The following is a 56857-nucleotide window of genomic DNA, read 5'->3' as shown; positions in this document are numbered from 1 at the left end:
GCTCTACGAGGTCATCGCCGAGCACAACCTGGTGGCGCTGTTCCACACCGGCCAGACCGGCGTGGGCGCCGGCCAGCGCGCCGGCGGCGGCATCCGGCTGAAGTACTCCAACCCGATGCACGTCGACGACGTCGCCGTCGACTTCCCGGACATGAAGATCATCCTGGCGCACCCGTCCTTCCCGTGGCAGGACGAGGCGCTGTCGGTGGCCACGCACAAGCCGCAGGTGTACATCGACCTGTCGGGCTGGTCGCCGAAGTACTTCCCGCCGCAGCTGGTGCAGTACGCCAACTCGCTGCTGAAGAACAAGGTGCTCTTCGGGTCCGACTTCCCGGTCATCACGCCCGAGCGGTGGATGAAGGACTTCGACTCGATCTCGATCAAGGACGAGGTCCGGCCGAAGATCATGAAGGAGAACGCCGCTAAGCTCTTCGGCCTCGGGCCCGTCGGCCTCACCGCTTCCGGGAACGGGGCGTGAACGAGAGCTTCGCGACCGTCCTGGAGACGGTGGGGGACCTCCGGCGCGACCGGCTGGCGGTCAGCCACGGCGACCGGAGCCGCACGTGGGCCGAGCTCGACGAGCGCGCGTCCCGGCTCGCCGGACACCTCGCCGCCCAGGGCATCGGCCCGGAGTCGCGGGTGGCCGTGGCGCTCTACAACGGCATCGAGTACCTGGAGAGCGTCTTCGCGATCCTCAAGCTGCGTGCGGTGCCGCTGAACGTCAACTACCGGTACCGCCGCGACGAGATCGTGCAGCTGCTGGAGGACGCGCAGGCCGAGGCCGTCGTCTTCGACGCCTCGCTGGCCGAGCGGTTCGGCGAGGCCCGGAGCGCGCTGCCGAAGCTGACCGCGCTGGTCCAGGTCGGCGCGCCGGACGACGTCCCCGCGTGGGCGGCCGACTACGAGCAGGCCCTGGCCGCCGCCGAGCCGGCGCCGCGCATCCAGCGCGGCAACGACCACTGGCTGATGTACACCGGCGGCACCACCGGCAAGCCCAAGGGCGTGCTGTCCCGGCACTCCGGGCTGTTCGCCACGTGCAGCGCCAACGGGCTGCTGCTGCTGGGGGAGCGCCTCCCGCAGTCGCTGGAGGAGCTGCGGGCCACGCTGCAGCGGCTCGGCGTCGACCGGGACGCGATGGTGTGCCTGCCGGCGCCGCCGCTGATGCACGCGACCGGCATGTACACGACCTTCGGCGCGCTGCTGGCCGGCGGGCGGGTGGTCTACCTCGCGTCGAAGTCCTACGACCCCGACGAGCTCGCGGCCACGGTGCAGCGGGAGCAGGTCGACACGGTGTCGATCGTCGGTGACGTCTTCGCCCGGCCGCTGGCCGACGCGCTCGACGCCGCCGAGGCCGCCGGCCGCCCGTACGACCTGTCGACCCTGCGGCTGATGATCAGCGTCGGGGTGACCTGGAGCGCCGACGTCAAGCAGCGGCTGCTCCACCACGCCGACATGGTCTGCCGCGACCTCGTCGCCTCCTCGGAGGGCGGTCCCTACGCCGTCCAGGAGACCCGGCGGGGCGACCCGACCGAGACCGCGCGCTTCCAGCTCTTCCCGGGCGCGCAGGTCATCGACGAGACCGGCCGGCCGATCGCGGCCGGCTCCGGTGAGATCGGGATGCTGGCCGCGCCGGTCGACGAGCACATCGGCTACCAGGGCGACGCCGAGGCGACCGCCAAGACCTTCCGCGAGTTCGGCGGGCGGCGGTGGGTCGTCCCCGGCGACATGGCCAGCATCGACGCCGACGGCACCGTGGTCTTCCACGGCCGCGGCAGCCGGGTCATCAACACCGGCGGCGAGAAGGTCTACGCCGAGGAGGTCGAGCAGGTCCTGCTCACCCACCCGGCCGTCCGGGACGCCATGGTCGTCGGCGCCCCCGACCAGCGGTGGGGTTCCCGGATCGTCGCCGTCGTCGCGTTGCGCCCCGGCGCGCAGCTCACCGACGAGGAGGCGCGGTCCTACGTCGGCGAGCGGCTGGCCGACCACAAGCGCCCCCGCGAACTGGTCGTCGTCGACGAGCTCAAGCGCAGCCCGTCCGGCAAGGCCGACCTGTCCTGGGCTCGGCGCCTGGCCGAGTCCGCCCAGTAGTCCACGCACACACCCCTAGGAGGACCCCATGGCCACCCCCATCAGCGTCGACGGCGTCGAGGGCGTCAAGAGCCTCGTCGGCAAGGAGCTCGGCCCGACCGAGTACGTCGAGATCACCCAGGAGATGGTCAACCTGTTCGCCGACGCCACCGGCGACCACCAGTGGATCCACGTCGACGTGGAGCGGGCGAAGAAGGAGAGCCCCTTCGGCGGCCCGATCGCCCACGGCTACTTGACCCTCTCCCTCATCCCGCGGTTCCTGCCGCAGCTGACCGAGTTCACCGGCTTCGGCATGGGCGTCAACTACGGCACGGAGAAGGTCCGCTTCCCCTCGCCGGTGCCGGTGGGTGCCAAGCTGCGCGCCAAGGCCGTCGTCGACGAGGTCACCGAGATCAAGGGCGGCGTGCAGATCCAGCAGACGGTCACCTTCGAGACCGAGGGCGGCACCAAGCCGGCCTGCGTGGCGACCATCGTGGTCCGGCAGTACGTCTGATGAGCGGCTCGCCGGCCGGGCCGGCTTCCCTGCTGGCCCGGCTGGCGGCCCTCGACACTTGCGCGCTGTCCGACGCCCTCGACGGCTTCGGGCGCGCCGGTGTCCTCTCGGGGGTGCGGCCGCTGTGGCCGGTGCCCCGGGTCGTCGTCGGCCGGGTCCGCACGCTGCGGGTCGGCCCCAAGGAGCCCGGGTCCGGGCCCACGGTCCACCTCGGCACCCAGCTGATCGAGACCGCCGAGCGCGGGGACGTCGTCCTCGTCGACGCCGGCGGTCGCACCGACGTCTCCTCCTGGGGCGGCATCCTCAGCACCGCCGCCACCCAGGCCGGGATCGCCGGGATCGTCATCGACGGCGCCTGTCGCGACATCGGCGAGAGCGAGCAGCTCGGGCTGCCGGTGTTCGGCCGGGCCGTCGTCCCCACCAGTGCCCGTGGCCGCATCGTGCAGCTCGGCATGGACGAGGAGATCACCGTCTGCGGCGTCCCGGCGCGGACCGGCGACCTGCTGGTCGCCGACGTCTGTGGCGCCGTGGTGGTCCCCGCCGACCTCGCCGAGCGCGTGGTCGAGCTCGCCGAGCGGATCGCCGCCCGCGAGCGGGACATGGTCGCCGCGGTGCGCTCCGGGCGCTCCGTCGTCGACGTCATGCACGACTCGCAGTTCCCCAGCCCCCAGTGACCTGCCCCCAGGAGCGCCCCACCCCATGAGCGAGCTGCTGCCCGCCTCCGAGTTCGCCGGGCTCCCGACGGCCGCGCTGTCCGACGCGATGGACCGCCTGGCCCTGCCCGCCGCCTGCCAGGGCGTCAAGCCGCTGGCGCCCGGGCAGCGGCTGCTCGGCCGCGCGTTCACCGTCCGCTACGTGGCCACCGGCCGGCCGCCCGGCAACGTCGGCGACTTCGTCGACGACGTCCCGCCCGGGGACGTCGTGGTGATCGACAACGGCGGCCGCGAGGACTGCACCGTGTGGGGCGACATCCTCACCGCGGTCGCCTCCTCCCGCGGCGTGGCCGGCACGGTCATCGACGGCGTCTGCCGCGACGTGCACCGCGCCCGGGACATCGGCTACCCCGTCTACAGCCGCGGCTGGTTCATGCGCACCGGCAAGGACCGCGTCACCGTCTCCGACGTCGGGGCGCCGGTCAGCGTCGCGGGCATCCGCGTGCGCGCCGGCGACCTGCTGGTCGGCGACGACGACGGCGTGGTCGTCATCCCCGTCGAGTACGAGCAGGACGTGCTCGCCATCGCCCGGGAGATCGAGGAGCGCGAGGGCGCCATCCTCGCCGCCGCGCTGGCCGGCGCGAGCCTCCGCGACGCGCGGGCCGCGCAGGGCTACCACGAGCTGCAGCGCGCGAACGGCGCCCGGTGAGCGGCTGGAGCACCGACCTCGTCCCGCGGGCGGCGCACCTCGGCGCTTCCACCGTGCACGAGGCCGCCGGCCGCATCGGCGCGCTGCCCTCCTCCATCAGCGCCCTGTACCGGGAGCAGCCGCCGATCGCCGGCCCGGCCGCGACCGTGCTCTGCCCGGACGGCGACAACCTCTGGCTGCACCGCGCCATCTACACCGCGGCCCCCGGCGAGGTGCTGGTCGTCGAGGTCGGCACCGGCGAGGACTTCGGCTACTGGGGCGAGATCATGGCGACCGCCGCCCAGGAGCGCGGCATCGCCGGCCTGGTCATCGGCGGCTGCGTGCGCGACGCGGTGCAGATGCAGCGGCTCGGGTTCCCGGTGTTCAGCACCGGCACCTGCATCCGCGGCACCGTCAAGGACCCGCTGCGCCCCGGCGCGATCGGCGGCCGGCTGCGGCTGGGCGACGTCCTCGTCTCACCGGGTGACCTCGTCGTGGCCGACGCCGACGGGGTGGTCGTCGTCCCGGCCGACCAGGCCGAGGCGGCCGTCGCCGCCGGCGAGGCGCGGGAGCGCAAGGAGGCCGACGCGATGGAGCAGCTGCGCGCCGGCGCCACGACGCTGGAGCTGTTCGGGCTGCCGGGAGGATCGCAGTGAGCGGACGACGGTCGATCGAGGTCGAGGGGTTGCACCACGGCGGGGCGCCGATCCCCATGGCCAGCCGGGTCGGGCCGCTGCTGGTCTCCAGCAGCATCCTCGGCCAGGACCCGGCGACCGGGGAGCTCCCCGACGACGTCGCCGCCCAGGTCGCGCTGGTGTTCGCCAACCTGCGTCGCGTCCTCGCGGCCGGCGGGGCCACCACCGACCACGTCGCCAAGCTGACCTTCCACGTGCGCGACCGCTCGGCGCGCGCCGCCATCGACGAGCACTGGCTCGCGATGTTCCCCGACCCCGCCGCCCGCCCGGCGCGGCACACCGTCCCCGGCGACCTGCCGCCGGCCTTCCACGTGCAGTGCGAGGTCATCGCCTACGTGACCGAGGAGACCCCGTGATCATCGACGCCCACGCCCACGTCGTCGCGCCCGAGGTGTTCTACGCCTACCGGGCCCAGCTGCTCGGCAGCGGCGGCTACCACCAGGACCCCCCGAAGCTCACCGACGAGGCCCTCGCCGCCTCGGCGGCCGGCAACGTGGCGATCATGGACGGCGTCGGCACCGACGTGCAGTTCATCTCCCCGCGGCCGTTCCAGCAGATGCACTCCGCCAAGCCGGCCGAGATCGTGCACCGCTGGATCCGCGCCAACAACGACGTCATCGCCCGCTCGGTGGCCCTGCACCCCGACCGGCTGGCCGGGGTGGCCGGGCTGCCGCTGTGCGCGGGCGCGCCGGTGGAGTCCTGCTTCGACGAGCTGACCCGCGCCGTGGAGGACCTCGGCTTCATCGGGGTCAGCCTCAACCCCGACCCGTACGAGGGCACCGGCGGGGACACCCCGACCCTCGGCGACGAGTTCTGGTACCCGCTGTGGGAGAAGCTGGTCGAGCTCGACGTCCCGGCGCTGATCCACTCCGCGGGCTGCTACAACGGCCGTGAGGTCTACAGCGACCACTTCATCACCGAGGAGTCGATCGCCGTCCTCTCGCTGATGCGCTCGCGCACGCTGCTCGACTTCCCGGACCTGAAGATCATCGTCGGGCACGGCGGCGGGTCGATCCCGTACCAGATCGGCCGCTGGAAGGCCGCCCGCCAGGCGCCGGGCCTCGGCAAGGACGTCCTCGAGGAGCGGTTCGAGGTCTCGCTGCGGCGGCTGTGGTTCGACACGGTCCTCTACGACAAGGCCTCGCTGGCCTACCTGTTCGCCACCGTCGGCGCCGACCGCTGCCTGTTCGGCACCGAGCGCCCGGGCAGCGGCTCGGTGACCGACCCCGACACCGGCCGGCCGTTCGACGACCTCAAGCCGGTCATCGCGTCCATCGACACGCTGACCGACGAGGACCGCGCGGCCGTCTTCGAGCAGAACGCGCGCACGGTGTTCAGCCGATGGAAGGGACCGCAGGGGGCATGACCGCGCTCGCCGTCGAGGAGCTCGCCGACCTGCGGGCCACCGTCGCCGGCGCGCTGCAGCCGGCCTGGGACGCCCCGCAGGTCGCGGGGCGCCCGGACGCCGGGGACGCGGCGCTGCGGGCCGCCTGGGACGTCGCCGTCCGGCAGGGCTGGACGGAGCTCGGCGCCGAGGGGGCCCTCGACGCGCTCCTCGCCGTCACCGGGGAGCTGGGCCGGCTGGCCTGCCCGCTGCCGCTGGCCGACGGCTACGTCGCCGCCCGACTGCTCGGCGGCGAGCTGGCCACCGACGTCGCCGCGGGGCGCATCCGCCCCGTGGTGGCGGCCGCGGAGGCCGCGACCGGGACCGTCCGGTTCGTCGAGGCCGCGGCGGCGGCCACGCACGTCCTGCTGCTCCCCGCGGGGGACGGCGAGGCCCGGCTCGCGCCGATCGCCGCCGTCCGTCCCACCGCGGGGACCCCGGCGCCGGCCTGGTCCGACGTCGACCTGGCCGCCGACGGTGCGGTGACCGTGCCGGTGGCCGCCGCCGACGCGGAGGAGGCGCGGGCGGTGCTGCGGCTCGCGCTGGCCGCTCGCGCGTACGGCGCGGCCGGGCGGTCGGCGGAGCTGGCGCTGGAGCACGCCGACCTGCGGCAGCAGTTCGGCCGGCCGATCGGCTCGTTCCAGGCGGTCTCGCACCGCTGCGTGAACGGGGCCATCGACGTCGCCGCCTTCGCCGCGCTGGCCGACGAGGCGGTGCGGCTGGGCCTCGCGGGGGACCCGGCCTGGCTGCTGGCCACCGAGCTCGCCGTCGCGCACGCCGCCGCGACCGCGGCCCGGGTGCAGTTCGGCGCCCACCACACCCTCGCCGCCATCGGCTACTTCGAGGAGCACGAGGCGCCGTGGCTGTTCCGCCGCGTGCACGCCGACGTCACCCGGCTGGCCGCGCTGCCGGCCGCCGCCGGGGAACCCGCCGACGTGCTGCTGGAGACCGGCGCCGGGCTGCCACCGCTGGACCTGGGCGAGCACGCCGAGGCCGCCCGCGCCGAGGTGCGCGCGTTCGTCGCCGAGCGGGTGCCGGCCGGGCTGACGGGGGAGGACCGCGCGCTGCTGGCCCTGCTCGCCGACGCGGGCTACCTGGCCCCGGGGCTGCCCCGGGAGTTCGGGGGCCGGGCCGCCACACCGGCCGAGCAGGTCGCGATCGGGGAGGAGCTCACCTACGCCGGTCTGGCGCGTGGCGCCCGCGTGGCGGCGGCGATGCTCGGCCCGTCGATCGCCGCGCACGGGAGCCCGGAGCAGAAGGAGCAGTTCCTCCCGCTGATCAGCCGGGGCCGGATGCCGTTCTACCTCGGCTACTCCGAGCCCGAGATCGGCTCGGACCTCGCCCACCTGCGCACCACCGCCCGCCGGGACGGCGAGGAGTGGGTGGTCAACGGCCAGAAGATGTGGGGGACCGGCGCGCACCAGGCGGAGTGGATCTGGCTGGCCGCGCGCACCGACCCCGAGGCGCGGGCGCACGCCGGGATCACGGTGTTCTGCTTCCCCGTCGGGCTGCCCGGCTGGAGCATCCAGGAGCACCGGTCGCTGGGCGGGGAGATCTCCTGCTCGTCGTTCTTCGACGACGTCCGGGTGCCCGACTCGGCGCGGGTCGGCGAGCCGGGTGCCGGCTGGCGGGTGCTCACCGAGGCGCTGGCGCACGAGCGCATCCACATCGCATCGGGGACCGCCCGGCTGCTGCGGCTGTTCGACGACCTGCTCGGCGTCCTGCGGGCCGAACCGGCCGTCGCGGGGGAGCGCGGGTCGGCGGCGCGGGCCACGCTCACCGGGCTCGCCGTCCGGCTCCAGGCGGCGCGGGCGCTGGTGGCGTCGAGCACCCGTCGCGCGCTGGGGGCCGGCAGCGACCCGGCGGCCGCCGCGATGGCGAAGATCATCGGCAGCGAGCTGGAGGAGGACTTCGGCGAGGCCGTGCTCGGCCTGCTGGGGCCGGCCGCGGCTCTGGCCGACGGTCCGAACTCCGGGGCGCCGCAGACCTTCGAGGAGTCCCTGCGGCTGTCGATCATGATGGTGGTCTCGGGCGGGACCAACGACATCCAGCGCAACCTGGTGGCCCGCGCGCTGGGCCTGCCCCGCTGACGCCGCTCGGCCCTTGTGGCCACTTCGGCCGTCTCGCAGACGGCCGAAGTGGCCACGAAGGCCGGAGCGGGGGTGGGATCAGCGCCCCGTGACGGTGGCGATCAGCGCGTCGGCGTCCTCGGCCGCGTCGCCGGCCCAGGCGACGTACTGGTCGGGCCGCACGAGCACCAGGTCCGCGCCGTAGGCGGCCCGGACGTCGGCGCCGACGTCGACGACGGAGAGCGGGACGCCGGCGTCCTTCGCCGCCGCCACCAGCTCGTCGCCGCCGTGCCCGGCGCGCAGCAGCACGAACCCGCCGCCGGTCAGGTGGTCGAACAGGTCGACGTCCGCGCCCTCCGGCTGGGCGGCGAGGTGGTGGCCGGGCCGGGCCCGGGTCTCGTGACGGCCCAGGGCGCTGGGCGTGCCGCCGCCGTGCCCGGCCACGACCGGCGAGCCCTCGTAGTTCGGCTCGAACGCGTCGACCTCCTCGGGGGAGCCCGACGCCCGCTCCTCCCAGGCGGCCTCGAAGGCCGCGAGGTCCCGCTGGGGATCGTGGGCGGCGAGGAAGTCCCGGTCGACCTCGATCGACTTGTTGATGAAGTCGTCGCGGGTCGAGGCGAAGACCGGCCGTCGTTCGGCGTCGTAGGAGTCCAGCAGGTCGGCGCCCGCCCAGCCCTCCAGGGCCGCGCCGAGCTTCCACGCGAGGTTCGCGGCGTCCTCGAACCCGGTGTTGATGCCGAAGCCGCCGTACGGGGGGTGGCTGTGCGCGGCGTCGCCGGCGATGAACAGCCGGCCCGCGCGGTACCGGTCGGCGAGGGCGAAGCGCAGGTCCCAGAAGCCGACGTGCTGGAACTCGACGTCGAACTCCGCCCCGACCGTGCCGAACAGCAGGGGGCGGAAGTCGGTGTTCGCGTCGGTGGTCTCCCGGTCGACCGGCGCGTGGAAGAACCAGGTCTCCCGGGCGTCGACCCGGCCCAGGAACTGCCAGTAGCCCTCGAGCTCGGGGTTGAGCACGTTGAAGTACGACCGGCCCCGGTAGCGCTCGAGCAGGTCGTCGAGCTGCCGGGAGCGGAAGACCAGCAGCACCATCAGCTGGTCGTGGTCCGAGCGGGTCTGCGGGATCCCGGCCGCCTCGCGGACGACCGACCGGGCGCCGTCGCAGCCCACCGCGTACTCGGCTTCGACCTCGAGGACCCCGCCGGAACCGTCGGTGGCCCGGACGCGGACGCCGCCGTCGTCCTGGGTGACCTCCTCGGCCTTCCAGCCGTGGTGCAGGGAGACGGCCGGGACCTCCGCGACGCGGGCGCGCAGCGCCGCCTCGGTGGCGTACTGGGGGAGGCGCTCGTTGTCGGCCGCGTAGAAGCGGCGGACCGCGGCCCGGCGGTGCCAGTCGTAGGCGTACGGGCCCAGCAGCGAGCCGTAGGCCGTCATGCCGCCGATGCCGTACTCCGTGGGGATGCGCCGGCCCGCGCGGACGCGGTCCTCGACGCCCCAGGCCCGCATGTGCTCCATGGTCCGCTGGGTCAGGTTCTGGCCCTTCGGCACCTGCTGCGGCTCCGGGCGGCGCTCGATCACGGCGCACCGGATGCCGCGCTGCCCCAGGGCGATGGCCAGGCCCGTCCCGACCGGCCCGCCGCCGACGATGGCGACCTGCGTCTGCACGGTCTGCGCGGTCGTCCGACTCTGCTCCTGGTCGGATCCCGCGCCCCGGTCCGCTCCTCGTTCGCCGGCGCTCACTGCGATGCTCCCGTGGGCGGTCATCCGACGACGACCTCGTCGAGGTCGACCGGCGCGTCGATCAGGCCGTAGCTGACCATCCGGTCCTGGATGAGCTCCACCGACTCCCGGTCGGTGGCGCCCTGCCAGGTGTTGATCCGCACCTGCGCGGCGAGCTCGGGGGAGATGTCGCTGATCTCGGGCAGGGCGGCGCGGAAGGCCTCCGGGTCCTCGCGGATGTCGTCGGCGGTCGCCTGCACACCCTCGAGGAAGGCCTCGGCCACCTCGGGCTCCTCCTGCACCGCCTGGGCGCTCATCACGTAGGTGCCGATCTGCAGGCCCGGCCTCAGCTCGGAGTACGGGTGACCGATGATCTTCATGCCCTGCTGCTCGGCCGAGGTGAGGAACGGCTCGATGACCACGGCGGCGGCCACGTCACCACCGAGCACCGCCGGCGCCATGTCGGGGAAGGGCAGCTCGACGAACTCCACGCTGTCGGGGGCCAGCCCGGCGTCCTCCAGCATCGCGCCGACGACGACGTCGTTGATGTTGCGCAGCGTGTTCACCGCGATCCGCTGCCCCGCCAGCTGGGAGATGTCGGTGACCGGGCTGTCGGGGGCGACCATGAGGGCGGAGAAGTCCTGCTCGGTCTCCTCGGAGGTGCTGGTGCCACCGGCGACCATGCGCAGCGGCAGGCCCTGCTCGGCGGCGACGAGGACCGACACCACGTTGGAGCCGGCGACGTCGAGGTCGCCCTGGACCAGCTGCGGGATGACGGTGGCGCCGCCGGTGGAGGCGCTGACCTCGAGCTCCAGGCCGGCGTCCTCGAAGTGCCCCTGCTGGACGCCGTAGGTCAGGAAGTTCAGCGGGGCGCCGGCGGTGTCGGCGACGGTGATCGTGGTGAGCCCGCCCTCCTCGGGGGTCGAGGAGGCGGCGTCGTCCCCGCCGCCGCAGGAGGCGACGAGCAGGGTGACGCCGGTGAGGGCGGCGACGGTGGTGCGGCGGTGCAGCATCGGACGGGGTTCTCCTCTCGGCGGACCGCGGCCCACGACGCTGTGACGCGGCCCACGACCCGAGGAGGAACGCTAACCGACGTCCCGCCATGCGGACCACTTCTCACCGATCATTCCGCCATGTCGAACGGGCGGGAGGCCGCCGCTCAGTCCGGAGCGGCCAGAGTGGCCACGAAGGCCGCACTCAGTGCAGGTAGCCGCCGCCGTCGCAGACGATGGTCTGGCCGGTGACCATGCGGGCGTCGGGGCCGCAGAGGAAGGACACCAGGCCGGCGAGGTCCTCCGGCTGGACCCGCCGCCGGATGGCCTGCTGGGCCATCGTGCGGTCGAAGTCCTCCTCGGAGTTGTACTGCTCGGTCCCCGGGGTGGCGACCTGCCCGGGCATGACCGCGTTGACGGTGACGCCGTGCGGCCCCAGCTCCTTGGCCAGCACCCGCGTCATGCCGAGGACGGCGCCCTTGCTGGCCACGTAGGCCAGCTGTCCCGGGCTGCCGGTGAAGAACGTCCGCGAGGCGACGTTGACCACGCAGCCGCGGTCGCCGGCGACCAGGTACGGGTGGGCGGCCTGGGTGGCCAGCGCGTAGCCGACGGCGTTGACCGTCAGGTACCGCAGCAGCTCCTCCTTGCCCGACTCCAGGTAGGGGCGCCGCGGTGAGATGAGCCCGGCGTTGTTCACCAGGACGTCGATGCCCCCGGCCGCCCCCGCGACGGTCTCCATGGCCGCCTGCAGCTGGTCGGGCTCGGTGACGTCGCAGCGGATCCAGTCGGTCGGTGCGTCGTCGTCGGGCTCGACGACGTCCAGCACGGTGACCGCGTGCCCGTCGGCGTGCAGCCGCTCGGCGAGCGCGCGGCCGATGCCGCGCGCCCCGCCGGTGACGACGGCGGTGGTCAGTCGTCCCACTGCACGCGGAGCGGCAGGGCCTGTGGCCCGCGGTTGACGAAGCTCGGCAGGTAGTCGACGGCGTCGGCGTCGACGGCCGGCTCGATCCGGCGGGTGCTGCCGAGCAGCGTCTCCAGCGCCACCCGGCTCTCCAGCCGGGCGAGGATGTTGCCCAGGCAGGAGTGCACGCCCTTGCCGAAGGCCAGGTGGGCAGACGGCGCGCGGCGGGCGAGGTCGAGCTCGTCGGGCCGCTCGACCAGGGCCGCGTCACGGTTGCCCGAGCCGTACATGACCTGCACCCGCGAGCCGGCCGGGATCGGCACCCCGCCGACCTCGGTGTCGCGCGTGGTGATGCGGAACAGCCCCTGGATCGGCGACTCCAGCCGCAGCGACTCCTCGATGAAGTACGACAGCCGCGACGGGTCGGTGCGCAGCCGGTCGGCGAGCTCGGGGTCGCGGGCCAGCAGCACCATGCTGTTGCCGAGGTGGTCGGTCGTGGTCACGTTGCCGGCGATCAGCAGCTCCATGACGAACCGCGTGGAGTCGTGCCGGGGCAGCCCGGCGGTGCGCTCGGCGGCGGCGATGGTGTGGAGGATCGTGTCCTCCTCCTCGGCGGCCGCGGCGGCCTCCAGTGAGGGGGCGAGCAGGGCCGCGAACTCCTCGGCGATGCGCACGATGTCGGCCGGGTCGGCGGCGTGGTTGCCGACGGTGGCGGCGAGCTCCTCCGACAGGCGGCGGAAGGAGGCGGTCTCCTCGCCCGGGACGCCGAGCACGGTGGTGATGACCGCGATCGGCAGCGGGACGGCGAACTCCTCCATGAACTCGACCTCGGTGCGCCCGCGCATCGCCTCGACCAGGGCGGTGCACAGCTCCCGGATGCGCGGCTCGAACTTCGCCAGCCGGCTCGGGGTGAAGGCGCGCTGCACGAGCTTGCGGCGCTCGGAGTGCACCGGCTCGTCCGACAGCAGCAGGAAGGGCACCCGCTTGGCCATCTCGCTGTCCGGCGGGATCGGGGGCGCGCCGATGGCGTTGAGGGAGCTGAACGTCGTGTGGTCGCGCAGCACGGCGTCGATGTCCTCGGCGCGGGTCACCAGATAGGCGTTGGCCGCCTCGACGAAGGTGACCCCCTGCTTGCGCAGCTCCGCGTAGGCGGGGAACGGGCACCGCAGCGCCTCTGGCTCCAGCTTCGCGGCGGCGTCGATGAGCATGCGCGTTCCCCTTCCTCGGCCGGGCCGCGGTGCCCGGCGCTCGGGTTCGACCCGGGTTCGGCCCGGTACCGGCCCGCGGGGCGCGCCGACGGCGCCGGCCCAGCGGGCGGACGGGTGGAGGCTGGCACCCCGGTTGCCTCTCGTCAAGGAAGCGCATCAGGTCGCCGTCGTACCCCGATCGGGCGACAGGGAACTCTCCGCCACTGCGCTGACCAGCACTTATGTGTTCAGAGCCCGTGTTCTGCCGTCCCGGGAAGAGACGCCAGGTCTTGCGCCTGACGGAAACGTTTGTCAGATCGTTGACGGTGACCAGCGTCACGCATACGTTGCCGCTTGCCCCCGCCGCGCCCGGCGGCCGTGGCAGAGGACGACGCGGAGGAGCGAGATGACTGACCAGGTGGCCGCCCTCGAGGCGCGGATCGCGGAACTGGAGAACCGGCTCACCCGGGCCGAGGACATCGAGGCGATCCGGCGGCTGCAGTACACGTACGGCTACTACCTCGACAAGACCTACTACGAGGAGGTCGTCGAGCTCTTCGCCGACGAGGGCGCCGAGGTGCGCTTCCTGCACGGCGTGTTCCGCGGCAAGGAGGGCGTCGCGCGCCTGTACACCGGCCGCTTCATGACGAAGTTCGCCGAGGGGCACAACGGCCCGCGCTACGGCCGGCTGCTCGACCACCCGCAGATGCAGGGGATCATCACGCTCTCCGAGGACGGCCGGTCGGCCAAGGCCCGGTTCCGCTCGGTCATGCAGGCCGGCACCCACGAGACCGTGCCCGGCTTCCGCCAGTGGTTCGAGGGCGGCATCTACGAGAACGAGTACGTCAAGCAGGACGGCGAGTGGCGGATCAAGCTGCTCAATCTGCGGTCGTTCTGGCAGGGCGACTTCGACAAGGGCTGGGCGCGCTGCCCCGTCGAGTACGAGGGCTACCTGACCGAGACCTACCCGGCCGACCCGCACGGTCCCGACGAGATCGTCGACGACTGGAAGATGTTCCCCCACGCCGAGGCGATGCCGTTCCACTACGAGCACCCGGTGACCGGCAAGCAGGTCGCGTACTGACCTCCGTGCCGGCCGGCCGCCCTCCCGGCGGCCGGCCGGCACGTGCCCGGAACCCCCTCCCGCCCGGCGACGCCGGGCCCCCTCGACCCCTCAAGGAGCGTTGATGGCCACCATCGTCGGGGCGATCGGCACCTCGCACAGCCCGATGCTGCTCACGAACCCGCGCCTGTGGCGGGAGCGGGCCGCCCAGGACCGCACCAACAAGGAGCTCTACGACAACGCCGGCCGGCACGTCACCTTCGACGAGCTGTCCGCCGCGGTGGGGGACCGGTTCGCCGCCGAGCTCACCGACGAGGTGTGGGAGCAGCGCTACACCGCCTGCCTGCAGGGCATGGACCGGCTGGCCGCCGACCTCGCCGAGCTGCGGCCGGACGTGCTCGTGGTCGTCGGTGACGACCAGGAGGAGGTCTTCGACGCGACCAACCAGCCGTCGATGGCGATCTTCTGGGGTGACACCTGGGAGACCGGCACGATGGAGGGCGCTCCGCCCGGGGAGTTCTTCGAGGCGGTCAAGACCGGCTACGCGATGGACGCCGTCCACAAGTTCGACGGGCACCCGCAGCTGGCCCTCGACGCGATCACCGGCCTGGTCGCCCGCGAGTTCGACGTCGCCAGCGTCGCCAGCACCCCGCCCGGCCACGGCTTCGGGCACGCCTACGGCTTCATCATCCAGCGGCTGCTGGGCGAGCGGACCGACGTCCCCGTCGTCCCGGTCATGCTGAACACCTACTACCCGCCGAACCAGCCCTCGGCCAAGCGCTGCCACGCCTTCGGAACGGCGTTGCGGGAAGCGATCGAGGCCTCCCCGGTGGAGGCGCGCGTGGTGCTGGTCGCCTCCGGCGGGCTGTCCCACTTCGTCGTCGACGAGCAGCTGGACCGCCGCGTCCTCGACGGCATCACCAACCGGGACGCCGAGTCGCTGCGCACCATCCCCGACGAGCTGCTCAACGCCGGCTCCTCGGAGATCCGCAACTGGGTGGCCGTCGCCGGCGCCATGCACGACCGCGAGGTCGCGTGGTCGGAGTACGCCCCGTGCTACCGCACGGCGGCGGGCACCGGCTGCGGCATGGGCTTCCTGCGCTGGCAGTGACGCGATGACCGGTGCGACCGCCGCCGCGGCGGCTCCGCGGTACGGCCAGGACGACGTCCCGCTCCTGCGGGTGGAGGACGTCAGCGTCCGCTTCGGCGGCGTGGTGGCCCTCGACGGCCTGTCCTTCGACGTCCCCAAGGGCAGCATCTGCGGCCTGATCGGCCCCAACGGTGCCGGCAAGACGACGATGTTCAACGTCGTCAGCCGGGTCTACGAGGCCAGCTCGGGTCAGGTGCTGCTCGACGGCATCGACCTGCTCCGGCTGCCGGCCCACCGGATCGCCGAGGTGGGCGTGGCCCGCACGTTCCAGAACATCGCGCTGTTCCCGACCATGACGGTGCTGGACAACATCGCCGTCGGGGCGCACTCGCGGGGCCGCGGCGGCTGGATCCGGTCCGCGTTCCGGATCGGCACCCGGCGCACCGACTCCGCGGCGCGGACCAAGGCGATGGCCCTGCTCGAGCGGCTGGACCTCGCCCACCTCGCGCTGCGGCCGGTGGCCGGGCTGCCCTTCGGCACGATGAAGCGGATCGAGCTGGCCCGCGCCATGGCCGCGCGGCCCAAGCTGCTGCTGCTCGACGAGCCGGCCAACGGCCTGACCCACTCCGAGGTCGACGAGCTCGGTGCGGTCATCCGCGGGCTGCGCGACGACTTCGGGCTGTCGGTGCTGCTGGTCGAGCACCACATGAAGATGGTCATGGGCATCAGCGACCGGGTCACCGTCCTCGACTTCGGACGGCGGATCGCCGACGGCACCCCCGCCCAGGTGCAGCGTGACCCCGCGGTCATCGAGGCCTACCTCGGTGGCGACGGCTCCGCGGAGGAGGCGGGTCGTGGCTGAGCCGCTGCTCCAGCTGTCCGGCGTCCACGCCTCCTACGGGGAGGCGGAGGTGCTGCGCGGCATCGACCTGCAGGTGGGCGAGGGCGAGGTCGTCGTCCTGCTCGGCGCCAACGGCGCGGGCAAGACGACCACGCTGCGCTCCATCTGCGGCATGGTCGGCACCCGCGGCTCGGTCCGTCTCGGCGGCACCGAGCTCACCGGGAAGCCGACCGAGTGGATCGTGCGCCAGGGCATCTCGCACGTGCCCCAGGGCCGCGGCGTCTTCGGCGTCCTCTCGGTCGAGGAGAACCTGCGCGTCGGTGCCTGGAACCGCAAGGACACCAAGGGCATCGAGGCCGACATCAACCGCTGGTACGACGTCTTCCCCCGGCTGGCCGAGCGGCGCACGCAGCTGGCCGGCGGGATGAGCGGCGGCGAGCAGCAGATGCTCGCCATCGCGCGCGGGCTGATGGCGCGCCCGCGGCTGCTGCTGCTGGACGAGCCGTCGCTGGGCCTGGCCCAGATCATCACGCGCGGGCTGTTCGCCCAGCTCGAGGAGATCAACCGCGAGGAGTCCGTGGCGATGCTCATCGTCGAGCAGAACGCCGAGCTCGCGCTCTCCTTCGCCACCCGTGGCTACGTGCTCGAGTCCGGCTCGATCGTGCTGTCCGGCAGCGCCGACGAGGTCCGCGGCAACGAGGACATGCGCCGCGCCTACCTGGGCTACTGAGGAGGTCCCGACGTGTCACCGAACATCGACAACCCGTCCTACCTGCTCACCCTGCTCACCGGCGGGCTGACCAACGGCGCCCTCTACGCGCTGGTGGCCCTGGCGATCGTGCTGGTCTACAAGACGACCAGCCACATCAACCTGGCCCAGGGCGAGATGGCCACCCTCGGCGCCTTCGCCGTCTTCGAGCTCACCCGGCACGGGGTCAACGTGTGGGTGGCGATCGCGCTGGCGCTGGTGCTCTCGTTCGGCGTCGGCGCGGGCCTGGAGCGGGGGCTGATCCGGCCGCTGGAGCGCCGGGGCATCTTCCCCGTCATCCTCGCGACGCTGGCCCTGTTCCTCATCATCAACGCCGGCGTGGCCATCATCTGGGGGACGACGCCGGTGGCCCCGCCGCGGCCGTTCCCCGGCGGCATCGAGGACAAGGTCGACGTCATCGGCGGCGCCCCGCCGTTCTTCATCACCCACGTGTCGATCGGCGTGCTCGCCGTCCTGGTGGTCCTCCTGCTCGGCCTCTGGCTGCTGCTGGAGAAGACCAAGCTGGGCCTGGGCTACCGGGCGGTGGCGGCCAACCGCGAGGCCGCGGAGGTCATGGGCATCCCGGTCGGGCGGATGTACATGTTCGGCTGGGGGATCGCGGCGGCGCTGGGCACCCTGGCCGCCGCGCTGGTCGCCGAGACCGCCGGCGCGCTCGACTTCAACTCGATGGGCGCGATCCTCATCTTCGGCCTGGCCGCGGCCACCCTGGGCGGGTTCGACAGCGTCCCGGGCGCGGCGGTCGGCGGGCTCGTGCTCGGCCTGGTCATGGCGTTCGTGCCGGGCCTGTTCACCGTCATCGAGGGCGACCTGAGCCTGGTCATCGCGCTGCTGGTGGTCCTCGTCGTCCTCCTCGTCCGGCCGCAGGGGCTGTTCGGGACCAAGACCCTGGAGCGGGTGTGAGTTCGTCGCGCGTCGTCCTCGAGGGCTCACGGGCCCACCGGATCTGGCAGGGCGCCGGCCTGCTGCTGGCCGTGCTGGTCGTCCTGGCGCTGCCGCTGCTGGCCGGCGACTTCCGGATCGGCCAGTTCAGCCTGGTCATCGCCTACGCGGTGGCGGTGCTGGGGCTGAACCTGGTCACCGGCTTCACCGGCCAGGTCTCCCTCGGCCACGGTGCCTTCTTCGGCATCGGCGCCTACACGACGGCGATCCTGGTGACCGACCACGGCTGGGCCTGGGCGGCGACGGTGCCGGTGGCCGCCCTGCTCGGCCTGGCGCTGGGCTTCGTCGTCGGCGTGCCGGCGCTGCGGCTGCACGGGCTCTACCTCGCGGTCATCACCCTCGCCGTCGGCGTCGCCTTCCCGGTGGTGGTCAGCCAGCCGGTCGGCATCGCGCTGGGCACCGGCGGCGTCGCGGGCAAGCCGGTGCGGATCGGCTGGGACAAGCCCGGCTGGTTCGGCCTGGACGTCTCCGACCGCGGCTGGATGTTCCTCGTCATGGCCGCCGTCGCCGGCGTGCTGTTCTGGCTGGCCACCGGGCTGGTCCGCAGCCGGATCGGCCGGGCCATGGTGGCGCTGCGGGACAACGGCACGGCCGCGGCGATCTCCGGGGTCTGGCCCGCGGAGGTGAAGACGGTGGCGTTCGCCGTCAGCGCGCTGTTCGGCGCGCTCGGCGGCTCGCTCTACCTGCTCACCACGCCGATCGTCAGCCCCACCACGGTCGGGTTCACCATCACGCTGCTGTTCATCACCGCGATGGTGCTCGGCGGTGCCGCGACGGTCTCCGGCGCCTGGCTCGGCGGCCTGGCGATGGTCTTCCTGCCGTACTACACCGCCGAGTGGGCCGGGCAGATCCCGCTGCTGCGCAGCCTCACCGACCAGCCGGGCCTGTTCGCCAACGTGATCTACGGCGTGGTCCTCATCGTCTTCATCTACTTCGTCCCGTCCGGGCTCGTGCCGCTGCTCACCCGGCTGCGCACCCGGTACCTCGTCATCGTCCCGCCGGAGGCGGCCGCGGTCGCCGTCCCGGGGGTGGCCGTCCCCCGGACGGCGACCGGACGGCGGCAGCCCGGCAGCGACACCACGCCGGGCGCGCCCGACGGAGGACTGGCCGGCCCCACCCCGGCCATCGGCGGGCACCTGTCGCCCGCCGGCGAGCACGACCCGTCCCACGACCCCGGGCAGCCCGCCCGGGGCCTCACCCCCGCCCGTGGCGCCAGCCAGGAGGAGAGAACTCGATGACGAGAAGGTCCCGTTCGATGGCGGTGGCCAGTGCCGGCCTGCTGCTGCTCGGCCTGGCCGCCTGCGGCGACAGCCGCAGCGAGGGCAACGCCGGCGGCGGCGGCGGTGGGGAGACCAACGCCGAGGGCCAGTTCGTCGTGGACACCGCTGCCTGCCCCGAGGACGCGACGACCGAGCTCGCCGACGGCGAGCCGATCCGCATAGGCACCAGCCAGCCGCTCAGCGGCCCGCTGGCCTCCGGCGGCGCGGCCAACGTCGCCGGCATCACCGCCTACTTCGACAAGGTGAACAAGGCCGGCGGCATCGACGGCCACCAGCTGGAGCTGGTCGCCAAGGACGACGCGTACGACGCCGCTCGGGCGGTGTCCAACGCGCAGTCCTTCGTCGGCGAGGACCCGGTGTTCGCCAACCTGGCCCAGGTCGGTACCCCTCAGATCAGCGCGACGCAGCCGATCTACGAGGCCGCCTGCGTGCCGCAGCTGTGGACGATCACCACCGGCCCGGCGTTCACCAACCCGTCGGAGCACGAGTGGACCGTCAACGGCATCCCGCCGGCGCCGGTGGAGGCGAAGGCGATCGTCGACTACATCGCCGAGCAGGTCCCCGGTGGCTCGGTCGCCGAGATCAAGGGCTCGGACGCGCTGAGCGAGGACTTCCACGCCGCGCTCCCGCGCCTGGCCGAGGACGCCGGGCTGACCGTGCAGCCGGACCAGACCATCCCGGCCGGCTCGACGAACATCGACGCGCAGATCTCCGCCGCCGTCGCCGGCCAGCCCGACGCGATCGTGCTCGAGGCGCTGCCCAACTACGCCCCCGGCTTCATCACCGGCCTGGCGCGGGCCGGCTACGAGGGCCTGATCGTGCTCAACTCCTCGGCCAACGGCGCCGCGCAGTGGATCACGCCGTCCGACCCGGCCGGTGAGGGCGTCGTCGCCCCGCTGTTCCGCAAGGACCCGTCCGACACCCGCTGGGACTCCGACCCCGCCATGCAGGAGTACCTGGCCGACATGGAGGCCGCCGGCCAGCAGGACCTCGCCCGGTTCGGCAACGCCCTCGACGGCTACGGCTGGGCCCAGCTGCTCGTCGCGAACCTCGAGGACGCCGCGGAGATGGAGGGCGGCCTGACCCGGGCCAACCTGATGAGCGCCGCGTGGAACACCGACCTGGAGCGGCCGCTCATGCTCCACCCGCAGGCCACCACCAGCGGTCCGGAGGACCCGTTCATCGCCGAGTCCGGCGAGATGGCCTCCTACTCCACGGCCACCAAGGGCTGGGAGTCGCAGATGGACTGGGACTACTCCGGCACCAGCGGGGACCTCGTCGGTCAGGGCTGACCGACACCCCCTGACGGGGCCGTCGCCGGACTCCTCTCCGGCGGCGGCCCCGTCGTCGTCCCGACCCCGGCTCTCGTCGCGCTCCTCCTCAGGGCGCGGGCGCGAGGTCCTCGCGCTCCAGGGCCTCGCGGTCGGACTCCAGGACGTCGGCCGCGGCCACGACGATGTTCGGGTCCGGCCGGCCCACCACGGACTCGTCCTTCCCCTCGTAGGGCAGGGCGTACAGCACGTACCGCAGCGCCTCGAGCCGGGCCCTCTTCTTGTCGTTGCTCTTGATGACCGTCCACGGTGCGTGGTCGGTGTCGGTGACGGCGAACATCGCCTCCTTGGCCGACGTGTAGTCGTCCCACCGGTCGAGGGAGGCCAGGTCGGTGGGGGAGAGCTTCCACTGCCGCACCGGGTCGATGCGCCGCACGATGAACCGGGTGCGCTGCTCGCGCCGGGACACCGAGAACCAGAACTTGACCAGGTGGATGCCGCTGTCGACCAGCATCCGCTCGAACTCCGGGGCCTGGCGCATGAACCGCTGGTACTGCTCGTCGGTGCAGTAGCCCATGACCCGCTCGACTCCGGCGCGGTTGTACCAGGAGCGGTCGAACAGCACGATCTCGCCGGCGGCCGGGAGGTGCTGCACGTAGCGCTGGAAGTACCACTGCGTCTGCTCGCGCTCCGAGGGCTTGTCGAGCGCGACCACCGTGGCGCCGCGGGGGTTGAGGTGCTCGGTGAACCGCTTGATCGTGCCGCCCTTGCCGGCCGCGTCGCGGCCCTCGAACAGGACGACCACCTGCTGGCCGGTGTCCTTCACCCAGCCCTGCAGCCGCAGCAGCTGGATCTGCAGCCGGCGCTTCTCCTGCTCGTACTCCCGCCGCGGCAGCCGCTCGGCGTAGGGGTAGCCCTCGCGCCAGGTCTCGACGAGCTTGCCGTCGGGGCCGAACAGCAGGCCGTCGTCGTCCCAGTCCTCGTCGGTGTCGTCGTCGGGGAGGGCCTGCAGCCGGTACCGGGAGACGTCGATCTCGCTCACGGTCGCTCCGTACCCGGTTCCGGGCCGGTCCCATGCCCCGCTGCCATGCTGACCGGCGTGTCCGACCCCTTCGCCACCGCCGGGCTCCGGCGGCGGGTGCTCGCCGCCTGGACCGACGCCCCGGCCCGCTTCCGCGAGGACGCCAACGCCGAGGAGGACCTCGTCCGGGGCGGCTACCGCGACCGGCTGGTCGTCGAGCTCGCCCAGAACGCCGCCGACGCCGCGCTGCGGGCCGGCGTCCCCGGCCGGCTGCGGCTGGAGCTCGCCGACGACGGCGCGGGCGGGGAGGTGCTGCGGGCGGCGAACACCGGGGCGCCGCTGGACGCCGCCGGGGTGGCCGGGCTGGCGTCTCTGCGGGCCTCGGCCAAGCGGGACGAGCCGGTGACCGTCGGTCACTTCGGGGTGGGCTTCGCCGCCGTGCTGGCCGTGTCCGACGAGCCGCGGGTGCACTCGACGTCCGGCGGGGTCGCGTTCAGCGCCGCCCGCACCCGGGCCGAGGTGGCCGGGCTCCCCGCGCTGGCCGAGGAGGTGGCCCGCCGCGAGGGCGGGGTGCCGGTGCTGCGGCTGCCCTGGCCGGCGGACGGCGCCCCGCCGGAGGGCTTCGCCACCGAGGTGGTGCTGCCGCTGCGGGCCGGGTCGCGGGCCGCCGTCCGCACCGCCCTGGACGAGCTCGGCCCGGACCTGCTCCTCGCCCTGCCCGGCCTGGCGGCCGTCGACGTCGTCGTCGACGGCGCGACCCGCGCCCTCGCCCTGACCGACCGCGGCACCGAGGTCGACCTCGCCGACGGCGGTGCGACGACGACCTGGCGGCTGGTGCGGTGGTCGGGCGAGCTCCCGGCGGAGCTGCTCGCCGACCGGCCGGTGGAGGAGCGCGGCCGCCGCGGCTACACGGTCACCTGGGCGGTGCCGGTGGACGGCGACGGCCGGCCGGTGCCGCTGCCCCTGCCGCAGCGGGTGCACGGGCCCACGCCCAGCGACGAGCCGCTCACCCTCCCCGCCCGGCTGATCGCCCCCTTCCCGCTGGGCCCCGACCGGCGGCACGTGCTCCCCGGGCCGGTCACCGACGCCCTCGTCGACGCCGCCGCCGACGCCTACGCCGAGCTGCTCGCCGGCCTGCCGCCGGACGCCGCGGTGCTCGCGCTGGTGCCCCGCGTCGGGCTGGCCGGCGCCGAGCTGGACGCCGCCCTGGGCACCGCGGTCCTCGACCGGCTGCGGTCGGTCGCGTGGCTGCCGGTGGCCGGGCGGGAGCGCGACCGGCAGCCGCCCGACCGCGCCGCGGTGCTGACCGAGGCGACCGACGCCCGGGTGGCCGCGCTCGCCGACGTCGTCCCGGGGCTGCTGCCGGCCGCCTGGTCGCGCCGCACCGACGCCCCGGCGCTGGCGGCCCTGGGCGTGCGGCGGGTCGGGACGGCGGAGGCGGTGGAGGCGGCCCGCGGCGTCGGGCGGCCGGCCGCGTGGTGGGCGCAGCTGTACGTCGCGCTGGACGGCGCCGAGCGCGAGGAGCTGGCCGCCCTGCCGGTGCCGCTCGCCGACGGCCGCACCGCGCACGGTCCGGCGGGGGTGCTCCTGCCCGATGCCGGGCTGCCGGTGGCGCAGCTGGGCCCGCTCGGCCTGCGGGTCGCCGACCCGGACGCGGTGGCCCCGGCGACCGCCCGGCGGCTGCTGGAACGGCTGGGCGCCCGGCCCGCGACGGCCGCGGGCGTGCTCGCCGACCCGGAGGTGCGCGCCGCGGTCGAGGCGTCGGTGGACGCGGTGGAGGAGGGGTGGGACACCGACGCCGACCCGGCCGCGTTCGCCACCGCGGTGCTGGCGCTGGTCGCGGCGGCCGGCACCGCGCCGGGGGAGCTGCCGTGGCTGGCCGAGCTCGCCCTGCCCGACGCCGACGGCGGGTGGGCGCCGGCGGGGGAGCTGGTGCTGCCCGGCTCGCCGTTCGCCGCCGTCCTGGAGCCCGGTGCCCTGGGTGCGCTCGCCCCCTCCGGAAGCGCCGACCCCGCCGTCCTGCGGGCGGTCGGCGTGCTGGACGGCTTCGCGCTCGTCTCCGCCGAGGACCCCGACGACCTCGACGTCGACGGCGCCCGGGACTGGGCCGACGCCGCTCTGGACCGGCTCCCGGCCGAGGCGCCGCTGCCGTCGTGGCCGCCGGTGACCGCCGTCCGCGACCTGGAGCTGGTCGCCGACTGGCCCCGGGCGCTGCGGCTGCTGGCCGCGCTGCCGGCCGCGGCCTGGGCCGACGTCGTGCTCGACGGGGTCGCGGTGCCCGGGTACCTGCGCTGGTGGCTGTCCACCCACCCCGTGCTCGACGGGCGGCGTCCGGACCGGGTGCGGCACCCGGGCAGCACGGAGTTGCAGGGACTGTACGAACCCGCACAGGCCGACGCGGCCGTGCTGGACCTGCTGCGACCGCCGGCGACCGTGGCCGACGTGCTCGCCGACGTCGACGGCGCTCTCGACCTCCTCGACCGGCTCGGCGACCCGCGGCGGACGGTGCCCGCCGCGGTGCTGCGCACCGTCCACGCCCGCCTGGCGCAGGCGCTGGACGGCGTGGACGTCGACCCGCCGGACCAGGTGCGCGTGGCGCCGGACCGGGTCGTGCCGGCCGGCGACGCCGTCGTGCTGGACGCGCCCTGGCTGCAGCCGCTGGTCGACGGGGCGCTGGTCCCGGCCGGCGGCGCGCCGGGGGCCGTGGCCGACCTGCTGGACCTCCCGCTGGCCGGTGAGGTGGTGCGCGCGGCGGTGGAGAGCACCCCGGTGCGCCGGCTGGCCTGGGCGGACGTGCCGGGGGCCGCGCTGGCCGCGGCCCGACTCGGCCTCGGCGGGCCGGGCGGTCTGGACGGCGTGGTCGCCGTCCACGAGCCGTTGCGGGTCGGCGGCCGGGCGGTGCCGTGGTGGCCGGGGGCGGAGGTCGACCACGTGGACGGGACGCCGGCCGCGCTGGGCCGGGCGCTGGCGTGGCGGGCCGGCGCGTGGCCGCTGCGGCAGGCGCTGGCCGAGGCGTTCGCGGAGCCCGACCGCGCCGGGGAACTGGCCGCGGAGGACGGCGTCGCACCCTGACCGCAGCGACCCTAGCGGCCCGCTTGCAGGGTCCCACCGCGAGCCTGCGAGCGGTGGGGGCAAGGGGTCCTTCAGGAGCCCCAGCGCGGGACGGCCATCGCCCCGGGTGCGTGACCGTGCGCGGACGACGGCCGGCCCCCACCGCGCACGGCCGGCGCGCCGGCGGCCGGCGCGTGCCGGGTGCCGGCCCAGCAGCGGTACAGGGACAGCCACTGCCCGGCGGTGAGGCCGGCGGCCCGGGCGGTCGGGGGCAGCCCCTCCTGGTGCAGCCAGCGGATGCCGGCCGGGCCGGGCAGCTGGGCGCGGAGGGTGGCCCCGAGTGCGGCGCCCGGCAGGGCGAGGACGGCGGAGGCGAGGCGGTCGAACGCGGCGGCCTCGGTCTCCGGGAGCTGGGCGCGGGCGGTGGCCGCCGCGCCGTCGAGGGGTCGGTGCGGGCGTGACAAGGCAGACCTCCGGAGGAGGGCGGGGCCGCCACCGGGCAGGCGGCAGCCGGCTGCAGGGGGAGGGTGCCCGCGGACGGCGGGCGGACGGCGGGGAGCCGGTGGCTCGACCCGCGGTGCGTGTCGCTCGGGGCGAGGTCAGGACCGCATGCGGAGGACGGTAGGACGGGGACGCAGGGGCCGTCGAGCGGATTACGGAGCCGTCGACGCGAGCCGGCTCAGCGGGAGGAGCGGCCGGCCTTCCGCTGCTGGTGGGCCTCCCACCGGGCGCGGTCGCGGGCGCGCGCGTCGGCGTTCTTCTCCCGCTGGGCCGCGCGGCGGCGGGCGCGCGCCAGTTCGCGCTCCTCGAAGGTGGGGTGGCTGTCCCAGTCCGCGGACAGCAGCGCGACCACCCAGCCGCACAGGCCGAGGATGGCGATGAAGGCGGCGAGCACCGGATCCAGGAGGAGGAAGGCCGCCACCGTGACGACCGCCCAGACCCCGCCCCAGACCATCAACCGCCTCGACACGACGTCCAGTATCCCCGGCACCGGCACCGCCGGTGATCGCCCGCCTGCGGCACGGTCTTGCTTCTGGGCGTCGTGGTCCCTACGGTCAGTGGAGCGGTTCAACAGTCAGCCGTGGCCCAGTGCCGGACTCCGCGCCGCACCCCGGCTGATCCTCCCGGGGTTCTCCGTACGGGTTCGCTCTCCCGCGAGAGGCGTAACCGTGACCGCTACCTCCCTCCCTCCGACCGGCGACCTCGTCACCATCGACGTCGCCCGGTCCGCGACCTCCGTCCGCCTCGCCGTCAGCGGTGAGGTCGACTCCTCCACCGCGCCCGCGCTCCGGGACGCCGTCGACGACGCCTTCGCCGCCGGCGCCGGCGAGATCGTCGTCGACCTCGACGCGGTGACCTTCCTCGACTCCGCCGGCCTGTGCGTGCTGGCCGGTGCCCACCGACGGGGCGAGGAGGACGGCGTCCGGCTGCGGGTGCTCGCCTCCGGCCGGGCGGTCATCCGCCCCCTGCAGATCACCGGTCTGTGGGAGCTGCTGGCCGTCGAGCAGGTCCAGCCGGGGGCCGGCAGCGCCGCCTGAGCGGCCCCTCTCCCGTGCTCTCGTCCTCCGGTCGGGGGACACAGGTCACCTGACGGCCACGCCGGGCGTGATGTGTGCGCTTTCCGCCCGCGGTCCCCCTACAGTGACCGGCCATGTGCTCCAGATCACACTGCGGCATGCCGACGACCGTCGGGGAGCCCGCGCTCCGATGCTGACCATCGACTCCCTCCGGGTCACGTACGGCGGCGCCGTCCAGGCGGTCCGCGGGATCTCCATGGAGGTGCCCGACGGGGCCGTCGTCGCGGTCCTGGGCAGCAACGGCGCCGGCAAGAGCACGCTGCTGCGCACCATCTCGGGCACCCTGCGGCTGCACCGCGGCCGGGTCGACGAGGGCACGGTGCGCTTCGACGACGCCGACGTCACCCACCGGGACGCCGCGCAGATCGTGCGCCGCGGGATCGTCCAGGTCCCGGAGGGACGGCGGATCTTCGGCCGGCTCACCGTCGAGGAGAACCTCCGCGCCGGGGGGATGGGCAACCGGGACCGCGCCGCCAAGGCCGCGGCGCACGCCCGGGTGCACGACCTGTTCCCGGTGCTGCGCGAGCGCAGCTCCCAGCGGGCCGGCCTGCTCTCCGGCGGGGAGCAGCAGATGCTCGCCATCGGCCGGGCGCTCATGGCCAGCCCGAAGCTGCTGCTGCTCGACGAGCCCTCGCTGGGTCTGGCGCCCCGGATCATCGGCCAGATCGGCGAGGTCGTCGCCGAGATCAACCGGCAGGGGACGGCGGTGCTGCTGGTCGAGCAGAACGCCACGATGGCCCTCGGTGTGGCCGATCGGGCCTACGTGCTCGACGTCGGCCGGGTCTCCCTCTCCGGGGCCGCGGCGGACCTCGCCCGGACCGACGAGGTGCAGCGGCTCTACCTGGGCCACGGCAGCGCCGAGACGGGACCGCGGCCCGAGCGGGCCCCCCGCCGCACCCTCTCCCGGTGGACCGCGTGACCGCGGCGGGCACCGACGAGACACAGACGCGGTCCGACGTCCCGCCGGTGGAGGTCTCCCACGTCAGCGTCCGCTTCGGCGCGATCCGGGCGCTCAACGACGTGTCCTTCACCGTCGCCCCGGGGGCGATCCACGCGATCATCGGCCCGAACGGGGCCGGCAAGTCGACGCTGTTCAACGTGCTGTCGGGGGTCTACAAGGCCGCCGAGGGCGAGGTCCGGTTCGGGGACGCGCGGTTGGACCTGATGCGGCCGTTCCAGATCGCCGGCGTCGGCGTGGCCCGGGCCTTCCAGAACATCGCCCTCTCCGGCGCCCAGACCGTCGCCGAGAACCTCATGCTGGGCCGCCACCACCTCACCAAGGCCGGGTTCCTCTCCTCGGGGCTGCGGCTGCCGCGGGCCACGCGCGAGGGCCGGCGGCACGGGGAGCGGATCCGCGAGATCGCCGAGTTCCTCGACCTCGGCAGCAAGCTGCACACCCCGGTGGGCGTGCTGTCCTACGGCGACCAGAAGCGGGTGGAGGTCGCCCGGGCGCTGTGCATCGAGCCGCGCCTGCTCCTGCTCGACGAGCCGGTCGCCGGCATGAACGCGGAGGAGACCGCCCGGATGGGCGAGGCCATCCGGGAGATCCGCTCGGCGCTGGGCATCTCGGTGGTCCTCGTCGAGCATGACATGGGGATGGTCATGTCGCTGGCCGACCGGGTCACGGTGCTCGACTTCGGGCGCCGCATCGCCGACGGCACCCCCGCCGAGGTGCAGTCCGACCCGGAGGTCATCCGCGCGTACCTGGGCTCCGGCGACGAGGACAGCCCCTCCGACGCGGTCGCCCGCCAGTCCACCGAGGCCCCGGGGAGCCAGCCGTGAACCAGTTCCTGTCCCTGTTGCTCAACGGCATCTCGCTGGGCGCCATCTACGCGTTGATCGCGCTCGGCTTCGTGATCATCTTCAAGGCCAGCGAGGTCGTCAGCTTCACGCAGGGGTCGCTGCTGCTGCTGGGCGCCTACACGATGGCGCGGCTGTCCGGTCCGCTCGGCTTCTCGCTCGCCGTCCTGACCGGGATCGTGGTGACCGCGCTGGCCGCGCTGATCATCGAGCGGCTGGTCATCAACCAGCTCCGGGGCGCGCCGGTCATCAGCCTGGCGATCGTCACCATCGGCGTCGAGATCATCCTGCTGACCGAGCTCATCCGGCGGATCGGCCCCGACATCCTCAACGTGCCGCACCCGTGGGGCGGGGAGTCGGTCCGGATCCTCGGGATCGGCATCAGCCAGAACCGGCTCATCGCGATGGTCGTCGCCGGGCTGCTGATCGTCGTGTTCTTCGTGGCGAACAAGTACTCCAGCTGGGGCGTGGCGATGCGCGCCTCGGCCGAGGACGGCGAGGCGGCGGCCCTCATGGGCATCCGGCAGGGGCGGGTGTCCGCGCTGGCCTGGGTCGTCGCCGGCGTCCTCGCCGCGGTCGCCGCGCTGTTCCTGGTCGGCGCCCCGACCCCCGGCGTCAGCGCGGCCGCCTACACCGTGGCCCTGCGGGCCTTCCCGGCGGCGATCCTCGGGGGACTGGACTCGACCGGTGGCGCGCTGGTGGGCGGGCTGCTGATCGGGCTCGCCGAGTCCTTCGCCGCGGGCTACCAGGACCAGCTGCTCTTCCTGGGCCGCGGGTTCGGTGAGGTCGTGCCCTACGTCGTGATGATCGCCGTCCTGCTGGTCCGGCCGTCGGGGCTCTTCGGCACGAAGGAGCTGACCCGTGTCTGAGCAGACGATCCCGGCCGTGCGGGGCAGGGCGGGCCGCGACGCCGCCGGCCCGCCCGCCGCCCGGCGACGCTCGCTGCTGCGGCCGCTCCTGCTGGCCGCCGGCCTGGTGGTCCTGCTGGTCCTCCCGCTGTACGTGGAGGAGTTCTGGCTGCGCACCGGCTTCGCGGTGTTCGGGGCGGCGGTCGGGGCGATCGGGCTCAACCTGCTCGTCGGCACCACCGGGCAGCTGTCGCTCGCGCACGCCTTCTTCCTCGCGATCGGGGCGGTCAGCTACGTCTACGTCTCCGGGGAGTCCGGCGGCCTGGGCACCCGGGCCGGGCTGCAGGGGCTCGGGCTGCCGCCGATCATCGGCATGGTCGTCGGCGTGCTCCTGGCCGGTCTCGCCGGGCTGCTGTTCAGCCCGATCGCGGCCCGGCTCCGGGGCATCTACCTCGGCGTCGCCTCGCTGGGGCTGGTCTTCATCGGCACCCACCTGCTCAACACCTGGACGCCGGTGACCGGGGGGTTCAACGGCCGCTCGGCGCCGGAGTTCTCGCTGTTCGGGTTCACCTTCGGCAACTCCGACCCGCTGCTGTTCGTCCTCGGCGTCCCGTTCCGCGAGGCCGAGCGGCTCTGGTACCTCGGCCTGGTCCTGGCGCTGGCCGCGTACGTGTTCGCCCGCAACCTGCTGCGCAGCCGGCCGGGCCGCGCGCTGCAGACGCTGCGGGACAGCGAGGTCGCCGCCTCGGTGATGGGCGTCAACGTCCAGGCGTACAAGGCCCGGGTCTTCCTGGTGAGCTCCATGTACGGCGGGCTGGCCGGCGTCATGTACGCGCTGTCGATCGGCAGCATCGCGCCCGAGTCGTTCACGCTGGTCGTCTCGATCCAGTACCTCGCCATGATCGTCCTGGGCGGGCTGGGCTCGGTGGGCGGCGCGGTGCTGGGCGCCCTGTTCGTCACCGCGCTGCCGCTGGCGTTCCAGCAGTACGCCGACGTCCTGCCCCTGGTGAGCGGCGCCGGCGAGGGCGGGCTGTCGGCCAGCCTCGCGGCCCGCTACCTCTACGGCGCCGCGATCATCCTCGTCGTCATCTTCGAGCCGGCCGGCCTCGCCGGGATCGCCCATCGCTTCCGCCGCCGGGGCCGCGATCCCGGCGGCGGAGAACGTCGGGGCCCGTCACCGGGCCCGGACGGCAGTCCCACCAGCCCCGCCCCATCCGATCCACCGGCACGAGGGAGCAGCACCACATGAGAGCAGGGAAGAACGTTCGCGGGGCGGCGGTCCTGGCCGCCGCCGTGGTCGTGACCGCCGCCGGCTGCAGCACGAAGGCACCGGACAGCGGGAGCGGTGGCGGCGGCGGCGAGGCGGGGGACGTCGCGACCGACATCGGGATCGAGGGCACCACGATCCGGCTCGGCGTCCTCACTGACCTGACCGGCGTCTTCGCGGCGCTCGGCACCGACATCACCAACGCCAACACGCTGTACTGGCAGGACCACCAGGTCTGCGACACCTACGACGTCGAGCTGGACGTCCAGGACACCGGCTACGTCCCCCAGAACGGCGTCCAGCTCTACAGCGGGATGAAGGACGGCATCCTGGCGATGCAGCAGACGATCGGCTCGCCGATCAACACCGCGCTGGCCCCGGAGTACGAGGCCGACCAGATCGTGAACTTCCCGTCCGCGTGGGGCCGGACGCTCACCGAGATCCCCGGCACCGGCGTCATGGGCGCCACCTACGACGTGGAGATCGCCAACGGGTACGACTACCTCTTCGAGCAGGGCCTGCTCCAGGACGGCGCCACCGTCGGGCACATCTACTTCGAGGGCGAGTACGGGGAGAACGGCCTGGCCGGCAGCGAGGCGGTGGCCGAGGCGCGCAACCTGACGATCATCCCGGCGCAGATCAAGGCCACCGACCAGGACATGACCGCCCAGATCACCCAGTTCGCGGCGGCAGGGGTCGACGCCATCGCGCTGACCGTCGCACCGGCGCAGACCGCGTCCGCGGCGGCGGTGGCCGCGGCGCAGGGCCTCAACGTGCCGATCCTCGGCAGCAACCCGGTCTTCGCCCCCGGTCTGCTGCAGGGGCCGGCCGCGCAGGCGCTCAAGGACAACCTCTACGTCGCCTCGCCGATCTCCGCGTGGGACCAGCACCCCGCCGAGCTCGAGCAGTACCAGGCCGCCTACCCGGAGGCGACCAACCCCAGCCTCGGGGCGCTGCTCGGCCTGGGCATGGCCACGGCGATGAACGAGGTGCTCGACGCGGCCTGCGAGAGCGGCGACCTGACCCGCGAGGGCGTGCTCACCGCGTTCAACGAGCTGGAGGAGGTCGACACGGGCGGCCTCATCGTGCCGATCACGGGCTTCGAGCTGGGGGTGTCGCCCAGCACCCAGAGCTACATCCTCCGGCCGGCCGACGTCCCCGGCGGCGCCACCGTCGTCCAGGAGGCGTTCGAGGGGGAGTTCGCGGCCCAGTTGGCCGGCTGACCGTGCCCTGACCCCGCACGCGCACGCGGCGGCCGGTCCCTCGCAGCGGCGAGGGGCCGGCCGCCGTCGGCATGTGCGGAGGCCGCCGCCCCGGCGGACGGCCGAGGAGAGGACACTGAGGGCCGCTGACGTGGACTGACGAGGAGGACCCCGTGCGTGATGCGGTCATCTGCGAGCCCCTGCGGACCCCGGTGGGCGGCTTCGGCGGCTCACTCCGCGACGTACCCGTGCAGGAGCTGGCCGCGACGGTCATCCGTGCCGTCATGGAGCGCACCGGGCTGCCGCCGGAGTCGGTGGACGACGTCCTGCTCGGCCACTGCTACCCGACGATGGAGGCCCCGGCGCTGGGCCGCGTCGCCGCCCTGGACGCCGGCCTGCCGGTGACCGCCTCGGGTCTGCAGATCGACCGGCGCTGCGGCTCGGGCCTGCAGGCGGTCGTGTACGCGGCGATGCAGGTGCAGTCCGGCGCCGCCGACGTCGTCCTCGCCGGGGGCGCGGAGTCGATGAGCAACGCGCCGTTCTACTCGACCGCGATGCGCTGGGGGGTCAAGGCCGGTCCCGGCGTGCTGCTCAACGACGGGCTGGCCCGCGGCCGGGTCACCGCCGGCGGCCAGAACCACCCGGTGCCCGGGGGCATGCTGGAGACCGCGGAGAACCTGCGGCGCGAGTACTCGATCGGCCGCCAGGAGCAGGACGAGTACGCCGTCCGCAGCCACCAGCGGGCCGCGGCCGCCACCGAGGCCGGCCGGTTCGCCGACGAGATCGTGCCGGTGACGGTGAAGTCGCGGAAGGGCGAGACCGTCGTCGACCGCGACGAGCACATCCGCCCCGACTCCAGCGTCGAGACCCTCGCCAAGCTGCGCCCGATCCTCGGCAAGGACGACCCCGACGCCACCGTCACCGCCGGCAACGCCAGCGGGCAGAACGACGGCGCGGCCATCTGCGTGGTGACCTCACCGGAGAAGGCCGCCGAGCTCGGCCTGCGCCCGCTGGCGAGGCTGGTCTCGTGGGGCGTCGGCGGCGTGCCACCGAAGACGATGGGCATCGGCCCGGTGCCGGCCACGGCCAAGGCGCTGGCGCTGGCCGACGTCAAGCTCGCCGACGTCGACCTGATCGAGCTCAACGAGGCGTTCGCCAGCCAGGTGCTCGCCGTCGCGCGCGAGTGGGGCTTCACCGACGCCGACTGGGAGCGCACCAACGTCAACGGCTCCGGCATCTCCCTCGGGCACCCGGTCGGCGCGACCGGTGGCCGCATCCTCGCCACCCTGCTGCGCGAGATGGACCGCCGCGACGCCCGGTACGGCCTGGAGACGATGTGCATCGGCGGCGGGCAGGGCCTGGCCGCGCTGTTCGAGCGGGTGTAGCCGCCGATCCCTCGCGCGTGGGTCGGGGCTCCGGGCAGGATGCGCCAGGAGCCCCGACCACCCGAGGAGACCCCGGCATGAGCGAGTCCACCTCCCGCGTCGCCGTCGTCACCGGTGCCGCCCGCGGCATCGGCGCCGCCACCGCCCAGCGGCTGGCCGCCGACGGGTTCGCCGTGGCGGTGCTCGACCTGCGGGAGGACGACGCGGCCGGGACCGTGGCCGCGATCGAGGCCGCGGGCGGGCGGGCGCTGGCTGTGGGGGCCGACGTGGGCGACGCGGCCCAGGTGGAGGCCGCCGTCGAGCGGATCGCCGCCGAGCTCGGCCCGCCGGTCGTGCTGGTGAACAACGCCGGTGTCACCCGGGACAACCTGCTGTTCAAGATGACCGACGCCGACTGGGACGTCGTCATGCACGTGCACCTGCGCGGCTCGTTCCTGATGACCCGGGCGGTGCAGAAGCACATGGTGGACGCCGGGTGGGGCCGGATCGTCAACCTCTCCAGCACCTCGGCGCTGGGCAACCGCGGCCAGGTCAACTACGCGACGGCCAAGGCCGGGCTGCAGGGGTTCACCAAGACCCTCGCGATCGAGCTCGGCCGGTTCGGCGTCACCGCCAACGCGATCGCGCCGGGGTTCATCGTCACCGAGATGACGCGGGCGACCGCCGCGCGGATCGGTGAGGAGTGGGAGCCCTACGTCGCCAAGCGCGCCGCGGCGATCCCGGTCAACCGCGCCGGCCAGCCCGAGGACATCGCGCACACCGTGTCGTTCCTCGTCAGCGAGGGCGCCGGCTTCGTCTCCGGACAGGTCATCTACGTCGCCGGCGGCCCGCGGACCTGAGCCGGCCGCCCCCGGACCCCGAGCCGGCGGCTACCGGGGTCCGAGCCGGCGGCTCAGGTGCGCTCGGGGTAGCGCGCCCGGACGAAGCAGAACGCGCCGAACGCGGCGATGCCGATCGCGACCAGCGTGAGCAGCCACTGCCCGAAGGGCGCCTCGAGGATGGTCCGCAGCGCGCCGTCCAGGCCCGAGGCCTTGGACGGGTCGAAGGTGACCGCGGCGTAGACCAGCAGCGCGCCGACCAGCGCGAGCGCGACCCCCTTGGCGGGGAACCCGATCATGCCCAGCTTCTCGACCAGCGACCTCGCCTTCGGCGAGGCCTCGGCGAGGTCGATCTGCTTGAGGAAGCGCTTCGAGAGGCCCTTGTAGACGTGGTAGAAGCCGACGCCGACGACCACCAGCCCGACGATGCCGACCAGCCACCGGCCGCCGGGCCAGCCGAAGACACCGGCGGTCTGCTGCTGTTGCTGTCCGGAGCTGGACTGCCCGCCGCCGGTGGCGAAGCGCAGTGCCAGCACCGCCAGCGCGAGGTAGACGACGACCTTCGAGACCGACTTGACGATCTTCTTGACCGCCTTCTTGCGGGCGTCGCCCGAGGCGGACAGCCCGCCGCGCCAGCGCAGGACCTCCGCCGCCTGCCAGACGGCCAACGCGATCATGCCGAGCGCGATGACCCACAGCAGCGGCTTCCCGACCGGCGAGTCGGAGAGGGTGGCCATCGCGCCGGACTGCGAGGCCTCCTGCCCGCCGCCGCCCCAGGCCAGCTGCAGCGCCAGCCAGGCCAGCAGCACGTGCACGACCCCGTACGCGATCAGGCCCACCCGGGCCAGGTGCTCGAGGGCGTCGCTGCTGCCCGCCCTGTCGGCAGCGCCCGCGGCCGACCCCATCGTCCCGCGCCCGCTCATCGCCCGGCTCCTTCCGCCACGACCCCCGGAGGGGAGCGTGACACGGAACCCGCTGCGCCGCTGGCCGGAGCGGTGTGGGGGGCGTGGCCGGTCACACGGGGGCGGACCGGCGGGCGTGGGGGACACTGGCACCCGTGGTGGACGGCGGATCGGTGTTGACAGCGGAGCGGACGACCCCGGAGGCGGCGCGCCGGACCTGGCCGTGGTGGCTGGCCGGCGGGCTGGCGCTCGTGGTCCTCGCGGCGGTCGCGGTGTTCTGGGACGGCGGCGGGGCCCGTCTGCTGCTCGGCGCGATCGGGGTCCTGGCCGCCGTCCGGGGCCTGCTGCCGGCCCGCACCCCCGGGCGCGGCCGCGGTGCCGGTGCGGCGGTCGCCGTCGCCGGGCTGGCGGCCGTGGTCGTGGCCGCGCTGTCGACGGGCGTGGCCGGCTGGGTGCTGCTGGTCGGTGTGCCGGCCGCGCTGCTCACCGGGGCGCTGGTGCTGCTCGCCCGCGGCGGCGCCCTCCGCCGCAACGCGCAGGCCGCGCTGGTGTGGGCCGTGCTCGTCACCGCGCTGCTGGTCGTGACCGGCGTCGCCACCTCCTGGAGCCGCGCCGCCGACGGCGCCGCGGTGGTGGCCGCGCTCGGCGTCGGCCTGCTGGGGGTGTTCCTGCTGGTGGGCGCGCTGAACCTGCGGGCGATCGCCGCCCGGCCGCCGGCCCCCGCCCGGCCGGCGGGGTGTGCCGGGTGCGCCTGCGGCGCCGGGGGCTGCGGCTCCGCCTGACCGGCGGGCGAGCCGGTCGGGCTCGTTCCGGTTACCGCGCACCGGGGTGGGCAACCCCGGTTGCGTGAGTGGACACGTCTTCGTCGTGGGGGCGGACCTCCGCCGGCTGGTCTGCGACGACGTCCTTGTGCCGACCGACCGCTCCCTGCGGGTGAGCAGCGGCTGGCGCGAGCTGCTGCCTCCGGGCCTGGTGCTCAGCGAGGACGACGCCGGTCTCTGCCTGGACCTGCGGTGGGACGGCGACGAGCGGGTGCTCCAGGTGCCCGGCGACGGCGCGCGGCGGCTGTGGCTGGTGGACACCGTCGACGACGGGGAGCTGGACTCCGACGACGCGCTGCCGTGGCTGCTGGACGGCGCCCGGGCGGCGCTGGCCGGAGTCGCGGACCGGGAGGTCTCCGCACCGGTGCTCGGCCGGGCCCGCCGGCTGGTGGCGCTGCCGGCGCTGGGCACCGGCTGGGGCGCGGCGGCCGGCCGGCGCGGCACGCTGCTGCAGCAGCTGCTGCCCGTGCTGCGGGAGGCCGCCGCGGAGCACGGCTTCGACGTGGCGCTGGTGCTGCACGGGCCCAGCGACCTCGCTGCCGCCCAGCGGGTCCGCCGCGGCGAGGAGGACAGCTGGCACCTGCCGCGGCACCTGCGGGAACTGGCGGAGGACCTCGGGGAGCGGGCCCGCCGGGGCCAGCTGGCCGCGTTCGTCGGCGCCGGGGTGAGCGCGGCGGCCGGCCTGCCCACCTGGGAGCAGTTGCTCGACGAGCTGGCCGAGCACTCGGGGCTGACCGGGGAGCTGCGCCAGGGCCTGGCGCGGCTGCCGGCCCAGGACGCCGCGGCGCTGCTGGCCCGGGAGCTCGGGCGCGAGCGACTGGAGTCCTTCGTCAAGGAGCGGTTCGGCCCCGCCCGGTACGCGCTGGCGCACGCGCTGATCGCCGACCTGCCCGTGCAGGAGTTCGTCACCACCAACTACGACCCGCTGGTGGAGCTGGCCGCCGCCGACATCGGCCGGGACCTCGCGGTGCTGCCCTTCGACGAGGCCGAGCCCGGCCGGCCCTGGCTGCTCAAGCTGCACGGGGACGCCGCGCACCCGGAGAGCATCGTGCTGACCCGCGACGAGTACCTGCAGTTCGGGGACTCGCGGGCCGCGCTGGCCGGGGTGCTGCACTCGCTGCTGCTCACCCGGCACGTCCTGTTCGTCGGCGCCTCCATGCAGGACGACGACCTGATCCGCATCGCCCACCAGGTGCGCAGCGCCGCCCAGGGCCGCAGTGCCACACCCCGCCGGCGCAGCGGCACCGTCCTCGCGCTGCGGGAGGACCCCGCGCGGGCCCGGCTGTGGGAGCGGGACGTCGAGACCGTCGCCATGTCGCCCGCGGGCGCGCCCCCGGCGGAGGCGGCCCGCCTGCTCGAGGTGCTGCTGGACCTGATCGGCTGCCTGTCCACCCCGCCGACCGGCTACCTGCTCGACCCGGCCTACCGCGGCCTGCTCAACGAGGAGGAGCGGGCGCTGGCCGAGGCGCTGCGGACGGTGGAGCAGGCGATGCCCCCGGAGACGGGCACGTCGGCGACGGGGGAGGTGGCCGCGCTGCTGCGCCGGCTGGGCTCACCCGACTGCGGCGCGGCCCGCGGTCCGGCACCGGCGGACGGCGCGACCGACGTCGAGGACGACCGCCTGCAGCAGCAGCGCCCGGGATGAGGGTTGGAGCGGGCCGCCGGCTGGGCAGGGTCCCCCTCGTGCGCCGTCCCCGCCTCGACTCCACCGTCCGGTTTCTCGCCCAGGGCTATGCCTGGCTGCCCGACCAGCGGCGGCGACTCGGCCGGCGCACCGTCGCCACCCGGCTGGGCGGGCTGCCGGCGTTCGGCATCGAGGGCCCGGAGGCGGCCCGCTTCCTCTACGACGAGGACCACGTCCGCCGGGCGCACGCCATCCCCGAGCCGGTGCAGGGCACCCTGTTCGGCAAGGGCGCGGTGCACACCCTCGACGGGCACGAGCACCGCGTGCGCAAGGCGATGTTCGTGGCCCTGCTCATGGACGACGCCCGTGTCTCCGCGCTGGTCGAGCGGGTCACCGCCGCGTGGGACGCCGCCGTGCCCGGCTGGGTGGACCGGGAGCAGGTCGTCCTCTTCGAGGAGGCGCGGGTGGTGCTCACCCGGGCGGTCTGCGACTGGGCCGGCGTCCCCCTGGCCGACGACGAGGTGGCCGCGGTCGCCCGCGACCTGACCGCGCTGGTCGACGGGTTCGCCACCGCCGGTCCCCGGCACTGGCGCGCCCGGCGGTCACGGGGACGGCGCGAGGCGTGGCTCGCCCGGCTGGTGGAGGACGTGCGCAGCGGTGCGGCCTCGGTGCCGGAGGGGTCGGTCGTCTCCGTGGTGGCCCGGCACCGCGACGCCGACGGCGAGCAGCTGGACCCGCGGGTCGCCGCGGTGGAGATCCTCAACGTCGTCCGGCCGACCGTGGCGATCAGCTGGTTCGTGGCGTTCTCCGGGCACGCGCTGGCCCGGTGGCCGCACCACCGGGAGCGGCTGGCCGCGGGCGACCCCGCGTTCGCCACGGCGTGGGCGCACGAGGTGCGGCGCTTCTACCCGTTCGCGCCGTTCATCGGCGGGCGGGCGCCGCACCCGGTGGAGTGGGACGGCGAGCGCATCCCGGCCGGCGCGATGGTGCTGCTGGACCTCTACGGCCAGGACCACGACGCCGACCTGTGGGGCGACCCCTACGCGTTCCGGCCCGAGCGCTTCCTCGACCGGGAGATCGGCGCGTTCGAGCTCGTGCCGCAGGGCGCCGGCGACCCGCGCACCAACCACCGCTGCCCGGGCGAGCAGGTCACCGTGGCGGTGCTGGCCGCGCTCGCCGTCCGGCTGGCCCGCCTGCAGGTCGACCTCCCGGAGCAGGACCTCACGATCTCGCTGCGGCGCGTCCCCGCCCGGCCGGCCAGCGGCGTGGTCCTGCGCGTGCACGGCACCACGGCGTAACCGCCGCAGTCGCCCGGTCGCGCAGCGTGGCGGGCGCGCCGGTGCCGGAACCGGGTCAGCCCGGTCCGTGGTGTCATCGGGCCGGGATCGCCGGGGGAAGGCGTTCCCGGGGGAGGTTCGGGATGGGCAGGTGGCTGGCACCGCTGGCCGGCGTCGTCGGGTTGCTGATGCTCGTGGTCGGCCTGGTCTGGGCCGAGATCGACCTCGCCACCACCGGCGGCATGGGTCTGGTCGGCCTCGGCGTGCTCGTGCTCATCGGCGCTGCCCTGCTCGCCGCCGTCACCGAGGCGCTCGCCCACGTGCACCGGCGGCACCGCCCCGCCGGGCACCCCACCGTCCGCCGCTGAACCGGGGCCGGACGACGCCGGCCCCGGCGGGCTTCAGCCGAGCCGGTCCAGCTCCGCGGGCAGCGGGCCGGGGGAGAGGACGCCGAGCCGCTGCGTCGAGCGGGTGAGCGCGACGTAGAGGTCGTTGTGGCCGCGCACCCCCTCGTCGAGCACCCCCTGCGGGTCGACCAGCAGCACCGCGTCGAACTCCAGGCCCTTGGCCTCGGTCGGGGTGATCACCACCGGGCCGAGGGAGGAGTCGGCGTCGGGACCGGAGGAGACGCCGTCCACCCGCTCGGCGAGCGCGGCGGCGACCTCGGCCACCCGGCTGGCCGGCACGATGACCGCGGTGGTGCCCTCGTGCCGCGCCCACCCGGCCACCACGTCGGCGGCCCGGCCGGTCAGCTGCCCGGCGCCGGTCACCTCGGCCCACGGGGCCTCGGTGCCCGGCCGGACCGACCGCGGCGCGGTCGCGCCCGTGCCGCCGGCAGCGAGCACGTCGGCGGCGACGGCCATGATCTCGGCCGGCGTCCGGTAGTTGACGGTCAGCTCCTCCAGCCGCCACGCGTCCCCGACGTGCGGCTCCAGCGTCGAGGCCCACGCCGACGCGCCGGCCAGGGTGCCCGTCTGCGCGAGATCGCCGACGGCGGTCATCGACCGGGTCGGGCAGCGGCGGACCAGCAGCCGCCACGCCATGGGGGAGAGCTCCTGGGCCTCGTCGACGACGACGTGGCCGAAGGTCCAGGTGCGGTCGGCCGCTGCCCGCTCCGCGGTGGTGCGGGTGTCGACCGCCTGGTGCCGCTCGGCCAGCTCCTCGGCGCCGATCAGGTCGCCGGCGCTGAGCACCTCGGCCTCGAGGTGCTCGTCCTCCAGGTCGACCGACCGCGAGCCGTGCAGCACGTCGAGGGTCTCCTGGGCCTCGGCCAGCCGGCGGCGGCGGTCCCGCTCGGCGCGGGCGCGCTGCGCGCTGTCGTCGAACCCGAGCAGCTCCTCGGCCTCCTCCAGCAGCGGGACGTCGGCCGGCGTCCACGCTGCGGTGCGCGGCCGGTGCAGGAGCGCCCGCGTCGCGTCGTCCCACTCCGGGGTGGCGCGCTCGATGCGGGCCGGGTCGGCGTAGAGGTCGCGCAGCAGCCGCTCGGGGGTGAGCACCGGCCACAGCTCCTCGACCAGCGCGCGGACGGCGTGGTCCTCGGCGACCTCCTTGCGCAGGGCGGCGAGGTCCTCCCGGTCGAGCAGGTTCACCCCGCCGCGGACGTCGGCGCCGATCCGCTCCGCGTAGCGCTTGGCGAGCGTGTCGACGATGCGGCGGGCGAAGTGCGGGCGGGCGAGGTTGTGCAGCCGGTCGGCCTTGCGGGCGGCGGCCTGGGCCCGCCGCACGTCGATGGGGCGCAGCCGCAGCGCGAAGCCGTCGATCGTGAGCTCGCGGGGGCCGTCGGGCACGACCTGCCGGTCGGCGACGGCGACCTCCAGCACCCCGACCATCTCCAGCCGGCCCTTGACGGCGGCGACCTCCGGCGCCTCCTCGCCGCGGGCGTCCAGACCGGGCCGCAGCTGGCCGAGCCCGGACAGCAGCACGCCGGTCTCGCCGAGGGAGGGCAGCACGTCGGCGATGTAGCGCAGGAAGGTCGGCGTCGGGCCGACGACGAGCAGGCCGCGGCGGGCCAGGCGCTCGCGGTGGGTGTAGAGCAGGTAGGCCGCGCGGTGCAGCGCGACGGCGGTCTTGCCCGTGCCCGGGCCGCCCTGGACGACGAGGACGCCGCGGTCGTCGGCGCGGATGATGCGGTCCTGCTCGGCCTGGATGGTGCGGACGATGTCGGTCATCCGGCCGGTGCGGGCGGTGTCCAGCGCGGCCATGAGCGCGGCCTCGCCGGTGAGGTCGGAGCCGGCGACCCCGCCGGTGAGGACCTCGTCGTCCAGCCGGACGACGGTGCGCCCGCGGGTGCGGATGTGCCGGCGGCGGGAGACGCCGAGCGGGTGCACCGGGGTGGCGGTGTAGAAGGGCCGGGCCGCGGGCGCGCGCCAGTCGACGAGGGCGGGGTCGCCGCCGGCGTCGTCGGCGGCCAGGCCGATCCGGCCGATGTAGAGCGGGCCGTCCTCGCTGCGGTCGATGCGGCCCACGCACAGGCCCGCCTCGGCGGCGTCGAGGGCGGTGACCCGCTCGGTCTGGAACCGCACGGTGGCGTCGCGCTCCTGCAGCGCCTGCGGGTCGACCGCGGGCCAGGAGATGGCCTGCTTGAGCCGGTGGGAGGCCAGGTCACGGGCCGCGTCGAGGCGGCCGTAGAGCTCCTTCACGTACTGCTGTTCGGCTTCGATGTCCGGATGGGGAACGACCTCGGGCTGCGTCGTCGGCACTGCGCTCTCTCTGTCGGCGTCGTCCTGCAACGGAACAGGCACGGGACAAGGCAAACGCCCATGGTGCCCCCGCATTCCCGACCGTGGGGGCAGGCGCTCCCGCCCACGCCCGGGACGTGGGTGCCCGCCTGCTGGTCGCGCTGACGCTGCCGCCGAGGTCACACCGGGCGATCAGGACGGCAACCCGGAGGTCACCTCCGTGACACGTCGCCTCCCTAGCGTCGTCCGCGTACACCCGAGGAGGCACTCATGACGACGCAGACCATCTCCCGCCGGACCCGTCGCAGCTCCGGGACGCGGACCCGCCCGCGCCCCGAGCGCAGCGCCTGGACCTGCCCCAACTGCCAGGGGGTCACCCACCCGCCGCGCAAGCGCTGCGCCGACTGCGGCACCTCCCGCTACTAGAAGGACCCCCTGCCTCCCACCGCTCGCAGGCTCGCGGCGGGCCCCTGCAGGGGGCCGTCCCGGTCAGGAGGCGGCAGGGGGCGCCCCGCGCAGCCGGACGACGGCGGCGCGGTAGCGGCCCCGCCCGGCCAGCCGCCACGCCAGGCGGGACAGTGGGGAGACGCCCGCGAGCAGGCGGGCGCGGTCGCCGGGGCAGGCGTCCTCGAGCGCCATCCCGAGGACGAACAGCCGCTCCCGGCGGGTCAGCCCGCAGCGCGCGGTCCGGGCGACGGCAGCCCACGCCCCGGGAGGGAGCTCGGCCAACAGGGGCAACAGCTCCCGCTCCTCCGCGGCGGTGTGCGCGTCGACGGCGCGCGCGAGCCCCAGGCAGGCGACGGCGAAGGCGTCCCGTGCCGGGAGGGTGCCGGCGACGGCCCACTGCCGGGCGGCGGTGGACAGGTCGCGCAGCCGGGAGTCCAGGCCGGCGGTGCGCGCCGTCCAGTCGGCCACGGTCCGCCGGGCCGCGTCGGACCGGTCCCCCGGCAGCGCCCGGAGCAGCGCCGGCCAGAGCTGCTCCCGCTCCGTCGCGTGGTGCTGCAGCAGCAGGCGGCCCACCAGGTCGGCGTGGCGGGTGAGGGCCCGGGTCCGGCCGGCCTCGTCGGCCGGTGCCCAGCCGGCCAGCTCCGCCAGCAGGTGCAGCTCGCGGCGAACCAGCTGGTGCAGCACGCGCTGGTGCGCCGCGGCCGGACCGGGGACGGCCGCGGGGACGGGGAGGGGAGCCGCTGCGGCGGCGGTCGGGGGAGCGGGGTGGGAGAGGACCGCGGCGGCGGTCATGGGGCACCTCGTCAGCGTCGGGTTGGTCGTGGACGGCGAGGACGGTAGGGACGCCGCCGTCCCGGACAACAGGGTTCCCCGTCCCGACCGGGCCGGGACGACGGGATCTCGACCCCGGCGGACGGCGCTCCCGTCGCGCGACGGACGCCGCACCCGCCGCGGTCGGTCTCCGGTCGCGGCCGCGGGGGACACGGGCGGTCCGATGCGGTTACCGTCAGCCGGTGGGTGTGGTCACGCGCAACCGGGTCCGCGTCAGCGGCGTCCCTGGCGGTCGGCCCATGGTCCTCGCACACGGCTACGGCTGTGACCAGTCGATGTGGCGCTTCGTCGTCCCGGAGTTCGAGGTCGACCACCGCGTCGTCCTGTTCGACCACGTCGGGTCCGGGCAGTCCGACCTCACCGCCTACGACCCGGCCAAGTACGGGTCGCTGCGCGGGTACGCCGCGGACGTCGTCGAGCTGTGCCGCGAGCTCGAGCTCACCGACGTCGTCTTCGTGGGCCACTCGGTCAGCGCGATGATCGGCGTCCTGGCTGTGCAGCGGGCCCCCGACCTGTTCGGGGCGCTGGTGATGGTCGGGCCGAACCCGCGCTACGTCGACGACGGCGACTACACCGGCGGCTTCACCCGCGCCGACATCGCCGGCCTGCTGGACTCCCTCGACAGCAACCACCTCGGCTGGTCGCGGGCCATGGCCCCGGTGATCATGGGCAACCCCGACCGGCCGGAGCTCACCGAGGAGCTGGCCAACAGCTTCTGCCGCACCGACCCCGACATCGCCCGCCACTTCGCCCGCGTCACGTTCCTCTCCGACAACCGCGCCGACCTGCCCGGCGTCTGCGTGCCCACGCTGGTGCTGCAGTGCACCGCGGACGCGATCGCGCCGGAGGTCGTGGGCCGCTACGTGCACGCGCAGGTGCCCGGCAGCGTCTTCACCCAGCTGGCCGCCACGGGGCACTGCCCGCACCTGTCCGCGCCGGAGGAGACCACGGCGGCGATCCGGGCCTTCCTCTCCTGCTGAGCCCGGCCATGGACGAACGCAGCGACCCGCAGCCACCCGACCGCCCGGCCGGGCTGTACCGGCTGCTCGACGAGGACCCCGCCGACCTCTACGAGAGCGCGCCGTGCGGCTACGTCTCCATGCTCCCGGACGGCCGGGTGGTCAAGGTCAACCGCACCTTCTGCGAGTGGACCGGCCGGGACGCCGGGGAGCTGCTCGGCACTCGCTTCCAGGAGCTGCTCAGCATCGGCGGCCGGGTGTTCTACGAGACCCACATGGCGCCGCTGCTGCGGATGCAGGGCGGGGTGCGGGAGGTGGCGCTCGACGTCGTCCGGGGCGACGGGGCGCTGCTGCCGTGCCTGGTGAACGTCGTCGAGGTGCGCGACGACACCGGCGCGCCGCTGCTGCTGCGGGCGACGGTGTTCGAGGCCACCTCGCGTCGCCGGTACGAGCGCGCCCTGCTGGCCGCCCAGCGCGCGGCCGCCGAGTCCGAGGCGCGGTCGCACACGGTGCAGCGGGTCGTCTCCGAGCTGGCCCGCGCGACCACCGCCCGCGAGGTGGCCGACGTCGTGGTGACCCGGGCGCGGGAGGCCGTCGGCGCCAGCGGGGCGGGGCTGTGGCTGGCCGACGAGCGGCGCGCCGCCGACCGCCCGGGGACGTCGATGCCGCCGGTCGAGCTGGTCGCCAGCGACGGGATCCCCGAGGAGCTGCTGTCCGCGATGGGGGCGGCCGCGGCCGGGGGCGCGGAGCTGGTGCGCGGCGGCGGGGTGCACACCGTGCCGCTCGGCGCGGGCCTGCAGGCGGTGTGGCCCGACCTCGCCCGCGCCATGGACGACGCCGGCCAGGAGGCGCTCGTCGTGGTCGCGGTGAACGCCGACAGCCGGCACCTCGGGGCGCTGGTCCTGCTGCTCGGTGCGCGGGGTGACAGCGAGCTGATCGAGCTCACCGAGCCCGGCCGGCGCGGGACGCTGCCCCGGGCCGACGTGGAGCTGCTCGACACGGTCGGCCGGCAGGCGGGTCAGGCGCTGGAGCGGGTCCGGTTGTACGAGGAGACGGCGCGGCAGGCGGGGCGCTCGGCGTTCCTCCTCGACGCGGCCCGGCTGATGGCCTCCGCCGTCGGGGTGACCGAGACCGCCGAGCGGCTGGCCGAGCTGGCGGTGCCCCGGCTGGCCGACGTCTGCGTCATCGACCTCGCCACCGAGCACGGGCCCGCCCGGCCCGCCGCGCGGCACGGGGACCCCCGCCGGCAGGCCGACCTCGCCGAGCTCCAGGAGCGCCACCTGCCGCTCCGGAGCGGGCCGCACCCCAGCGTGCGGGCGATGGTGGAGGGCCGGACGGTGTGGGTGCGGGAGATCACCGACCGGTTCCTGGTCGAGATCACCACCGACGAGCGGCACCTGGAGATCGCGCGGTCGCTGGACCTGCGGTCGCTGGTGTGCGTGCCCCTCATGGCGGAGGGGCGGGCGCTGGGCGTGCTGACCCTGGGCGCCGACCGGCGGCGCGGGCCGTTCACCGCCGCGGACGTCGAGGTGGCCGAGCAGCTGGCGCTGCAGGTGTCGCTGGTCGTGGACAAGGCCCAGCGCTTCGAGCGGGAGGCGCTCACGTCGCACACGCTGCAGCGCAACCTGCTGCCGCCGGTGCCGCCGTCGGTGCCCGGGCTCGCGGTCGCCGTCCGGTACGTGGCGGCCAGCCTCGGCGCCGACGTCGGCGGGGACTTCTACGACGTCGTCCCGCTGCCGGGCACCGAGGTGGGGCTGGCCGTCGGCGACGTCGTCGGCCACGACATCACCGCCGCCGCGGTCATGGGGCAGCTGCGCGGCGTCTACCGGGCGCTGCTGGCCGACCGGCCGCCCCCGAGCGCGGTCATCGACCGGCTGCAGGCGGGGTGGTCGCTGCTGGGGTTGCAGCGGATGGCGACCGCGCTGTTCGCCTCGCTCGACCCGGCGACCGGTCAGCTGCGCATCGCCTCGGCCGGGCACCTGCCGCCGCTGCTGGTCGCCGAGGGGCACGCCGAGCTGCTCGACGTCCGGCCGAGCCGGATGCTCGGGGCACCGCCTGCGCCCGCGCCGGCGGCCGAGTGGGCGGGGGTGCTGCCGCCGGGCGCGACGCTGCTGCTCTACACCGACGGGCTGGTGGAGAGCCGCGACGCGGACCTGGACGTCGGGCTCGACGCGTTGCTGGAGGTGGGGGGGGGGGGGGGCCCCGCCCCGCCCCCCCCCCCCCCCCCCCCCCCCCCCCCCCCCCCCCCCCCCCCCCACGGCCGATCCCGACCGGCTGTGCGACCAGCTTCTGGAGGACCTCGTCGGTGGGGACCGCGGCGACGACGTGGCGCTCCTGGCGATCACGCGGCTGCCCTAGCGCGGGACGGCCCCGGCGCGCGACCATCGCTGGAGGGCACGTGCGGCGCGGGAGGCGGCCATGGAACGTTCCCCGAACCCGGTGACGGACGCCATCGACGGTGCCACCGGTGACATCACGATGTCCGGTGACGCGATGCGCTGGTCGCCCGAGCTGGCCGACGGACACGCGCAGACCCAGGCGACGTCGTTCCCCGGGGTGGACGTCGCGGCCGGTTTCGGCGCGCTCATCGGGCTGGACGGCGGCGGGGTGCGGCGCCTGGTGACCGGCGCGGTGAGCTCGCTGGCCACCGTCGCCGGGGACGTCGTCTCCGAGCTGCGCCAGCTCACCCGCGCCCCCGATCCCGAGGACGACGCCACGAGCGAGTGACCCGGTCGCGCTCTGGGGAGGCCGTCGTCGGCGGGGGCCTGTAGAACCGACGTCGTCACCGACCTGGGGGGATAGCGCCGCATGAGCAGCTCGCTGGGCCTGGCGCCCGCGCCGCCGTCCGAGGCCGCCGAACGGGTGCGCGCGGAGGTGCGGGAGTTCCTCGCCGCGGAGCTGGCCGCGGGCACCTTCACCACGCACGTCGACACCTGGCTGTCCGGGGTCGACCCGGCGTTCTCCCGGAAGCTGGGCGCGCGCGGCTGGCTCGGCATGACCTGGCCGAAGCGCTACGGCGGGCACGAGCGCTCGGCGATGGAGCGGTACGCGGTCACCGAGGAGCTGCTGGCCGCCGGGGCGCCGGTGGCGGCGCACTGGATCGCCGACCGGCAGTCCGGGCCGAACCTGCTGCGCTACGGCACCGAGGCGCAGCGGCAGGAGATCCTGCCGCGGATCGCCGCGGGGGAGTGCTACTTCGTCATCGGGATGAGCGAGCCGGACTCCGGCTCCGACCTCGCCTCCATCCGCACCCGGGCCACCCGCAACGCCGACGGCGACTGGGTGGTCACCGGCGCGAAGGTGTGGACGTCGAACGCGCACGCCTCCCACTACGGGATCGTGCTCGTGCGCACCGCGCCGCCGGATCCGGCGCACCGGCACGCCGGGCTCTCCCAGCTGCTGGTGGACCTCTCGCTGCCGGGGATCACGGTCAACCCGATCCGCATCCTCGACGGGGGTCACCACTTCAACGAGGTGGTGTTCGACGACGTCGTCGTCCCCGGCGACATGCTGCTCGGCGAGGAGGGGGCGGGCTGGCACCAGGTGACCGCGGAGCTGGCGTTCGAGCGGTCGGGTCCGGAGCGGTTCCTGTCGACCTATCCGCTGATCGCCGAGTTCGCCCGCCGCGCCTGCGACTCCGGCGACACCGCGCAGCAGGCGACCCTCGGCCGGCTCTCGGCGCGGCTGCTGGCGCTGCGGCAGCTGTCCCTGCGGATCGCGGCCGCGCTCGACCGGGGAGAGCTGCCCGACCTCCCCGCCGCGCTGGTCAAGGACGTGGGGACGACGTTCGAGGCCGACGTCGTCGACGAGATCCGGCGGGTGGTGGCGGTGATCCCGTCGCTGGACTCCCCGGACCCGCTCGGCCGGGCGCTGGCCGAGGCGCAGCTGCACGCCCCGGGCTACACGCTGCGGGGCGGGACCAACGAGATCCTGCGGGGGATCGTGGCGCGCGGGCTGGGGCTGCGGTGAGCGAGCTGGACCTGGTGGTCGGGACCGTCCGGGACATCCTCGCCGCGCACGAGCCCTTCGTCCTCACCGCCGACCGCCCGTGGGACGCCGGCCTCTGGGCCGACCTGGCCGCGGCCGGGCTGACCGGGGTGGGGCTGCCCGAGGAGGCCGGCGGCTCGGGCGGCGAGGTCGCCGACGCGGTCGCCGTCGTGCGCACGCTCGCCGCCGGCGCGGCCGCCGTCCCGGTGGCCGAGCAGCTGCTGGTGGCCGGCCCCGCGCTGCTCGCCGCCGGCCTGGACCTGCCCTCGCCGGAGGAGCCGCTGACCGTCGCCACGGACGGCGTGGTCCACGCCGAGCCGGTGGACGACGGTGACGGGCCGGGGCGCTGGACGCTCACCGGCACCACCACCGACGTGGCCTGGTCGGGGGTCGCGCGGCACGTCGCCGTCCTCGCGGCGGCGCCGGCGGGCATCGAGGGCGCGGTCCTCGCCCTGGTCGACGCCGAGGGGCTGGCGACCAGCGAGGCGCGGAACCTGGCCGGGGAGCCGCGGGGGTCGCTGGTGCTCGGCGGCGCACCGGCCAGTGGCGCCCTGCTGACCCCGGCACGGGCGGCGCAGGTGCGGGCCCGGTTCGCGCTGGCGCGGGCGGTGCAGCTGTCCGCGGCGCTGGAGCGGGTGCTCGACATGACGGTGCGGTACGCCGGCGAGCGGGAGCAGTTCGGCCGGCCGATCGCGCGCTTCCAGGCCGTGCAGATGGAGCTGGCGGAGATGGCCGGCGAGGTCACCGCGGTCACCGCGCTGGTGGACGCCGCCGTCCAGGCGCTGGCTCGCGGGCAGGACGTCGTCCTGGCCGCGGCGGCGGCGAAGGTGCGCGCCGGGGCGGCGGTCGAGGTGGTCGCCCGGCTGGCCCACCAGGTGCACGGGGCGATCGGGTTCACCCAGGAGCACGCGCTGCACCACCTCACACGGCGGTGCTGGTCGTGGCGGGACGAGGCCGGCTCGGAGCTCACCTGGTCGACGGTGCTGGGGGTCGGGCTGCTGTCCGACGGTCCCGACGATCTCTGGCCGGCGCTGACCCGCGTCGTGTGAGGGATGGCCGGGCTGGCCGGCCTGACCCGGCCAGCCCGGGGTCTCCTCAGACGGTCTCGGGCACCCGCAGGTGGTGCAGGACCAGTTCGAACTCGGCCACCTCGAGGATCTGCGCGCCCATCGCGGCGGCGAACTCCTCACGGACCGCCGTCGCGTTGGTGCGCGACTGCTCCAGCATGGTCCGGTCGGCGTAGGTGACCGAGCCGGCGCCACGGCCCTCCCGCCGGTCCATCAACAGGCTGGCGCTGCAGAAGCCGTCCATCTCCTCCAGCCGGGGCAGCAGGCTCATCTTGTAGGCGTCGACGATCCGCTCCACGTTCATCGGATCGGTGCGGCTCCAGGTCACCCGGGTACAGGCGCCGTCGGGAGCCTGGTGCTCACGGTGCAGGACGGCGATCTCCCAGGTCTGCACCTCCGGCTGGCCGCCGAGGATCGTGCCCAGGCGCGACCGCAGCGGGGCGACGCGGTCCATCGTGGCCCGCATCGCCTCCTCGGTCTCCCAGGCGGTCGTGATGATGCAGCGGCCGGAGTCGCGGTCGGCGAGCATGGACATGCCGGTGAAGCCCTGCATCTGCTGCACCTGCGGCATCGTCTCGTCCCGCATGTAGGCGGTCGCCTCGTCGATCGCCCCGGGGTTGCCGCGCACGGTGGTCGTTCGGGCGTACATGGCCACCACTCCTCTCGGGAGGCGGCGAGCCCCTGCGGCATCGCCGCGAGCCTGAGCCTCCTCGTCCTCGTCGGAGGAGGCAACGGTCCTGCGGCCGGTGCCCGGCGGTCGGGCGGGCACCGGCCGGCGGGCACGGTCAGGCGGTCTCGGGGACCCGCAGGTGGGCCAGCACGAGGTCGAACTCGACGATGTCGGTGATGGCGATGCCCATGGCCGGGGCGAACTCGTCACGCAGTCCGCGGGCCTGCTCGCGGGTCTCCTCCATGTCGAGCCGGCTGTCGTAGGTGACGGCGGAGACGGCCATCCCCTCGGCCAGGTGCACCATGAGGCTGACGCTGCAGAACCCCGGGAGCTCCTCGATCCGCGGCATCAGCGACATGCGGAAGGCGTCGAGGGTGCGGTCCATGACGTCGGGGTCGGCGCGGATCCAGGTGACCCGGGTACAGGCGCCGTGGTGGGCCTCGTGCATCCGGTGCATGACCGCGATCTCCCACTCCTGCACCTCCGGCTGGCCGCCGAAGATCGCCGCCGCCTTCTCCCGGGAGGCCCGTACGCCTTCCGCGCTGGCGTGCATCGCCTCCTTGTCGCGCCAGGACGTCGTGACGATGCAGTGGCCGGTCTCGCGGTCGGCGAGCATGGACAGGCCGATGCAGCCGTCCATCTGCTGGACCATCGGCATGACCTCGTCCCGGACGTAGGCGATCCCGTCGTCCAGGGCCTCGCGGTTGCCGTGGATGGTGGTCGATCGGGCGTACATGCACCGCTCCTTCTCCAGAGGGACTCTCGATGGAGACGGCGGTGCCCGTGCGGCAGCGCCGCGTCGCTCAGCGTCCTCGCCGGCGCGCGGGCTGACAACGGTCTCGGGACACGCTGTCGGGTGGCCGCCACGCGTCGCACTCCGGCGGCCACGCCGCGGACCCGTCAACCGGTCAGCGGGTCGGGGTGGAGACCGGGTGGTGCGCTGACCCGGGTGACGCCGGAGGGCGTGCGGACGAGGAGGCGGCCGTCGGCGAGGAGGTGGATGACCCAGCCGGGCGCGAAGGTCTTGATGCGGTGGTGGGTGCGGCACAGGCAGCACAGGTTGCTGCAGTCGGTGGGGCCGCCGTCGGCGTGGGGGCGGGCGTGGTCCAGGTCGGAGCGAGGGGCTGGGCGGCGGCAGCCGGGCCAGCGGCAGCGGCGGTCGCGGGCGCGGACGAAGCGGCGCTGGGCGGCGGTGGGCCGGTAGCGACTCGTCGGTGGTGGCGGTGCCAGGCCGGGGCCGTCGGGCGAACAGCGGAGCCGGGGACCGTCGGGTCGGTCCGTTGTCGCGTCGCCAGGTCTCCTCGTCGCCTCCTCGACGAGTGGCTGTGTCGACGAGTCGACGTGCCGACTCCGCGAGCGCCGGCGTCTGCGGCGGCGGGTGGCACCGGCGGCGCGGGCCAGCTCCGAGCGGGTGGCGACGGCGAGCAGGGCACCCGTGGCCGGGTGGTGCAGGGCGAGGTGCCCGGATCCGCCGCGCGGGGCCGGGCCGAGGCCGAGCACGCCCAGCTGTTGCAGGAGCTCGCGGCACTGGGCGGCGGTCACCACGGTGCCGTCGACCTCGGCGGCGGGCTGGTCGGGGCAGGCCGGGTCCAGGGCGGGCAGGTCGGCGTGGACGGTCAGGTGGGCGGTGACCGGCGGCCGGGAGGTGTCCCAGGGACGGAGGATCAGGTCGCGGACCACGCCCGCGCGGATGACCCCGATCGGGCGGTCGTCACCGCCGGCGCGCTCCTGGTCGGCGTAGCGGCGCACCGCGTCGGCGCAGGCGAGCGCCTCGGGGGTGGGCCGCTCGGTGATGAGTGCGGACAGGCCCTCGTCGACGGGCTGGACGCGGACACCGGCGCGACGGGCGGCGGCCTCGCGGCGCCGGTCCAGCGCCTCGGCGTCGATCCGGGCCAGCGCCCGGCGGGTGCGGTCGCGCAGCTGGGGCGGGGTGTGGGTGGCGGCGCCGGGCAGCACGCGGGCGAGCACGCGGTCGGCGGTGGCGGGGGCGACCTCGCCGAGCAGGTCGGCCAGCACCGCCGCCCGCCGCCGGTCGATCCGGCCGGCGTACAGCTCGGCCCACACCGCCGGCAGCCGGTCGACCAGCACCAGCGACTCCACCGCCAGGACGGCGGCCTCGGCCTCGGTGCAGCCACGGATCAGCGCCAGCTCCGGCACGAAGGTCTCCGACACGTCGGCCAGGCAGGGTGGCCGGCGGTCGACCGCATCCGGGCCCGGCCCGCCGCGCGGACCGAACTCCGACTGCTGCCGCTCGACGCGCCGCCGGCGGGCCAGCCGGGCGATCCACACCGCCTGCTCCGCGGCCGCGCGGGCGGCGCGGGCGTCGGCGGCCCAGATGTCGGCCACGCACTCCAGCTCGGTGTCCGCCCCGCCCAGCAGGTCGGCCGGGCACACCACCAGCGGCACGCCCTCCACGGGCGGCGACGGCGGCGGCATCTCGAGCACGCCAGCATCCCGACCTGCGGGTACGACAGTTCCGGCAGCCGAGCAGACAGGCCGCCCCCACCGCGGCGCCCGAGGCTGGCGGACGGCCGGCGCGACCGGGCAGCATGCGCGGGGTGACCAGCGCGACCGACCGACACGGGCACACCCACCGGCTCGACCTCGCCGACGCGACCGTCCGCGAGTGGGACGCGATCGTGGTGGCGGCCGACCCGGAGCAGGGGATCGTCCTCGACCGCAGCGCCTTCTACCCCGGCGGTGGCGGCCAGCCCCCGGACGAGGGCGTGCTGCTGTGGGGCGGCGTCCGAACGCGCATCGCCGGCACCCGCAAGGGCGACGAGCTGTACCTGGTGCCGGTCGAGGGCGACCCGCTGCCGCCGCCGGGGACGGCGGTTCGGGGCGCGCTCGACGACGAGCGGCGCACCCAGCTGATGCGCACCCACTCGGGCCTGCACGTGCTCACCGGCGTCGTCTTCCGCGACTTCGACGCGCTGGTCACCGGCGGCAACATGGAGCCGCTGACCGCCCGCATGGACTTCGACCTGGCCGAGGTGCCGGCCGACTTCAAGGAGCGGGTCGCCGAGGCGGTCATCGCCGAGATCGCCGCCGACCGCCGCATCGAGGTCCGCACCCTGCCGCGCGAGGAGGCGTTCGCGATTCCCGACATCATCCGGACGGCGGCCAACCTGCTGCCGCCCGACATCGAGGTGGTGCGGATCGTCGACATCGTGGGTCTCGACACCCAGGCCGACGGCGGCACCCACGTGGCGTCGACGGCCATGGTCGGCCGGGTGGAGGTCGCCAAGATGGAGAACAAGGGCCGCGGCTTCCGGCGGCTCCGGATCCGCGTCGTCTGACCGTCAGCCGCGGTAGGCGGCCCACTCGGGGGTCTCCCGCCCCAGCGCCACCGCGTGGGTCAGCCGCAGGCTGCCGGACAGCCAGACGAGGACGTCGTGCAGCCGCAACCGGGTGAGCGGTACGCCGCCGGTGGCGCTCAGCAGCTCCGACACCGTCGACTCCAGGACGGCGAAGGCCTCCGCGCCGGCGACCAGCTCCCGGTGCACGACCGCCTCGACGCCGCTGTCGCCCTCCTCGAGGTGCGGCAGCAGCTGCCGGCGGGTCGTGGCGTCCACGAGCGGGAACAGCTCGGGACGGCGGTGGTGCAGAGCCGCCCCGAGGTGGGCGCGGGAGGGCCCGGCCACCCGCTCGCCGATGTCGCGCAGCGCCGCCCCGACCGTCCCCGGCTCGCCCAGCACCGACAACTCGTCGGGCGGCAGCTCCCAGAAGGGCCGGCCGGCGGCCCGCTCGGTCACGGCGTCGGCGAGCGGGGCGACGTCGTCCATCGCGGTGCGGACGGCGGCCCACCCCGCCGGGTCGAGCCGGCCGTGCAGGCCCTCGGCGGTCAGGACGTCGTCGTCACCGAGCGGTCCGGAACCGCGGGGCCGGGAGTCGAAGCGCTCGTAGCCGAACGCCAGGACGCTGACCCACCGGCCCTCCGGGCGGCCGATGGAGCGGAACCACAGCGGCCGTCGTCCGCGGGCGTAGCCGAGGACGGCCGCCACCGCCGTCTCGGCGGGGACGAGGTCGGGGCCGGCGCTCGGCAGCCGCAGGGGAGCACTCCCGTCGTGCACAGCCCCAGCCTGGTGCACCCGGCCGGGGCGTACCGCGTGGCGCGCGGGCGGCGCGCGGGTCACCTACCGTCGGGAGTGCGCCCAGCGTCGCTCCCCCGACGGAAGGAGCGTCCGTGCTCCCGCCCTCGCGCCGTGCCGTCCTCGGCGTCGCCGCCTTCGTCCTCGCCGGGCTCCCGGCGGGCCAGGCGGCCGCCGCCGACTGCGCGGCCGACCCGACCACCGAGATCGGCGAGGTCCAGGGCGACGGGGACACCACCCCGCTGGACGGGCAGCGGGTCACCGTCCGCGGCGTGGTCGTCGCCGACCTCCCGGGCTTCTCCGGCTTCTCGCTGCAGGACCCGGACGGCGACGGCGACGACGCCACCTCCGACGGGGTGTTCGTCTTCAGCCCGGTGCCGGTGGCCCTGGGCGACACGGTGGCGGTGTCGGGGACGGCGCAGGAGTTCCAGGGGCAGACTCAGGTCACCGCCCCCTCGGACGTCGACGTCTGCGCGACCGGCGCCCCGCTCCCGGCCCCCGCCGTCCTCGACCTGCCGGCGGGCGACGGGACCCGTGAGCGCCTGGAGGGGATGCTGGTGGCGCCCGCCGACGTCCTGACCGTGAGCGACGTCTTCGACCTGACCAGCTTCGGCGAGCTCACGCTGTCCGAGGGCGGGGTGCTGGTGCAGCCCACCGAGGTGGCGCGGCCCGGCCCGCCCGCGCAGGCGGTGGCCGCCTACGACGCGCGCCGGCGCATCGTCCTGGACGACGGGGTCAGCGCCCGGGTGAGCGTGACCAGCCGCCCCTACCTGTCGCCGGGGACGCCGGTGCGGGTGGGCGACACGGTCCGCCTGACCGAGCCGGTCGTCCTCGGGTGGGGCTTCGGCCAGTGGCGGCTCCAGCCGGCCGACGGCACCGCGGACGGCGTGCTCGCCGGCCAGGACACCCGCCCGGCGACCCCGGACGACGTCGGGGGCGACCTGCGGATCGGCGCGTTCAACGTGCTCAACTACTTCCTCACCCGCAGCGGCGCCGACGCCCGCGGCGCCCGCACCGACGCGGAGTTCGAGGAGCAGGCCGCCAAGGTGGTCGCGGCGATCGACGGGCTGGACGCCGACGTCGTCACCCTGCTGGAGATCGAGGACACCGACTCCACCGGCCTGGCCCCCGGCGACGCCGACCGCGCGCTGGCCGACCTCACCACGAGGCTCGGGCGGCGCACCGGCGAGGACTGGGCGTTCGTCCCCATGCCGGCCGAGCTGTACGGCGTCGACCGCGACGTCATCCGCAACGCGATCGTCTACCGGTCCGACGTCCTCACGCCGGTCGGCGACCCGGTCGGGCTTGTGGACGAGACGGTGTGGGACAACGCCCGCGAGCCGATCGCGCAGACGTTCAGCGCGGGCGGGGAGACGCTCACCGTCGTCGCCAACCACCTCAAGTCGAAGGGCTCGGCCGACGCGGCCACCGGTGACGACGCCGACGCCGGTGACGGGCAGGGCGCGTGGAACGGTGACCGCGTCCGGCAGGCCCGCTCGCTCGCGGCGTTCGTGGAGCGGTTGGCCGGCACCGACCCGGACGTCGTCGTCCTCGGCGACCTCAACGCCTACACGCAGGAGGACCCGGTCCAGGCGCTGCGGGACGCCGGCCTGACCGACCTCGGCGAGCGGTTCGACCCCGGCCGGTACAGCTACGTGTTCGACGGCCGGTCCGGCTCGCTGGACCACGCACTGGCCACGCCGTCGCTCACCGCGCGGGTCACGGGTCTGGCGCACTGGAACGTCAACGCGGTGGAGTCCGCGGCGTACCAGTACGACGGCGACCCCGCCCTCTACGCGCCGGACCCGTACCGCTCCAGCGACCACGACCCGCTGGTCCTCGGCGTCGACCTGACCGGAGCGGCGGCTGCCGGCCTGTCCCGAGCGGCATCGGCTGCCGGCCTGCCCGGGACGTCTGCCGCGGCCCCGCCGTCCGGAGGGTGCTAGCCGAGCAGGGCCGCGCGCATGACCTCGTGCAGGTGCGTGTTCGGGTAGGTGCCGGCCAGCTGCTCGCTGCCCGGGCCCTCGGCGGTCACCGGCACCGGCTCCCCGGTGTGGCCCCCGGTGCTCCAGCGCAGCCGGAACGTGCGGCCGCTGCCGGCCACCGGGAGGTCCCCGCGACCTCCGTCGTCCACGGTCAGCCCGCCGGTCTCGTGGTCGCCGGTGACGATCAGCAGCGTCTCGGGGTGGCCGGCGACGAAGTCCCGGGCGACCTCCACCGCGTCGTCCAGGGAGCGCATGGCCGCCAGCAGCTCGAGGTCGTCGTTGGCGTGGCCGGCGCTGTCCACGCCCTCCTCCTCGACGAGGAGGAAGAACCCGTCCGGGTCCGCGGCGAGCACCTCCAGCGCCGCGGCGGTCATGGCGGCCAGCGACACCTCGGGCTCGCCGTCGCCGTACAGCTCCTCGTCGGCGAACAGGCCGAGCAGCCGGCCACCGTCGGCGGCGGCCAGCCCGTCGGCGTCGGTCACGTACGCGTAGCCGGAGTCCAGCGCCTCCCCGGCGAGGTCGCCGGACTCCCACGTCCCCGCGCCGCCCCCGAGGACGACGGCGGGACGGCTGTCCTCCACGTACTGGCGGCCGATGTCCTCGTCCTCGCTGCGGTCGTCGGCGTTGCTGAAGAACGCGGCGGGGGTGGCGTCGGTGACCTCCGCCGTCGTCACCAGCCCGGTCGCCAGGCCGGCGGCGGCCGCCTCGGCGCCGAGCGTCGGCAGGGGGTCGCCGTCGGGGTCGACGCTGATCGCGCCGTTGGTGGTCTTCTGCCCGGTGGCCCACGCGGAGGCGGCCGCGGCGGAGTCGGTGACCCCGGAGCCGGCCGGGTCGGTGGTCTGCTCGCCGCGCACCGGCAGGGCGTCCATGGCCAGTTGCCCGCCGGCGCCCTCCTGGTCCAGCCGGCCGGCCTCGCGCTGCGCCGCGGCCATCCCGTCCCCGACGACCAGGACCACGCTGCGGCCGGGGACCGCGCCGCCCGGCGCGCCGGTGCCCTGCGTCGGGGCGGCGCGCCCGGTCGCGTCCGCCGGCCCGCGGCGGTCGGCGACGGGCGAGCCGGCCTCGCAGGCCGGCAGCGCGAGGAGCAGGGCCAGGACGGCGGTCGCGCGGCGGCGCATCCCGCGATGGTGCCGCGCCGTCCGGGTCAGCGGTGGCCGATGCCGCCTGGTCCGTGGTCGGCCGGGACCTCCTCGCCCTCGGCCACCGGCCCGGGCGGGGTGCCGTCGCCGAACGGGGCGCCGCCGAGCTCCTCCCGGCCGTGCGGGGTCAGCCAGCCCGACGTGTCCGGCCCCTGCGGGATCACACCGGTCGGGTTGATGTCGGCGTGGACGACGTAGTAGTGCTCCTTGATCTGCGGGAAGTCGATCGTGTCGCCGAAGCCGGGGGTCTGGAACAGGTCGCGGGCGTAGGCCCACAGCACCGGCAGCTCGGTCAGCTTCTGCCGGTTGCACTTGAAGTGCCCGTGGTAGACGGCGTCGAAGCGGGCCAGCGTGGTGAACAGCCGGACGTCGGCCTCGGTGATCGTGTCGCCCATGAGGAACCGCCGGCCGGCCAGCCGGTCGGACAGCCAGTCCAACGCGGTCCAAAGCCGGGAGTGGGCCTGGTCGTAGGCGGCCTGGTCGCCGGCGAAGCCGCAGCGGTACACCCCGTTGTTGACCTCGGTGTAGACCCGCCGCATGACGTCGTCCATCTCGTCGCGCAGGTGCTCGGGGTAGAGGTCGGGGGCGCCGTCGCGGTGGAACGCCGTCCACTCGGTGGAGAGGTCCAGCGTCATCTGCGCGAAGTCGTTGGTGACCACCTGGCCGGTGGGGACGTCGACGAAGGCTGGCACGGTGATGCCGCGGTCGTAGTCGGGGAAGCGGGCGAGGAAGGCCTCCTGCAGCCGCTCGTAGCCCAGCACCGGGTCGCGGCCGCCGGGGTCGAGGTCGAAGGTCCAGCTGCGCTCGTCGTGGGTGGGCCCGCACAGGCCCAGTGAGATGACCTTCTCCAGGCCCAGCAGCCGGCGCACGATGACCGCCCGGTTCGCCCACGGGCAGGCGCGCGCCGCGACCAGCCGGTAGCGGCCGGCCTCCACCGGCCAGCCCCCGGAGCCGTCGGCGGTGATCCGGTCGGGGATGTAGGTCGAGTCGCGCTGGTACTCGCCGCCGGTGACGTAGCCGCTGCTCTGCTCACTCACGCCCCCAGCTTCGACGACCGGGCGGCGGACCGCCCGTCAGACGCGGGTGAGGATCGCCTCGTCGTCCACGATGTCGAGCAGGTGTCCCATCCGGTCGCGTTTGGTGCGCAGGTAGGCGAGGTTCTCAGCGGTGACGTGGCTGGGCAGCGGCACCCGGCCGGTGATCTTCAGGCCGTAGCCCTCCAGGCCGGCCCGCTTGGCGGGGTTGTTGGTCAGCAGCCGCATGGTGTGCACGCCCAGGTCGACCAGGATCT

The 56857-nt window shown here is 75.1% G+C and carries 53 protein-coding genes and 1 pseudogene (1 of these 54 cut by a window edge); 37 read left to right on the top strand and 17 right to left on the bottom strand.

Annotated features, from left to right (window positions below; all coding sequences use genetic code 11):
- The 9 genes in view from ACI784_RS16650 to ACI784_RS16610 are tightly spaced (at most 28 nt apart) and all read left to right on the top strand, a layout consistent with a single transcriptional unit that may run on beyond the window.
- Positions 1-478 carry the 3' portion of an amidohydrolase family protein gene (locus tag ACI784_RS16650; protein WP_456924369.1) on the top strand. The gene continues 428 nt to the left of window position 1, outside the view, so 478 of the gene's 906 nt are visible here — the last part of the coding sequence; its start codon lies beyond the left edge, outside the window; its stop codon occupies positions 476-478.
- Complete coding sequence (locus ACI784_RS16645) at positions 475-2088, top strand: AMP-binding protein (RefSeq protein WP_457014196.1); 1614 nt, start codon at positions 475-477, stop codon at positions 2086-2088. Before ACI784_RS16650 ends, ACI784_RS16645 begins: the two co-directional genes overlap by 4 nt.
- Positions 2089-2116: 28 nt before the next feature.
- Complete coding sequence (locus ACI784_RS16640; protein WP_456924371.1) at positions 2117-2581, top strand: MaoC family dehydratase; 465 nt, start codon at positions 2117-2119, stop codon at positions 2579-2581.
- Positions 2581-3255 carry an RraA family protein gene (locus ACI784_RS16635; RefSeq protein ID WP_457014195.1) on the top strand — a complete coding sequence of 225 codons (675 nt, stop codon included), beginning with the start codon at positions 2581-2583 and terminating at the stop codon, positions 3253-3255. Before ACI784_RS16640 ends, ACI784_RS16635 begins: the two co-directional genes overlap by 1 nt.
- A gap of 25 nt (positions 3256-3280) precedes the next feature.
- The gene (locus ACI784_RS16630) at positions 3281-3943 is read left to right on the top strand and encodes an RraA family protein (protein WP_457014194.1); all 663 of its coding nucleotides are present in this window, start codon (positions 3281-3283) and stop codon (positions 3941-3943) included.
- Positions 3940-4578 carry an RraA family protein gene (locus ACI784_RS16625; protein ID WP_457014192.1) on the top strand — a complete coding sequence of 213 codons (639 nt, stop codon included), beginning with the start codon at positions 3940-3942 and terminating at the stop codon, positions 4576-4578. Before ACI784_RS16630 ends, ACI784_RS16625 begins: the two co-directional genes overlap by 4 nt.
- Positions 4575-4973, top strand: a complete 399-nt coding sequence (locus ACI784_RS16620) for a RidA family protein (protein ID WP_457014191.1) — start codon at positions 4575-4577, stop codon at positions 4971-4973. The genes ACI784_RS16625 and ACI784_RS16620 overlap by 4 nt, the downstream gene beginning before the upstream one ends.
- Positions 4970-5983 (top strand): amidohydrolase family protein, encoded by a 1014-nt coding sequence (locus ACI784_RS16615; protein WP_457014190.1) that lies wholly within the window; start codon positions 4970-4972, stop codon positions 5981-5983. Before ACI784_RS16620 ends, ACI784_RS16615 begins: the two co-directional genes overlap by 4 nt.
- Positions 5980-8091 (top strand): acyl-CoA dehydrogenase family protein, encoded by a 2112-nt coding sequence (locus ACI784_RS16610; RefSeq protein WP_457014189.1) that lies wholly within the window; start codon positions 5980-5982, stop codon positions 8089-8091. Before ACI784_RS16615 ends, ACI784_RS16610 begins: the two co-directional genes overlap by 4 nt.
- Positions 8092-8169: 78 nt before the next feature.
- Here the strand turns inward: ACI784_RS16610 and ACI784_RS16605 are convergent, their stop codons facing one another.
- The 4 genes from ACI784_RS16605 to ACI784_RS16590 all read right to left on the bottom strand — a co-directional run bounded on the left by ACI784_RS16605 (position 8170) and on the right by ACI784_RS16590 (position 12887).
- Positions 8170-9831: an FAD-dependent monooxygenase gene (locus tag ACI784_RS16605; protein WP_457014188.1), complete on the bottom strand. Its 1662-nt coding sequence runs from the start codon at positions 9829-9831 to the stop codon at positions 8170-8172.
- Positions 9828-10799: an ABC transporter substrate-binding protein gene (locus tag ACI784_RS16600; protein WP_456924379.1), complete on the bottom strand. Its 972-nt coding sequence runs from the start codon at positions 10797-10799 to the stop codon at positions 9828-9830. Before ACI784_RS16600 ends, ACI784_RS16605 begins: the two co-directional genes overlap by 4 nt.
- A 184-nt stretch (positions 10800-10983) precedes the next feature.
- Positions 10984-11700, bottom strand: coding sequence for an SDR family NAD(P)-dependent oxidoreductase (locus ACI784_RS16595; protein WP_457014187.1), 717 nt, complete (start codon positions 11698-11700; stop codon positions 10984-10986).
- The gene (locus ACI784_RS16590; protein WP_457014186.1) at positions 11688-12887 is read right to left on the bottom strand and encodes a cytochrome P450; all 1200 of its coding nucleotides are present in this window, start codon (positions 12885-12887) and stop codon (positions 11688-11690) included. Before ACI784_RS16590 ends, ACI784_RS16595 begins: the two co-directional genes overlap by 13 nt.
- A gap of 385 nt (positions 12888-13272) precedes the next feature.
- Between ACI784_RS16590 and ACI784_RS16585 the strand changes: the two genes are divergently transcribed.
- From ACI784_RS16585 to ACI784_RS16555, 7 genes are all read left to right on the top strand, one after another.
- Positions 13273-13950: a nuclear transport factor 2 family protein gene (locus ACI784_RS16585; protein WP_456924382.1), complete on the top strand. Its 678-nt coding sequence runs from the start codon at positions 13273-13275 to the stop codon at positions 13948-13950.
- Positions 13951-14053: 103 nt separating this feature from the next.
- Positions 14054-15040 carry a DODA-type extradiol aromatic ring-opening family dioxygenase gene (locus ACI784_RS16580; RefSeq protein ID WP_457014185.1) on the top strand — a complete coding sequence of 329 codons (987 nt, stop codon included), beginning with the start codon at positions 14054-14056 and terminating at the stop codon, positions 15038-15040.
- A 4-nt stretch (positions 15041-15044) separates the two neighbouring features.
- Positions 15045-15881: an ABC transporter ATP-binding protein gene (locus tag ACI784_RS16575; RefSeq protein ID WP_457014184.1), complete on the top strand. Its 837-nt coding sequence runs from the start codon at positions 15045-15047 to the stop codon at positions 15879-15881.
- A complete protein-coding gene (locus ACI784_RS16570) occupies positions 15874-16590 on the top strand; it encodes an ABC transporter ATP-binding protein (RefSeq protein WP_457014183.1) in 717 nt (238 codons plus the stop codon). The genes ACI784_RS16575 and ACI784_RS16570 overlap by 8 nt, the downstream gene beginning before the upstream one ends.
- Positions 16591-16602: 12 nt before the next feature.
- Positions 16603-17529 (top strand): branched-chain amino acid ABC transporter permease, encoded by a 927-nt coding sequence (locus tag ACI784_RS16565; RefSeq protein WP_456924386.1) that lies wholly within the window; start codon positions 16603-16605, stop codon positions 17527-17529.
- On the top strand, positions 17526-18806 hold the full coding sequence (locus ACI784_RS16560) for a branched-chain amino acid ABC transporter permease (RefSeq protein WP_457014182.1): 1281 nt from the start codon (positions 17526-17528) through the stop codon (positions 18804-18806). The genes ACI784_RS16565 and ACI784_RS16560 overlap by 4 nt, the downstream gene beginning before the upstream one ends.
- Before the next feature lie 17 nt (positions 18807-18823).
- Complete coding sequence (locus tag ACI784_RS16555) at positions 18824-20140, top strand: ABC transporter substrate-binding protein (protein ID WP_457014181.1); 1317 nt, start codon at positions 18824-18826, stop codon at positions 20138-20140.
- Between the two features lie 88 nt (positions 20141-20228).
- Here the strand turns inward: ACI784_RS16555 and ppk2 are convergent, their stop codons facing one another.
- A complete protein-coding gene (ppk2, locus tag ACI784_RS16550; RefSeq protein ID WP_456924389.1) occupies positions 20229-21161 on the bottom strand; it encodes a polyphosphate kinase 2 in 933 nt (310 codons plus the stop codon).
- Positions 21162-21218: 57 nt separating this feature from the next.
- Between ppk2 and ACI784_RS16545 the strand changes: the two genes are divergently transcribed.
- Complete coding sequence (locus tag ACI784_RS16545) at positions 21219-24212, top strand: sacsin N-terminal ATP-binding-like domain-containing protein (protein ID WP_457014180.1); 2994 nt, start codon at positions 21219-21221, stop codon at positions 24210-24212.
- 71 nt (positions 24213-24283) lie between these two features.
- Here the strand turns inward: ACI784_RS16545 and ACI784_RS16540 are convergent, their stop codons facing one another.
- Both ACI784_RS16540 and ACI784_RS16535 read right to left on the bottom strand, forming a co-directional pair.
- Positions 24284-24655, bottom strand: coding sequence for a hypothetical protein (locus ACI784_RS16540; RefSeq protein ID WP_456924391.1), 372 nt, complete (start codon positions 24653-24655; stop codon positions 24284-24286).
- A 215-nt stretch (positions 24656-24870) separates the two neighbouring features.
- Positions 24871-25161: a hypothetical protein gene (locus tag ACI784_RS16535; RefSeq protein ID WP_457014179.1), complete on the bottom strand. Its 291-nt coding sequence runs from the start codon at positions 25159-25161 to the stop codon at positions 24871-24873.
- A gap of 199 nt (positions 25162-25360) precedes the next feature.
- On the opposite strand from ACI784_RS16535, the gene ACI784_RS16530 reads away from it, so the two are divergent.
- From ACI784_RS16530 to fabG, 8 genes are all read left to right on the top strand, one after another.
- Entirely contained in the window at positions 25361-25729 is a 369-nt protein-coding gene (locus ACI784_RS16530) for an STAS domain-containing protein (RefSeq protein ID WP_456924393.1), read from the top strand.
- A gap of 169 nt (positions 25730-25898) precedes the next feature.
- The gene (locus ACI784_RS16525; RefSeq protein WP_456924394.1) at positions 25899-26687 is read left to right on the top strand and encodes an ABC transporter ATP-binding protein; all 789 of its coding nucleotides are present in this window, start codon (positions 25899-25901) and stop codon (positions 26685-26687) included.
- Positions 26675-27550, top strand: coding sequence for an ABC transporter ATP-binding protein (locus ACI784_RS16520; protein ID WP_457014178.1), 876 nt, complete (start codon positions 26675-26677; stop codon positions 27548-27550). The genes ACI784_RS16525 and ACI784_RS16520 overlap by 13 nt, the downstream gene beginning before the upstream one ends.
- Positions 27547-28437: a branched-chain amino acid ABC transporter permease gene (locus ACI784_RS16515; RefSeq protein ID WP_457014177.1), complete on the top strand. Its 891-nt coding sequence runs from the start codon at positions 27547-27549 to the stop codon at positions 28435-28437. Before ACI784_RS16520 ends, ACI784_RS16515 begins: the two co-directional genes overlap by 4 nt.
- Positions 28430-29665 (top strand): branched-chain amino acid ABC transporter permease, encoded by a 1236-nt coding sequence (locus ACI784_RS16510; RefSeq protein WP_457014176.1) that lies wholly within the window; start codon positions 28430-28432, stop codon positions 29663-29665. The genes ACI784_RS16515 and ACI784_RS16510 overlap by 8 nt, the downstream gene beginning before the upstream one ends.
- Positions 29662-30906 (top strand): ABC transporter substrate-binding protein, encoded by a 1245-nt coding sequence (locus ACI784_RS16505; protein WP_456924398.1) that lies wholly within the window; start codon positions 29662-29664, stop codon positions 30904-30906. The genes ACI784_RS16510 and ACI784_RS16505 overlap by 4 nt, the downstream gene beginning before the upstream one ends.
- Positions 30907-31058: 152 nt before the next feature.
- A complete protein-coding gene (locus ACI784_RS16500; protein WP_457014175.1) occupies positions 31059-32270 on the top strand; it encodes an acetyl-CoA C-acetyltransferase in 1212 nt (403 codons plus the stop codon).
- A 77-nt stretch (positions 32271-32347) separates the two neighbouring features.
- The gene (gene fabG, locus ACI784_RS16495; RefSeq protein ID WP_456924400.1) at positions 32348-33109 is read left to right on the top strand and encodes a 3-oxoacyl-ACP reductase FabG; all 762 of its coding nucleotides are present in this window, start codon (positions 32348-32350) and stop codon (positions 33107-33109) included.
- Between the two features lie 53 nt (positions 33110-33162).
- Here the strand turns inward: fabG and ACI784_RS16490 are convergent, their stop codons facing one another.
- Positions 33163-34011: a DUF1206 domain-containing protein gene (locus tag ACI784_RS16490; RefSeq protein WP_456924401.1), complete on the bottom strand. Its 849-nt coding sequence runs from the start codon at positions 34009-34011 to the stop codon at positions 33163-33165.
- Positions 34012-34145: 134 nt separating this feature from the next.
- Between ACI784_RS16490 and ACI784_RS16485 the strand changes: the two genes are divergently transcribed.
- From ACI784_RS16485 to ACI784_RS16470, 4 genes are all read left to right on the top strand, one after another.
- Positions 34146-34772 carry a hypothetical protein gene (locus tag ACI784_RS16485; RefSeq protein ID WP_457014174.1) on the top strand — a complete coding sequence of 209 codons (627 nt, stop codon included), beginning with the start codon at positions 34146-34148 and terminating at the stop codon, positions 34770-34772.
- A 64-nt stretch (positions 34773-34836) separates the two neighbouring features.
- Positions 34837-36456 carry an SIR2 family protein gene (locus tag ACI784_RS16480; RefSeq protein WP_456924403.1) on the top strand — a complete coding sequence of 540 codons (1620 nt, stop codon included), beginning with the start codon at positions 34837-34839 and terminating at the stop codon, positions 36454-36456.
- A gap of 38 nt (positions 36457-36494) precedes the next feature.
- The gene (locus ACI784_RS16475) at positions 36495-37733 is read left to right on the top strand and encodes a cytochrome P450 (RefSeq protein ID WP_456924404.1); all 1239 of its coding nucleotides are present in this window, start codon (positions 36495-36497) and stop codon (positions 37731-37733) included.
- A 122-nt stretch (positions 37734-37855) separates the two neighbouring features.
- Positions 37856-38080 (top strand): hypothetical protein, encoded by a 225-nt coding sequence (locus ACI784_RS16470; RefSeq protein ID WP_456924405.1) that lies wholly within the window; start codon positions 37856-37858, stop codon positions 38078-38080.
- Positions 38081-38113: 33 nt separating this feature from the next.
- Here the strand turns inward: ACI784_RS16470 and ACI784_RS16465 are convergent, their stop codons facing one another.
- Complete coding sequence (locus ACI784_RS16465) at positions 38114-40411, bottom strand: HelD family protein (protein ID WP_457014173.1); 2298 nt, start codon at positions 40409-40411, stop codon at positions 38114-38116.
- A gap of 249 nt (positions 40412-40660) precedes the next feature.
- Here ACI784_RS16465 and ACI784_RS16460 point away from each other — a divergent pair, with 249 nt between their 5' ends.
- Positions 40661-40816 carry a hypothetical protein gene (locus ACI784_RS16460; protein WP_456924407.1) on the top strand — a complete coding sequence of 52 codons (156 nt, stop codon included), beginning with the start codon at positions 40661-40663 and terminating at the stop codon, positions 40814-40816.
- Between the two features lie 63 nt (positions 40817-40879).
- Here ACI784_RS16460 and ACI784_RS16455 read toward each other — a convergent pair whose 3' ends face one another.
- Positions 40880-41629, bottom strand: coding sequence for a hemerythrin domain-containing protein (locus tag ACI784_RS16455; RefSeq protein WP_457014172.1), 750 nt, complete (start codon positions 41627-41629; stop codon positions 40880-40882).
- Between the two features lie 221 nt (positions 41630-41850).
- Between ACI784_RS16455 and ACI784_RS16450 the strand changes: the two genes are divergently transcribed.
- The 5 genes from ACI784_RS16450 (at position 41851) to ACI784_RS16430 (ending at position 47663) form a co-directional block, all read left to right on the top strand.
- Positions 41851-42648 (top strand): alpha/beta fold hydrolase, encoded by a 798-nt coding sequence (locus tag ACI784_RS16450; RefSeq protein WP_457014171.1) that lies wholly within the window; start codon positions 41851-41853, stop codon positions 42646-42648.
- An 8-nt stretch (positions 42649-42656) separates the two neighbouring features.
- Complete coding sequence (locus tag ACI784_RS16445) at positions 42657-45098, top strand: SpoIIE family protein phosphatase (protein ID WP_457014169.1); 2442 nt, start codon at positions 42657-42659, stop codon at positions 45096-45098.
- Complete coding sequence (locus ACI784_RS16440; protein ID WP_456925854.1) at positions 45046-45354, top strand: hypothetical protein; 309 nt, start codon at positions 45046-45048, stop codon at positions 45352-45354. Before ACI784_RS16445 ends, ACI784_RS16440 begins: the two co-directional genes overlap by 53 nt.
- 81 nt (positions 45355-45435) lie before the next feature.
- Positions 45436-46596 carry an acyl-CoA dehydrogenase family protein gene (locus ACI784_RS16435; protein ID WP_456925855.1) on the top strand — a complete coding sequence of 387 codons (1161 nt, stop codon included), beginning with the start codon at positions 45436-45438 and terminating at the stop codon, positions 46594-46596.
- Positions 46593-47663 (top strand): acyl-CoA dehydrogenase family protein, encoded by a 1071-nt coding sequence (locus ACI784_RS16430; RefSeq protein ID WP_456925856.1) that lies wholly within the window; start codon positions 46593-46595, stop codon positions 47661-47663. The genes ACI784_RS16435 and ACI784_RS16430 overlap by 4 nt, the downstream gene beginning before the upstream one ends.
- 46 nt (positions 47664-47709) lie before the next feature.
- On the opposite strand, the gene ACI784_RS16425 is transcribed toward ACI784_RS16430, so the two are convergent.
- The 3 genes from ACI784_RS16425 to ACI784_RS16415 all read right to left on the bottom strand — a co-directional run bounded on the left by ACI784_RS16425 (position 47710) and on the right by ACI784_RS16415 (position 50787).
- Entirely contained in the window at positions 47710-48330 is a 621-nt protein-coding gene (locus tag ACI784_RS16425; RefSeq protein WP_457014168.1) for a hypothetical protein, read from the bottom strand.
- A gap of 136 nt (positions 48331-48466) precedes the next feature.
- Entirely contained in the window at positions 48467-49087 is a 621-nt protein-coding gene (locus ACI784_RS16420) for an antibiotic biosynthesis monooxygenase (protein WP_457014167.1), read from the bottom strand.
- 164 nt (positions 49088-49251) lie between these two features.
- Complete coding sequence (locus ACI784_RS16415; protein WP_457014218.1) at positions 49252-50787, bottom strand: DUF222 domain-containing protein; 1536 nt, start codon at positions 50785-50787, stop codon at positions 49252-49254.
- Between the two features lie 122 nt (positions 50788-50909).
- On the opposite strand from ACI784_RS16415, the gene ACI784_RS16410 reads away from it, so the two are divergent.
- Positions 50910-51650 carry an alanyl-tRNA editing protein gene (locus ACI784_RS16410; RefSeq protein ID WP_457014166.1) on the top strand — a complete coding sequence of 247 codons (741 nt, stop codon included), beginning with the start codon at positions 50910-50912 and terminating at the stop codon, positions 51648-51650.
- Positions 51651-51653: 3 nt separating this feature from the next.
- Here ACI784_RS16410 and ACI784_RS16405 read toward each other — a convergent pair whose 3' ends face one another.
- Positions 51654-52424: a DUF6308 family protein gene (locus ACI784_RS16405; RefSeq protein ID WP_457014165.1), complete on the bottom strand. Its 771-nt coding sequence runs from the start codon at positions 52422-52424 to the stop codon at positions 51654-51656.
- Positions 52425-52537: 113 nt separating this feature from the next.
- Here ACI784_RS16405 and ACI784_RS16400 point away from each other — a divergent pair, with 113 nt between their 5' ends.
- The gene (locus tag ACI784_RS16400) at positions 52538-54388 is read left to right on the top strand and encodes an ExeM/NucH family extracellular endonuclease (protein WP_457014164.1); all 1851 of its coding nucleotides are present in this window, start codon (positions 52538-52540) and stop codon (positions 54386-54388) included.
- Here ACI784_RS16400 and ACI784_RS16395 read toward each other — a convergent pair.
- The 3 genes and pseudogenes from ACI784_RS16395 to ACI784_RS16385 form a co-directional block, all read right to left on the bottom strand.
- Positions 54385-55545, bottom strand: a complete 1161-nt coding sequence (locus ACI784_RS16395; RefSeq protein WP_457014163.1) for an alkaline phosphatase — start codon at positions 55543-55545, stop codon at positions 54385-54387. The two genes, ACI784_RS16400 and ACI784_RS16395, sit on opposite strands and share 4 nt — an antisense overlap.
- A gap of 26 nt (positions 55546-55571) precedes the next feature.
- Positions 55572-56603 carry a glutathione S-transferase family protein gene (locus ACI784_RS16390; protein WP_457014162.1) on the bottom strand — a complete coding sequence of 344 codons (1032 nt, stop codon included), beginning with the start codon at positions 56601-56603 and terminating at the stop codon, positions 55572-55574.
- Between the two features lie 36 nt (positions 56604-56639).
- Positions 56640-56857 (bottom strand): annotated as a pseudogene (locus ACI784_RS16385) (bifunctional 3,4-dihydroxy-2-butanone-4-phosphate synthase/GTP cyclohydrolase II); the annotation flags it as partial.

Source organism: Geodermatophilus sp. SYSU D01186 (assembly GCF_054050215.1).
This window is presented reverse-complemented; position numbering and strand designations above follow the sequence as displayed.

Bases quoted from the DNA above. Each gene is read 5' to 3' on its own strand.
- ACI784_RS16455 (WP_457014172.1), bottom strand. From the start codon at position 41,629: ATGACCGCCGCCGCGGTCCTCTCCCACCCCGCTCCCCCGACCGCCGCC.
- ACI784_RS16580 (WP_457014185.1), top strand. From the start codon at position 14,054: ATGGCCACCATCGTCGGGGCGATCGGCACCTCGCACAGCCCGATGCTG.
- ACI784_RS16440 (WP_456925854.1), top strand. From the start codon at position 45,046: ATGGAACGTTCCCCGAACCCGGTGACGGACGCCATCGACGGTGCCACC.
- ACI784_RS16590 (WP_457014186.1), bottom strand. From the start codon at position 12,887: ATGCTCATCGACGCCGCCGCGAAGCTGGAGCCAGAGGCGCTGCGGTGC.
- fabG (WP_456924400.1), top strand. From the start codon at position 32,348: ATGAGCGAGTCCACCTCCCGCGTCGCCGTCGTCACCGGTGCCGCCCGC.
- ACI784_RS16525 (WP_456924394.1), top strand. From the start codon at position 25,899: ATGCTGACCATCGACTCCCTCCGGGTCACGTACGGCGGCGCCGTCCAG.
- ACI784_RS16425 (WP_457014168.1), bottom strand. From the start codon at position 48,330: ATGTACGCCCGAACGACCACCGTGCGCGGCAACCCCGGGGCGATCGAC.
- ACI784_RS16585 (WP_456924382.1), top strand. From the start codon at position 13,273: ATGACTGACCAGGTGGCCGCCCTCGAGGCGCGGATCGCGGAACTGGAG.
- ACI784_RS16505 (WP_456924398.1), top strand. From the start codon at position 29,662: ATGAGAGCAGGGAAGAACGTTCGCGGGGCGGCGGTCCTGGCCGCCGCC.
- ACI784_RS16605 (WP_457014188.1), bottom strand. From the start codon at position 9,831: ATGACCGCCCACGGGAGCATCGCAGTGAGCGCCGGCGAACGAGGAGCG.
- ACI784_RS16600 (WP_456924379.1), bottom strand. From the start codon at position 10,799: ATGCTGCACCGCCGCACCACCGTCGCCGCCCTCACCGGCGTCACCCTG.
- ACI784_RS16435 (WP_456925855.1), top strand. From the start codon at position 45,436: ATGAGCAGCTCGCTGGGCCTGGCGCCCGCGCCGCCGTCCGAGGCCGCC.
- ACI784_RS16420 (WP_457014167.1), bottom strand. From the start codon at position 49,087: ATGTACGCCCGATCGACCACCATCCACGGCAACCGCGAGGCCCTGGAC.
- ACI784_RS16630 (WP_457014194.1), top strand. From the start codon at position 3,281: ATGAGCGAGCTGCTGCCCGCCTCCGAGTTCGCCGGGCTCCCGACGGCC.
- ACI784_RS16445 (WP_457014169.1), top strand. From the start codon at position 42,657: ATGGACGAACGCAGCGACCCGCAGCCACCCGACCGCCCGGCCGGGCTG.
- ACI784_RS16415 (WP_457014218.1), bottom strand. From the start codon at position 50,787: ATGCCGCCGCCGTCGCCGCCCGTGGAGGGCGTGCCGCTGGTGGTGTGC.
- ACI784_RS16610 (WP_457014189.1), top strand. From the start codon at position 5,980: ATGACCGCGCTCGCCGTCGAGGAGCTCGCCGACCTGCGGGCCACCGTC.
- ACI784_RS16395 (WP_457014163.1), bottom strand. From the start codon at position 55,545: ATGCGCCGCCGCGCGACCGCCGTCCTGGCCCTGCTCCTCGCGCTGCCG.
- ACI784_RS16635 (WP_457014195.1), top strand. From the start codon at position 2,581: ATGAGCGGCTCGCCGGCCGGGCCGGCTTCCCTGCTGGCCCGGCTGGCG.
- ACI784_RS16490 (WP_456924401.1), bottom strand. From the start codon at position 34,011: ATGAGCGGGCGCGGGACGATGGGGTCGGCCGCGGGCGCTGCCGACAGG.
- ACI784_RS16555 (WP_457014181.1), top strand. From the start codon at position 18,824: ATGGCGGTGGCCAGTGCCGGCCTGCTGCTGCTCGGCCTGGCCGCCTGC.
- ACI784_RS16460 (WP_456924407.1), top strand. From the start codon at position 40,661: ATGACGACGCAGACCATCTCCCGCCGGACCCGTCGCAGCTCCGGGACG.
- ACI784_RS16575 (WP_457014184.1), top strand. From the start codon at position 15,045: ATGACCGGTGCGACCGCCGCCGCGGCGGCTCCGCGGTACGGCCAGGAC.
- ACI784_RS16470 (WP_456924405.1), top strand. From the start codon at position 37,856: ATGGGCAGGTGGCTGGCACCGCTGGCCGGCGTCGTCGGGTTGCTGATG.
- ACI784_RS16640 (WP_456924371.1), top strand. From the start codon at position 2,117: ATGGCCACCCCCATCAGCGTCGACGGCGTCGAGGGCGTCAAGAGCCTC.